Source organism: Halomonas sp. LES1 (genome assembly GCF_031846005.1).
Lineage (GTDB): Bacteria > Pseudomonadota > Gammaproteobacteria > Pseudomonadales > Halomonadaceae > Halomonas.
On the sequence record NZ_JAVRGC010000009.1, the window covers coordinates 1 to 54,966 of the forward strand.

A 54,966-nucleotide genomic window follows, 5' to 3' on the forward strand; every position below is an offset into this window, starting at 1 on the left:
GTGAAACCGCTCCGCGCCGATGGTAGTGTGGGGCCTCCCCATGCGAGAGTAGGTCATCGTCAGGCACTTATTCAGAAACCCCGGCCCATGGTCGGGGTTTCGTCGTTTTAGGGGCCTCCCCATGGAGCGTCCCGGAGTGCCGGCCAAGTCATCGTCAGGCACTTATACCGAGAAAACCCCGGGCATTCAGTTGCTCGGGTTTTTTTCATGGCAGGACGCTGCCCATGCAGCGTCCCGAATGCCGGCCATCGAGGCGCCGCTCATCGGAGCTCGGCGCCCGGAACAACGGCCGGAATATCTCCAGGCACTTACCGGAAAAAGCCCCGAGCTCATCATGAGCTCGGGCTTTTTTCGTTTGCAGGCAGGCTTTCCGATGCGTCGCGTTTCCGGGGGTGCGCTGCATCCGATAGAATGGGATCTTTTCGGTCCGGGATCCCTGGCATGACCATCGGTGACCTCATACGCCTTCTTGGCGACGGCGAGTTCCATTCGGGCGAGCAGCTCGGTGAGCAGTTCGGTGTATCGCGCGCTGCGGTATGGAAGCAGTTGCGCAAGCTCGAGTCTCTGGGCATCAGCATGGAGGCGGTGAAAGGGCAGGGGTATCGGCTTGCCGAACCCCTGGAGCTTCTGGATGGGCCGCGCATCATCGCTGGTCTCTCTCGTCAGGCACGAGGCCATCTGACTCGCCTGATCGTCGAGGAAACCCTTCCCTCCTCCAATGCCTTTCTGCGTGAACGCTTCGATCATGGGGCGGGGCACGGTGAAGTCTGCCTGGTGGAGCAGCAGAGCGCCGGGCGCGGTCGCCGTGGGCGGGCCTGGAACACCCCCTGGGGTAAGAGCCTGATGCTCTCCCTGGGGTGGCGAGTCGAGTCCGGCATCGCTGCCCTGGAGGGGCTGAGCCTTGCCGCAGGGGTGGCCCTGGCCCGGGTGCTGGAGAGTCACGGGGTTTCGCCGCTACTGAAGTGGCCCAATGATGTGCTGCTGAAGAGGCCGGATGGTGACTACGGCAAGCTGGCGGGCATCCTGGTGGAGGTCAGTGGGGACGCCTCCGGCCCCTGTGAGGTGGTGATCGGCATGGGGCTCAACCTTTCCCTGAGCGATGCGTTCCGCGGCTCCCTGGGACAGCCGGCCGCGGCTGTCGAGGATCAGGTCACCGGGGTATCCCGCAACGCACTGGCAGTCGACCTGCTGGAGGCGCTGCTTCCCCTGGTGGCGGAGTTCGAGCGTGAGGGGTTTGCCCCATGGCGCGATGCCTGGAACGCCCGACACGCCTTCGCCGGCCGTGAGGTGGACGTGTTGAGCGGCAATGCGCGGGAGGTGGCGCTGGTCGAGGAGGTGGATGCCTCCGGCAACCTGGTGGTGGTTCAGGGTGGAGAGCGACGCTACCTGGCGGGTGGCGAGATCAGTCTGCGTGTGCGCTCATGATTCTCGACCTCGATATCGGCAACACGCTCTCCAAGTGGCGCCTCAAGGATGTCGATACCAGCGAGATCCGGTCTCGAGGGGCGGTATGGACGCGAGAAGAGTGGCGGCCTGGGGCCGATATTCCCAATCTCGAGGTGGTCGAGTCGGTGCGCATATCCAGCGTCGCGAGGCGAGCGGTGCTCGAGGAGACCGTCCAGCTGCTGCGTCAGCGCGTGGGGGCCGTTTATGTGGCCAGCTCCACCCCCGAGGCCCTGGGTGTCACCAATGGCTATGAGGAGCCCGAGCGGCTCGGGGTCGATCGCTGGCTGGGAGTGCTGGCGGGTTACCAGCAGGTTGGCGCCTGTTGTGCCGTGGACTGTGGCAGTGCCATCACCATCGATTTCGTGCTGCCGGGGGGGCGCCACCTGGGTGGGTATATCCTGCCGGGGCTGAGGCTGATGAAGGAGAGCCTCAAGCTTGGTACCCGTAACGTGGCCATCGATCCCGACAGTGAGCCGGAAGAGCTGTTGGTGCCCGGAAAGCGTACGGTGGAGGCGGTCAATCATGGCATCTACATGGCGGCGGTCAGCGCGATCAATCGTGTCTATGCCGAGGTGTGCGATAGCGAAGGAGTTGCGTTGCCGCTGATGCTGACCGGCGGCGATGCGCGGGTGGTGGCTCGTGGACTCCAGGTGCCCCACGCCGTCTGGCCCGATATGGTCTATGGCGGACTCGAGGCATGCTTCCCGCTGACGGCTGCCGAGCGGGCAGGGCGAATGGCGGGTGCCCCGTGCGTTCCATCGCCGGTGGCACTGGAAAAGATTCGTGCCGGGCTTGCATTCTCCATGCTGCTTTGACACAATGCGCCGCGTTCCGAAGAGAAGGGCGGCGGCGTCACGAGTCGCTCTAGATACTAAAAGCTACTGGTAAAACAATGGCTTGACATTCGGAATGGCGCTGGTAGAATAGGCCGCCAGTTGGAGGGGTTCCCGAGTGGCCAAAGGGAGCAGACTGTAAATCTGCCGCGAAAGCTTCGAAGGTTCGAATCCTTCCCCCTCCACCAGAATCAGGCAGCGATGATGCGATTGGTCATCGAGGTCGCAAGAGTGGGTAGGCGGGCATAGTTCAATGGTAGAACCTCAGCCTTCCAAGCTGATGATGCGGGTTCGATCCCCGCTGCCCGCTCCAGCATCTTCGGGTGCAAAGGTTAGGCTCATGTAGCTCAGGGGTAGAGCACACCCTTGGTAAGGGTGAGGTCGACGGTTCAAATCCGTCCATGAGCTCCACATTGAAAGGCGAGCCACGGCTCGCCTTTTCTCTTTCTCGCCATTGATGGATCCAAAGTGGCGAGAGGGGTTGCCAGGCGAAGCGGCTTTCGCTATGATGGCGCCCGCTGTCGCAAGCCACCTGCAAAGGGTGGAGAAAGGCAGATACAGGCCAGTAGCTCAATTGGCAGAGCAGCGGTCTCCAAAACCGCAGGTTGGGGGTTCGATTCCCTCCTGGCCTGCCAGTCTTCCCCAGGCTGGCTTACTCCCGTAAGAATTCACGTTTCGATTGCCGCGCCTTGAGGAGTCTCGTTTTCATGAAACATAACGCCGAGGTGCAGGAGTCGCGCCACGACGGGCTCAAGTGGGCGGTTGTCGTCACTCTGCTGGTTCTGGCCGTGGTAGGCAATACCTACTTCGCCGACCAGGCTCTGCTCTATCGCGTGTTGGGTGTCGTGGCGTTGAGCGTCATGGCGGCCCTGGTGGCCATGACCACCGCCAAGGGGCGCAGCCTCGCCGAGCTGGCTCGTGCCGCCAAGAAAGAGATCCAGCGCGTAGTGTGGCCGACGCGGCCCGAGACCATCCAGACTACCGTCATCGTGCTGGTCGCCGTGCTGGTGGTCGGCCTGATGCTGTGGTTGATCGACACCCTTCTTGGCTGGGCGATGTCCGGCGTTATCGGTTAGGAGCCCCCATGTCCAAGCGTTGGTATGTCATTCACGCCTACTCCGGCTTCGAGAAGCATGTCATGCGTTCACTGGGTGAGCGCGTGAAGATGTTTGGCATGGAGGATCGCTTCGGCGAGATTCTGGTGCCAACCGAAGAAGTCGTCGAGATGCGTGATGGCAAGCGCCGCAAGAGCGAGCGCAAGTTCTATCCCGACTATGTGCTGGTCGAGATGGAAATGGATGACGAAACCTGGCACCTGGTCAACGAAACCCCGCGCGTCATGGGGTTCATCGGTGGCACCAAGGAGAAGCCGGCACCCATCACTCAGAAAGAGGCCGATGCCATCCTGCGTCGGGTCGAGGATGGGACTGACAAGCCAAAGCCCAAGATCCTGTTCGAGCCGGGGCAGTCGGTTCGGGTCATCGATGGCCCCTTCGCCGACTTCAACGGTGTCGTCGAGGAAGTGAACTACGACAAGAGTCGCGTTCAGGTCAGCGTGCTGATCTTCGGACGCTCGACCCCTGTCGAGCTGGAATTCGCGCAGGTCGAGAAAGAGTAACGCTCGACCTGATGCAGGCAGGGCCGCAGCAGCGGCCGCAACACCGGGGAGCCGAAAGGCGCTATTACCCAACTGGAGTCCAATATGGCCAAGAAAGTACAGGCTTACATCAAGCTGCAGGTAGCAGCTGGTAAGGCCAACCCGAGTCCCCCCGTGGGCCCCGCGCTGGGTCAGCACGGCGTCAACATCATGGAGTTCTGCAAGGCGTTCAACGCCGCGACCCAGGAAATTGAGCCGGGTCTGCCCACTCCGGTGGTGATCACCGTCTACTCCGACCGCAGCTTCACCTTCATCACCAAGACCCCGCCCGCGGCGGTCCTGCTGAAGAAGGCGGCTGGCATCAAGTCCGGCTCCGGTGAGCCGAACAAGAACAAGGTCGGTACCGTGACCCGTGAACAGCTCGAAGAGATCGCCAAGACCAAGGAGCCGGATCTGACGGCTGCCGATCTCGACGCCGCGGTGCGTACCATTGCCGGTAGTGCCCGCAGCATGGGCCTGAACGTGGAGGGTCTCTGATCATGGCCAAGCTGTCCAAGCGCGCGAAGATGATTAGCGAGAAGGTCGACTCCACCAAGGTCTACTCTCTCGAGGAAGCCGTGGCTCTGCTCAGCGAGCTCTCCACGGTCAAGTTCAAGGAGTCCCTGGACGTCGCCATCAACCTGGGCGTCGATCCGCGCAAATCCGACCAGGTGGTCCGTGGTGCGACCGTGATGCCCAACGGAACCGGCAAGGACGTTCGCGTCGCCGTGTTCACCCAGGGTGCCAACGCCGATGCCGCCAAGGAAGCCGGTGCCGATATCGTCGGCATGGATGACCTGGCCGAACAGGTCAAGAAGGGCCAGCTGGACTTCGACGTGGTGATCGCTTCGCCCGACGCCATGCGCGTGGTCGGCCAGCTGGGCCAGATCCTCGGTCCGCGCGGCCTGATGCCGAACCCCAAGGTCGGCACCGTGACGCCTGACGTGGCGACTGCCGTCAAGAACGCCAAGGCCGGTCAGGTGCGTTTCCGTACCGACAAGAACGGCATCATCCACACCACCCTTGGCAAGGTCGACTTCGACGCCACCGCCATCCAGGGCAACCTGGACGCGCTGGTCGCCGACCTGAAGAAGCTCAAGCCGAGCACCTCCAAGGGCGTGTATTTCAAGAAGGTCACCCTGTCCACCACCATGGGCCCGGGCGTGACCATCGACCACTCCGCTCTGGTCTGATCGGGCGGTAGGTCGAACATTCAGCAAGAACTTTGCGGTCCCCGTGTCGAGTCCTGACTCGCCGGCGGGGCACCGTCAAAGACCGCAGGCGCCGCCTTGCCCAAGCCAGGGCGGCTTAATCATCCCTTCGGGGCTGGCCTGCGCAGATGGTGTGGCCGCCAGGCTTCTGGTGAGCACCATCACCCAGGACTTCCGGCCCGCCTTCGGGCAGCCGGGAGAGATGGTAACCACCGGAACCCTCATCGCGAGGTTCCGGCACGAAGGAGTGATCACCGTGCCACTAGCACTCGAAGGCAAGAAGGCGATTGTTGCCGAGGTCAGTGAAGCGGCCAAGGATGCGCTCTCCGTCGTAGTTGCCGATTCTCGTGGCGTCGCGGTCAGCAAGATGACCGAACTGCGCAAGCAGGCCCGCGAGAATGGCGTCCAGGTGCGTGTTGTCCGCAACACCCTGGCACGCCGCGCCCTGTCCGGAACTCCCTGGGAGATTCTGGACGAAAGCTTCTCGGGTCCGACCCTGCTGGCTTTCTCCTACGAGCACCCGGGCGCCGCCGCCCGTCTGTTCAAGGAGTTCGCCAAGGAGGAGAAGAGCTTCGAAGTCAAGGCGCTGGCCTACGAAGGTGAGCTGATTCCGGCCACCGAACTCGATCGTCTGGCGACGCTGCCGACCTACGACGAGGCCATTGCCAAGCTGATGTCCGTCATGAAAGAGGCATCTGCCGGCAAGCTGGTCCGTACCCTGGCCGCCCTGCGCGACCAGAAGCAGGAAGAAGCCGCCTGATCGGCGAACTCCTGCAGGCAGCCTGAATCGAATATTGAATCCCGAGCCGACGCTTGAGCGTGGCTCCCGCAAAGTTAGGAATCGTGACAATGGCACTGACCAAAGAAGATATCATCAACGCCGTCTCCGACATGACCGTCATGGAAGTGGTCGAGCTGATCGAGGCCATGGAAGAGAAGTTCGGCGTCTCCGCTGCTGCCGCTGTCGTGGCTGGCCCGGGTGGCGGTGAAGCCGCTGCCGAGGAAGAGCAGACCGAGTTCGACCTGGTGCTGACCAGCGCTGGCGACAAGAAGGTCAACGTGATCAAGGTCGTCCGTGAGATCACCGGTCTGGGCCTGAAGGAAGCCAAGGGTGCCGTCGACGGCGCACCGGCTACCGTCAAGGAAGCTATGTCCAAGGAAGACGCAGAAGCGGCCAAGGCCAAGCTGGAAGAAGCCGGCGCGAGCGTGGAGCTCAAGTAAGTCCTTGAGCAACATGGCTTCACGCGCGGCGTAAGCTTCCACGGCTGGTGGCGGGACACCCGCTGCCGGCCTTTTTCTGTTGTCACTGGCCGCTGCTTCGGCAGTCCGGCCAGACGAATTCCAGAAGGCGAGCGTCCCTCTAGGCGCTTGCCTTCATCGCCTGACGGAGCCGCACCCCGTCGGGTGGCGCCGACCACGCATCGGTCACCCATGGTGAACAAGCTGGGGAATACAGATGGCTTACTCATACACTGAGAAAAAACGCATCCGCAAGGATTTCGGCAAACTGCCCCAAGTGATGGATGTGCCCTACCTGCTGGCGATCCAGCTTGATTCCTATTACGACTTCCTCCAGCAGGACCGAGCGCCCGATGAGCGTCTCGAGACCGGCTTGCATGCTGCCTTCAGGTCGGTGTTCCCGATCGAGAGCATGTCCGGCAATGCTGCGCTGGAGTATGTCAGCTACCGCTTCGGTACGCCGGCCTTCGACGTCAAGGAGTGTCAGCTGCGTGGTGTCACCTATTCGGCTCCACTGCGCGTCAAGGTTCGCCTGATCATCTATGACAAGGAGTCATCGAACAAGGCGATCAAGGACATCAAGGAGCAGGAAGTCTACATGGGGGAGATCCCCCTGATGACGGAGAACGGTACCTTCGTGGTGAACGGTACCGAGCGGGTTATCGTTTCCCAGCTGCACCGCTCTCCCGGCGTGTTCTTCGATCACGACAAGGGCAAGAGCCACTCCTCCGGCAAGCTGCTCTACTCCGCGCGGGTCATCCCCTACCGCGGCTCCTGGCTCGACTTCGAGTTCGATCCCAAGGACAGTGTCTTCGTGCGTATCGACCGTCGCCGCAAGCTGCCGGCCTCGGTACTGCTGCGCGCGCTGGGCATGAGCGCCGAGGAGATCCTCGAGGAGTTCTTCGAGACCAGCACCTTCCACGTCGAGAAGAAGGGATTCTCCGTGGAGCTGGTGCCGTCGCGCCTGCGCGGCGAGACCGCCACCTTCGACATCAAGGATGCCGATGGCGGCCTGATCGTCGAGGAAGGGCGTCGCATTACCCAGAAGCATATCCGTCAGCTGGAGAAGGCCGGCCTCGAGCGTCTCGAGGTGCCGATGGAGTATCTGTTCGGCAAGACCCTGGCCAAGGATCAGGTCGACCCGAACACCGGTGAGCTGCTCTGCCCCTGCAACACCGAGATCACCCCGGAGCTGCTCGAGAAGCTCGGCCAGGCCGGCATCACTACCCTCGAGACGCTGTACACCAACGATCTCGACTGTGGTCCCTTCATCTCCGACACCCTCAAGCTGGACACCACCGGGTCCCAGCTCGAGGCGCTGGTCGAGATCTATCGCATGATGCGTCCCGGCGAGCCGCCCACCAAGGAGGCCGCCGAGACCCTGTTCAACAACCTGTTCTTCAGCGAAGACCGTTACGACATCTCCAGTGTCGGTCGCATGAAGTTCAACCGCCGCCTGCGCCGCGAGTCCGATACCGGCTCCGGCGTACTGGATCGTCGCGACATCCTTGATGTGCTCAAGGAGCTGATCCATATCCGTAACGGCTTCGGCGAGGTGGACGACATCGACCACCTGGGCAACCGCCGTATCCGCTGCGTGGGCGAGATGGCCGAGAACCAGTTCCGCGTCGGCCTGGTGCGCGTCGAGCGCGCGGTCAAGGAGCGTCTCTCCATGGCCGAGAGCGAGGGCCTGATGCCCCAGGACCTGATCAACGCCAAGCCCGTCGCCGCGGCGGTCAAGGAGTTCTTCGGTTCCAGCCAGCTCTCCCAGTTCATGGACCAGAACAACCCGCTCTCCGAGGTCACCCACAAGCGTCGTGTTTCCGCGCTTGGCCCGGGCGGCCTGACCCGCGAGCGGGCCGGCTTCGAGGTGCGTGACGTTCACGCGACCCACTATGGCCGTCTGTGCCCGATCGAGACCCCGGAAGGCCCCAACATCGGTCTGATCAACTCCCTGGCGACCTACAGCCACACCAACAGCTATGGCTTCCTCGAGACGCCGTACCGCAAGGTGGTGGACAGTCAGTTGACCGACGAGGTGGTTCACCTCTCGGCCATCGAGGAGGGCAACTTCGTTATCGCCCAGGCCTCGGCGACCGTGGATGAGAGCGGCAAGCTGGCCGACGACCTGGTGCAGGTGCGCCACAAAGGCGAGACCACCTTCATGCGTCCCGAGCAGGTGACGCTGATGGACGTGTCGCCGCGCCAGGTGGTATCGGTTGCCGCCGCGCTGATTCCCTTCCTCGAGCACGATGACGCCAACCGCGCCCTGATGGGGGCCAACATGCAGCGTCAGGCGGTGCCGACCCTGCGTGCCGACAAGCCGCTGGTGGGTACCGGCATGGAGCGCTTCGTCGCCCGTGACTCCGGGGTCTGTGAGGTGGCGCGTCGCGGCGGGGTGATCGACTCCGTGGATGCCAAGCGCATCGTGGTACGTGTCAACGAGGATGAGATCATCGGCGGTGAGGCCGGCGTCGATATCTACAATCTCACCAAGTATGTGCGCTCCAACCAGAACACCTGTCAGAACCAGCGGCCGATCGTGCGTCCTGGTGACGCGGTGGCGCGTGGCGACATCCTCGCCGATGGTCCCTCCGTGGACATGGGTGACCTGGCGCTTGGCCAGAACATGCGCATCGCCTTCATGCCCTGGAACGGCTACAACTTCGAGGACTCGATCCTGCTCTCGGAGCGGGCGGTGGAAGAGGACCGCTTCACCACCATCCATATCCAGGAGCTGACCTGTGTCTCCCGCGACACCAAGCTGGGGCCGGAGGAGATCACCTCCGATATCCCCAACGTCGGCGAATCGGCGCTCTCCAAGCTGGATGAGGCCGGTGTGGTCTATATCGGCGCTGAAGTCGGTCCCGGCGATATCCTGGTCGGCAAGGTCACGCCCAAGGGTGAGACCCAGCTGACGCCGGAGGAGAAGCTGCTGCGTGCGATCTTCGGTGAGAAGGCCAGCGACGTGAAGGACACCTCCCTGCGTGCCCCGACCGGCATGAAGGGGACCGTCATCGACGTCCAGGTCTTCACCCGCGACGGTGTGGAGAAGGACTCGCGTGCGCTCTCCATCGAGCAGATGCAGCTCGACGAGGTGCGCAAGGACCTCCAGGAGACCTACCGCATCGCCGAGGATGCCACCTTCGAGCGTCTCAAACGCACCCTGAGCGGCCAGGCGGTGAACGGTGGTCCCCAGCTCAAGAAGGGTGACGTGCTCTCCGAGAGCTACCTCGACGAGCTGCCGCGTCAGCAGTGGTTCAAGCTGCGCCTCCAGGACGAGACGCTCAACGAGCTGCTGGCCCAGGCCGACGAGCAGCTGGAGACGCGTCGCAAGGAGATGGACGAGCGTTTCGAGGACAAGAAGCGCAAGCTGACCCAGGGGGACGACCTGGCGCCCGGCGTGCTCAAGATCGTCAAGGTCTACATGGCGGTCAAGCGTCGCCTGCAGCCGGGCGACAAGATGGCGGGTCGTCACGGTAACAAGGGTGTCATCTCGGCGATCATGCCCATCGAGGACATGCCGTTCGACGATCAGGGCGAGCCGGTCGACATCGTGCTCAACCCGTTGGGCGTGCCCTCGCGCATGAACGTCGGTCAGATCCTGGAAACCCATCTGGGCCTCGCCGCCTGGGGGCTGGGTCGCAAGATCGACGCCCTGCTGCGCGATGCACGTGAGCAGCAGGTGGCCGAGATCCGCGAGTTCCTGGGGCAGGTCTACAACACCACGCCGGGCACCCGGATCGAGGCACTCGACACGCTTTCCGACGAGGAGGTGATCGCCCTGGCGAAGAACCTCAAGGGAGGGGTGCCGATGTCCACGCCGGTGTTCGATGGCGCCGAAGAGGATGAGATCAAGCATCTGCTGCGCCTGGCCGAGCTGCCGGATTCCGGTCAGATGACGCTCTATGACGGCCGTACCGGCGATGCCTTCGACCGTCCGGTGACCGTTGGCTACATGTACATGCTCAAGCTCAACCACCTGGTGGACGACAAGATGCACGCCCGTTCCACCGGCTCCTACTCGCTGGTGACCCAGCAGCCGCTGGGCGGCAAGGCGCAGTTCGGTGGTCAGCGTTTCGGTGAGATGGAGGTCTGGGCCCTGGAGGCCTATGGCGCCGCCTATACCCTCCAGGAGATGCTCACCGTCAAGTCCGATGACGTGGAGGGTCGTACCAAGATGTACAAGAACATCGTGGATGGCGATCACGCCATGCAGGCGGGCATGCCGGAATCCTTCAACGTGCTGGTGAAGGAGATCCGCTCGCTGGGCATCGACATCGAGCTCGAGAGCTGAGGCGGCCGACGCTTCACATTATGACGGTCCGCGGGGGTGGCAGCATCGCCCCCGCCCATGACAACTCCGCAGCGGAGCCGACCCCATGAAAGATTTGGTGAAAGTCCTCAAATCGCAGTCTCAGTCCGACGAGTTCGACGCGATCAAGATTACCCTGGCGTCCCCGGACCTGATCCGTTCCTGGTCATTCGGGGAGGTCAAGAAGCCCGAGACCATCAACTACCGTACCTTCAAACCGGAGCGGGACGGCCTGTTCTGTGCCAAGATCTTTGGCCCGGTCAAGGACTACGAGTGCCTGTGCGGCAAGTACAAGCGCATGAAGCACCGCGGCATCATCTGCGAGAAGTGCGGCGTGGAGGTCACCAAGGCCGCCGTGCGTCGTGAGCGCATGGCGCATATCGAGCTGGCCAGCCCCGTCGCCCATATCTGGTTCCTGAAATCGCTCCCGTCACGTATCGGCATGTTCCTGGACATGACCCTGCGTGATATCGAGCGCGTGCTCTACTTCGAGAGCTTCGTGGTCATCGACCCGGGCATGACCACGCTGGAGCGCGGTCAGCTGCTCAACGACGAGCAGTACTTCGAGGCCCTCGAGGAGTTTGGTGACGACTTCGACGCCCGCATGGGTGCCGAGGCGGTCCAGGCGCTGCTCAAGGATATCGACATGCTGGAGGAGATCGATCGCCTGCGCGAGGAGATCCCCCAGACCAACTCCGAGACCAAGATCAAGAAGCTCTCCAAGCGGCTCAAACTGCTGGAGGCCTTCCAGGGCTCCGGCAACGATCCGGCCTGGATGGTCATGGAGGTGCTGCCGGTGCTGCCGCCGGACCTGCGTCCGCTGGTGCCGCTGGACGGTGGGCGCTTCGCGACCTCGGATCTCAACGACCTCTATCGCCGGGTGATCAACCGCAACAACCGCCTGAAGCGGCTGCTCGACCTCAATGCGCCCGACATCATCGTGCGCAACGAGAAACGCATGCTGCAGGAGGCGGTCGATGCGCTGCTCGACAACGGTCGTCGTGGCCGTGCCATCACCGGTTCCAACAAGCGCCCGCTGAAGTCCCTGGCCGACATGATCAAGGGCAAGCAGGGGCGCTTCCGTCAGAACCTGCTGGGCAAGCGCGTCGACTACTCCGGCCGTTCGGTGATCACCGTCGGCCCGACCCTGCGCCTGCATCAGTGTGGCCTGCCCAAGAAGATGGCGCTGGAGCTGTTCAAGCCGTTCATCTACTCCAAGCTGCAGTCGCTGGGCCATGCCTCCACCATCAAGGCGGCCAAGAAGATGGTCGAGCGCGAGACGGCCGAGGTGTGGGATATCCTCGCCGACGTCATCCGCGAGCACCCGGTACTGCTCAACCGCGCACCGACCCTGCACCGCCTCGGCATCCAGGCCTTCGAGCCGCTGCTGATCGAGGGCAAGGCGATCCAGCTGCACCCGCTGGTGTGTGCCGCCTACAACGCCGACTTCGACGGTGACCAGATGGCGGTCCACGTGCCGCTGACCCTGGAGGCTCAGCTCGAGGCGCGCACGCTGATGATGGCGACCAACAACGTGCTGTCGCCGGCCAACGGTGAGCCGATCATCGTGCCCTCCCAGGACGTGGTGCTGGGTCTGTACTACATGACCCGGGAGAAGATCAACGCCAGGGGCGAGGGCATGGTCTTCACCGACCTCAACGAGGTGGAGCGCGCCTTCAACACCCAGAATGTGGCGCTGCATGCCCGCATCAAGGTGCGTCTCGACGAGGTCCTCATCGATGAGGAGAGCGGCGAGAAGACCCATCAGCGCATGCTGCGCGACACCACCGTCGGGCGTGCACTGCTGTTCCGCATCCTGCCGGAGGGCGTGCCCTTCGAGCTGGTCGACCAGCCGATGAAGAAGAAGGCGATCTCCGGCCTGCTCAACGAGGTCTATCGTCGTTCGGGCCTCAAGCCGACGGTCATCTTCGCCGACCAGCTGATGTACACCGGCTTCCGCCTGGCCACCTGGTCCGGCGCCTCCATCGGTGTCAACGACTTCGTCATCCCGGACGCCAAGGCCGAGATCGTCGAGGCCGCCGAGGAGGAGGTCAAGGAGATCGAGGACCAGTTCTCCTCGGGCCTGGTGACCGCGGGCGAGAAGTACAACAAGGTGATCGACATCTGGTCCAAGGCCAACGACAAGGTGGCCAAGGCGATGATGGTGGGGATCTCCAAGGAGACCGTGATCGACCGCGAAGGCAAGGAGGTCGAACAGGACTCCTTCAACAGCGTGTTCATCATGGCCGACTCCGGTGCTCGGGGTAGCGCCGCCCAGATCCGCCAGCTGGCGGGCATGCGTGGCCTGATGGCCAAGCCGGACGGCTCGATCATCGAGACGCCGATCGTGGCGAACTTCCGTGAGGGTCTGAACGTACTCCAGTACTTCATCTCCACCCACGGTGCCCGTAAGGGTCTGGCGGATACCGCCCTGAAGACCGCCAACTCCGGTTACCTGACCCGTCGTCTGGTCGACGTGGCCCAGGACATGGTGATCACCGAGACGGACTGCGGCACCGAGCGTGGCCTGACCCTGCATCCGGTGATCGAGGGCGGCGATATCATCGTGCCCCTGGCGCAGCGAGTGCTGGGCCGTGTGGTCGCCCAGGATGTCATCGACCCGGCCAGCGACGAGGTGCTGATCCCGCGCAACACCCTGCTCGACGAGAAGTGGTGTGCCGATCTCGACACCATGGGTGTCGACGAGATCGTGGTGCGCAGTGCGATCAGCTGTGAGACCGCCCATGGCGTCTGCTCGGCCTGTTACGGCCGTGACCTGGCGCGTGGCCATCAGGTCAACATCGGCGAGTCCGTCGGCGTCATCGCCGCGCAGTCGATCGGTGAGCCGGGCACCCAGCTGACCATGCGTACCTTCCACATCGGTGGTGCCGCATCGCGGGCCTCTGCGGTGGACAGCGTCCAGGTCAAGCATGGCGGCAAGGTGCGCCTGCACAACATCAAGCATGTCGAGCGTGCCGACGGCAAGCTGGTGGTGGTCTCGCGCTCCAGTGCCCTGGCCGTCGCCGACGAGCATGGTCGCGAGCGCGAATACTACAAGCTGCCCTACGGTGCCGAGCTGTCGGTGCGCGACGGCGACAGCGTCGACGCCGGCCAGGCGGTGGCCAAGTGGGATCCGCACACTCACCCGATCGTCGCCGAGGCCGAGGGTGCCGTGCAGTACGCCGACATGGATGAGGGCGTCACCATCCACCGCAGCGTGGACGAGATGACCGGTCTCTCCTCCATCGAGGTGATCGAGGCGGCGGCACGGCCCATGGCCGGTCGCGACAAGCGCCCGATGATCCTGCTCAATGACGAGTCCGGCAAGCCGGTCACCGTTCCCGGCTCCGACACCCCCGTGCAGTATCCGCTGCCCGGCAAGTCGATCGTCACCGCCGACAACGGCGCCCGGATCGGTATCGGTGAAGTGGTCGCGCGTATCCCGGTGGAGGCCTCTTCCAACAAGGACATCACCGGTGGTCTGCCGCGCGTCGCCGACCTGTTCGAGGCGCGCAAGCCCAAGGAGCCTTCGATCCTCGCCGAAGTCAGCGGCGTGATCAGCTTCGGCAAGGAGACCAAGGGCAAGCGTCGCCTGACGATTACCCCGGAAGGCGGTGGCGACCCCTTCGAGACACTGATCCCGAAGTGGCGCCAGATCGCGGTCTTCGAGGGCGAGTCGGTCGAGAAGGGCGAGGTCATCTCCGATGGCCCCAGCAACCCCCACGACATCCTGCGTCTGCTGGGTGTCGAGGAGCTCGCCAAGTACATCACCGCCGAGATCCAAGAGGTCTATCGCCTTCAGGGCGTGGGCATCAACGACAAGCACATCGAGGTGATCGTGCGTCAGATGCTGCGCAAGGTCGAGATCACCGATGCCGGTGACTCCGACTTCATCCCCGGCGATCAGGCCGAGCTGGTGCGGGTGCTCGAGCAGAATGCGCGCCTCGAGAAGGCCGGCAAGTTCCCGGCCAAGTATCAGCGTGTGCTGCTCGGTATCACCAAGGCCAGCCTGGCGACCGAGTCGTTCATCTCCGCGGCCTCCTTCCAGGAGACCACGCGAGTGCTGACCGAAGCCGCGGTGACCGGCAAGCGCGACTACCTGCGCGGCCTCAAGGAGAACGTCGTGGTGGGTCGCCTGATCCCGGCCGGTACCGGACTGACCCACCATGCCGAGCGTCGCCGCCGGCGCGATGGTGTCGAAGAGCCCGCCGCGCCGTCGGCCCATGACGTCGAGCAGGAGCTGGGCGCTCAGCTGACCGCGCTGGATTCCGACGACGACGAGATCTGACATCCCCGGCAGGCCCGGCCGCTGCGGCGGCCGGGCTTGACGAAGGGTGGTGTCAGCCAGTAGAATGCGCAGCCTTTAACAGTGGGGCGGGTGCGCCCGAACCTGCTGGTAAGGTAGCGTAGTACAGGAAAGCGAGCGGCTACCTCGCTTCCGCAAGGCAACCCATTGGAGCAATAGATGGCAACAATCAATCAGCTGGTGCGCAAGCCGCGCAAGCGCCCCGTCAGCAAGAGTGACGTGCCGGCGCTGCAGGCCTGCCCGCAGAAGCGCGGCGTTTGCACCCGCGTCTACACGACTACCCCGAAGAAGCCGAACTCCGCACTGCGTAAGGTGTGCCGTGTTCGCCTGACCAACGGGTTCGAGGTTTCCTCATACATTGGTGGTGAGGGGCACAACCTGCAGGAGCACTCCGTGGTGCTGATCCGCGGCGGTCGAGTCAAGGACCTTCCCGGTGTGCGTTATCACACCGTCCGCGGCGCGCTGGACACCTCCGGTGTACAGAACCGTAAGCAGGGTCGTTCCAAGTACGGTACCAAGCGTCCCAAGGCCTGATCGGCCCGGATCGCGATTCACCACCCATTGATATCGGTCTGATAAGAGTAAGGTCGGGCGTCGCGGGCTCAAGGCGAGCGCGTGGGAGTTCCGGGTTTACCTGAAGGACCCTTCAACAGAGGGCTTATCATGCCTAGAAGAAGAGTTGCGGCCAAGCGTGAGATCCTGCCGGATCCCAAGTTCGGAAGCGAACGCCTGGCGAAGTTCATGAACCACCTGATGATCGGCGGCAAGAAGTCCGTAGCTGAGCGCATCGTCTATGGTGCGCTGGACAGGGTTGCCGAGCGCAGTAACGAAGAGCCGCTGGAGATCTTCGACAAGGCGCTGGAAAGCATCCAGCCGATGGTCGAGGTGAAGTCACGCCGCGTCGGCGGCGCGACCTATCAGGTGCCGGTCGAGGTGCGTCCCTCACGTCGCCAGGCGCTGGCCATGCGTTGGCTGGCAGACGCCGCGCGCCGCCGTGGTGAAAAGACCATGGTGCTGCGCCTCGCCGGCGAGATGCTCGATGCCGCCGAAGGCAAGGGCTCTGCGGTCAAGAAGCGTGAAGACGTGCACCGTATGGCAGAAGCCAACAAGGCCTTCTCGCACTTCCGGTTCTAAGTGCCGGCCGCAAAACGCATCGCCAACCAACGGGGAGTTCCACCGTGGCTCGCAAAACTCCGCTAAAACGCTATCGCAACATCGGGATCGTCGCCCACGTCGATGCCGGCAAGACCACCACGACCGAGCGCGTGCTGTTCTATACCGGTATCAACCACAAGCTGGGCGAGACCCACGAAGGTGCCTCCACGACCGACTGGATGCAGCAGGAGCAGGAGCGTGGTATCACCATCACCTCCGCTGCCGTGACCACCTTCTGGAAGGGCATGAACCACCAGTTCGATGAGCACCGCATCAACATCATCGACACCCCCGGGCACGTCGACTTCACCATCGAGGTGGAACGCTCCCTGCGCGTGCTCGACGGTGCCGTCGTGGTGCTGTGTGGCTCTTCCGGCGTTCAGCCGCAGACCGAGACCGTCTGGCGTCAGGCCAACAAGTACGAAGTTCCGCGCATGGTGTTCGTCAACAAGATGGACCGTACCGGCGCCGACTTCTTCATGGTCGTCGACCAGCTCAAGGATCGTCTGGGTGCCAACGCCGTGCCGATCCAGATCAACTGGGGCACCGAGGAAGACTTCAAGGGCGTCATCGACCTGATCGAGATGAAGGCCATCCAGTGGAACGAAAGCGATTTCGGTGCCACCTATGACCTGATCGACATCCCCGCCGAGCTCCAGGAGACCGCGGAGAAGTATCGCGAGGAGATGGTCGAGGCTGCAGCCGAAGCTTCCGAAGAGCTGATGGACAAGTACCTGGAAGGCGGCGAGCTTTCCAAGGAAGAGATCAAGGCCGGTCTGCGTCGTCGTACCCTCGACAACGAGATCGTGCTGGTCACCTGCGGCTCTGCGTTCAAGAACAAGGGCGTGCAGGCGGTGCTGGACTCCGTCGTCGAATATCTGCCGTCGCCCACCGAGGTCAAGGCGATCGAGGGCGAGCTGGATGACAAGGCCGGCACCATCGAGACCCGCGAGGCAGACGACAAGGCGCCCTTCGCCGCCCTGGCGTTCAAGATTGCCACCGACCCCTTCGTCGGCACCCTGACCTTCATCCGCGTCTACTCCGGCGTGCTGAACTCGGGTGACAGCGTCTACAACTCCGTGCGCAACAAGAAGGAGCGCATCGGGCGTCTGGTACAGATGCACGCCAACTCCCGCGAGGAGATCAAGGAAGTGCTGGCCGGCGACATCGCCGCCTGTATCGGCCTGAAGGATGTCACCACCGGCGATACCCTGTGCGACCTGAATGACAAGATCATTCTGGAGCGCATGGAGTTCCCGGACCCGGTTATCTCCGTGGCCGTCGAGCCGAAGTCCAAGGCGGACCAGGAGAAGATGGGTGTGGCACTGGGCAAGCTGGCCCAGGAAGACCCCTCCTTCCAGGTGCGTACCGACGAGGAGACCGGCCAGACCATCATCTCCGGCATGGGCGAGCTGCACCTCGACATCATCGTCGATCGCATGCGCCGTGAGTTCAAGGTCGAGGCCAACATCGGCAAGCCGCAGGTCGCCTACCGCGAGACCATTCGTGGCTCGGTCGAGCAGGAAGGCAAGTTCGTGCGCCAGTCCGGTGGTCGTGGTCAGTACGGTCACGTGCATCTGCGCATCGAGCCGCTGACCGCGGAAGACAAGGGCGAAGATGAAGACATGAGCTTCAAGTTCGCTTCAGAGATCGTCGGCGGCGTGGTTCCCAAGGAGTACGTGCCGGCCGTCGAGAAAGGGGCCTACGAGCAGCTGCAGAACGGTGTCATCGCGGGCTACCCGATGATCGACGTCAAGGTTACGCTGTACGATGGTTCCTACCACGACGTGGACTCCAACGAGACCGCGTTCAAGGTTGCTTCTTCCATGGCAGTCAAGGAAGGTGCCAAGAAGGCCAAGGCGGTGCTGCTCGAGCCGGTAATGAAGGTCGAGGTCGTCACCCCCGAGGACTTCATGGGCGACGTCATGGGTGACCTCAACCGCCGCCGTGGTCTGGTATCCGGCATGGATGACTCGCCCATGGGCAAGGTCATTCGCGCCAGAGTTCCGTTGGCTGAGATGTTCGGTTACGCGACCGATCTGCGTTCTCAGACCCAGGGACGCGCAAGCTACGTCATGGAGTTTGCGGATTACGAAGAGGCGCCGTCCAGCGTCGTTGAAGCCGTCATCAACCAAAACGGTTAACCGTTAGCTAACGTAAAGAGGTTATAGCAGTGGCTAAGGAAAAATTTGAGCGTTCCAAACCGCACGTCAACGTCGGTACCATCGGTCACGTCGACCACGGCAAGACCACTCTGACTGCGGCCCTGACCCGTGTTTCCGCCGAGGTGTTCGGTGGTGACTGGAGCGAGTTCGACGCCATCGACAACGCTCCCGAAGAGCGTGAGCGTGGCATCACCATCGCCACCTCTCACGTCGAGTACCAGTCCGAAGCGCGCCACTACGCGCACGTCGACTGCCCGGGGCACGCCGACTACGTCAAGAACATGATCACCGGTGCCGCCCAGATGGACGGCGCTATCCTGGTCTGTTCCGCTGCCGACGGCCCCATGCCGCAGACTCGCGAGCACATCCTGCTGTCTCGTCAGGTTGGCGTTCCGTTCATCGTCGTGTTCCTGAACAAGGCCGACATGGTCGACGACGAAGAGCTGCTCGAGCTGGTCGAGATGGAAGTTCGTGAGCTCCTCGACGAGTACGACTTCCCGGGTGACGACACTCCGATCATCACCGGCTCTGCCCTGATGGCGCTGGAAGGCAAGGATGACAACGGCATGGGTACCACCGCCGTTGCCAACCTGATCAAGGCCCTGGACGACTACATCCCGGAGCCGGAGCGTGCCATCGATCAGCCGTTCCTGATGCCGATCGAGGACGTGTTCTCCATCTCCGGTCGCGGCACCGTGGTCACCGGTCGTGTCGAGCGCGGTATCGTCAAGGCTGGCGAGGAAGTCGAGATCGTCGGTATCAAGGACACCGTCAAGACCGTCGTTACCGGCGTCGAGATGTTCCGCAAGCTGCTCGACGAGGGTCGTGCCGGTGAGAACGTCGGCGCCCTGCTGCGTGGCACCAAGCGTGACGACGTCGAGCGTGGTCAGGTTCTGGCCAAGCCGGGCACCATCACCCCGCACACCAAGTTCGAGGCCGAGGTGTACGTGCTGTCCAAGGACGAGGGTGGTCGTCACACTCCGTTCTTCAAGGGCTACCGTCCGCAGTTCTACTTCCGTACCACCGACATCACCGGTACCTGTGAGCTGCCGGAAGGCGTCGAGATGGTCATGCCGGGCGACAACGTCAAGATGGTGGTCAGCCTGATCGCGCCGATCGCCATGGACGACGGCCTGCGCTTCGCCATCCGTGAAGGCGGTCGTACCGTCGGCGCTGGCGTCGTGGCCAAGATCGTCGAGTAAGCATCGCGCTGCTTGAATGATCAGAAGGGGCTCCAGGAGGAGCCCCTTTGCTGTTCATCGTCAACGAGTGTTTGACTCTCGTTTTCGGTGTGCCTATAATGCGCATCCTTTGAATGCGTGGGTTGACGGCTCGCGCCGTCAGAATCCATTGGAGTTAGGGCAAATGCAGAACCAGAAGATTCGCATTCGGTTGAAGGCCTTCGACCATCGCCTGATCGACCAGTCCGCTGCGGAGATTGTCGAAACCGCCAAGCGTACCGGCGCCCAGGTTCGTGGACCGATTCCTCTGCCGACCAACCGCGAGCGCTACACCGTGCTGATCTCGCCGCATGTCAACAAGGACGCGCGTGACCAGTACGAGATCCGCACTCACAAGCGCGTGCTCGATATCGTCGAGCCGACGGAGAAGACCGTCGATGCCCTGATGAAGCTCGATCTCGCCGCCGGCGTGGACGTGCAGATCAAGCTCGACTGATTATTACACTAGACACCGCGGCCCAGCGTTCGACAATTCGCTCGAGCAGCAGCCGCCGCGCCGTGAGGCGCCACACAACGTGCTAGTGGAATGCTCTGGAAAGGGCAGCCATAGCGGGTGATAGCCCCGTACACTATAGGAGACTGAGAATGACTATCGGTTTAGTCGGCAAGAAGGCCGGGATGACCCGTGTCTTCACCGAAGACGGCGCTTCCGTGCCCGTAACCGTGATCGAGGTTGAGCCTAATCGCGTCACTCGCGTCAAGACCGTCGAAAGCGACGGCTACGCGGCGATTCAGGTGACAACTGGCTCCCGCAAGGCCAAACACCTGTCGAAGGCCCAGGCTGGGCAGTTCGCCAAGGCAGGTATCGAGGCCGGTCGTTCGCTGATGGAGTTTCGCCTGGCAGAAGGCGATGAGGCTCCGGAAGTGGGCGGCGAACTCACCGTATCCCTCTTCGAAGCTGGTCAATCGATCGATGTGACCGGCAGCTCCAAGGGCAAGGGTTTCCAGGGCGCAGTCAAGCGCTGGAACTTCCGCACCCAGGACAACAGCCACGGTAACTCCCTGGCCCACCGCGCGCCGGGCTCCATCGGCATGTGCCAGACCCCTGGACGAGTGTTCAAGGGCAAGAAAATGGCTGGCCAGATGGGCAACGTGCGTTGCACCGTCCAGAGTCTTGAAGTCGTCCGCGTCGATGCTGAGCGTAATCTGCTGCTGGTCAAGGGCGCCGTGCCCGGTGCCACCGGTAGTGACGTTATCGTGCGCAGCGCCGTGAAAGCTGGCTGAAGGGGAATCTACCGATGAATCTGAATCTTGCTGCCGGCGCCGGCACCGTCGACGTGTCTGACGCCACCTTTGGCAAAGAATTCAATGAAGCGCTCGTGCACCAGGTCGTCACCGCCTATCTGGCCGGTGGTCGTCAGGGTACCCGCGCTCAGAAGAACCGTTCCGACGTGCGTGGCGGCGGCAAGAAGCCGTGGCGTCAGAAGGGCACCGGTCGTGCCCGTGCCGGTACCATCCGCTCGCCGATCTGGCGCAGTGGCGGTGTGACCTTTGCGGCTCGTCCCCAGGACTACACCCAGAAGGTCAACCGCAAGATGTACCGTGCGGCGATGCGCTCGATCCTCTCCGAGCTGGTGCGCCAGGAACGCCTGGTGGCCGTCGAGGAGTTCGCCGTCGACGCTCCGAAGACCAAGCAGCTGGTCGCCAAGCTCAACGAGCTGGGTCTGGAGAAGGTGCTGATCGTCACCGAAGAAGTCGATGAGAACCTCTACCTGGCCGCCCGCAACATCCCCAACGTGGATGTGGTCGATGTGGCCGCCGCCGATCCGGTGAGCCTGGTCGCCTTCGACAAGGTGCTGGCCACCGTCTCCGCCCTCCGTAAATTCGAGGAGAAGCTGGCATGAACCAGGAACGTGTATTCAAGGTGCTGCTCGGCCCGCACGTGACCGAGAAGGCCGCCATGGCTGCTGAACGCAACCAGTACGTGTTCAAGGTGGCCAGCGACGCGACCAAGCCCGAGATCAAGAAAGCCGTCGAGGCTCTGTTCGGCAAGAAGGTCGACCGCGTTCAAGCGCTGAACGTCAAGGGCAAGACCAAGCGCACCGCGCAGGGTCTGGGTCACCGCAAGGGGTATCGCAAGGCCTACGTCACGTTGGCCGCCGGCGAGACCCTTGAAGACTTCTCTGGCGCCGAATAAGGGCAGGAGTACGGACAATGGCAATCGTCAAGACTAAACCCACATCCGCCGGTCGTCGCCACCTTGTAAAGGTCGTGAACAGCGAGCTCCACAAGGGTGCACCCTACGCGCCTCTGCTCGAGAAGCAGTCGCGCAATGGCGGACGTAACAACAACGGTCGTATCACTACCCGTCACGTGGGCGGTGGTCACCGTCAGCACTACCGGATCATCGACTTCAAGCGCACCAAGGATGGCGTTCCGGCCATCGTTGAGCGTCTCGAGTACGATCCGAACCGTAGCGCCAACATCGCGCTGCTGAAGTATCTCGATGGCGAGCGTCGCTACATCCTGGCGCCCAAGGGCGTGAGCGCCGGCGACCGTCTCGAGTCCGGCGTCAACGCGGCCATCAAGAAGGGCAACGCTCTTCCGCTGCGTAACATTCCGCTGGGTTCCACCGTGCACTGCATCGAGCTCAAGCCCGGCAAGGGCGGCCAGATCGCTCGTAGCGCCGGTACCAGCGCCCAGCTGGTCGCTCGTGAGGGCAACTATGCCACCCTGCGTCTGCGCTCCGGCGAGATGCGCAAGGTGCTGAGCGAGTGCCGCGCGACCCTGGGAGAAGTGGGCAATTCAGAGCACAGCCTGCGTCAGCTTGGCAAGGCCGGTGCGAAGCGCTGGAAAGGTGTGCGTCCGACCGTTCGCGGCGTGGCCATGAACCCGGTGGATCACCCGCACGGTGGCGGTGAAGGCCGCACCAGCGGTGGTCGTCATCCGGTGACTCCGTGGGGCGTTCCCACCAAGGGCCACAAGACCCGCAAGAACAAGCGCACCGATGCGCTGATCGTTCGTCGCCGCAAGGCCAAGTAACACACTTTAAGAGGTAACGGCTGTGCCACGTTCACTGAAGAAAGGTCCCTTTATTGACCTTCATCTGCTGAAGAAGGTCGAGGCTGCTGTGGAGAAGAGTGACCGCAAACCGATCAAGACCTGGTCGCGTCGCTCCATGATCCTGCCCAACATGGTAGGACTCACCATCGCAGTCCATAACGGTCGCCAACACGTCCCGGTGCATGTCTCCGAGGAAATGGTTGGCCACAAACTGGGCGAATTCGCTGCTACCCGCCTCTATCGCGGTCATGCGGCGGACAAGAAAGCCAAACGGTAAGCCAGAGAGGATTGAGAGATGGAAGTCACAGCTAAGCTGCGTGGCGCTCGTTTATCCGCCCAGAAGGCCCGTTTGGTGGCTGACCAGGTGCGCGATAAGCCGGTCGCCGAGGCGCTGGACCTGCTGACCTTCTCACCGAAGAAGGCTGCCAAGCTGGTCAAGAAAGTGCTGCAGTCCGCCATCGCGAACGCGGAAGAAAACAACGGCATGGATATCGACGAGCTGCGTGTCTCGACCATCTGCGTCGATGAGGGCATGACGCTCAAGCGTATCAAGCCGCGTGCCAAGGGCCGCGCGGATCGTATCTTGAAGCGCACCTGCCACATCACCGTCAAGGTAGCCGAGAAGTAGGAGTCGACCAGATGGGTCAGAAAGTCAATCCAACAGGCATCCGCCTGGGTATCGTCAAAGACCATACCTCGGTGTGGTACGCCGAGCGCGGCGCCTATGCCGACAAGCTGAACAGCGACCTCGCGGTGCGCAGCTTCCTGGAAGAGCGTCTCAAGAACGCCTCCGTGAGCCGCATCACCATCGAGCGTCCGGCCAACAACGCGCGCATCACCATTCACACTGCCCGTCCGGGCATCGTGATTGGCAAGAAGGGCGAGGACGTCGACCGTCTGCGCCGCGAGCTGACCGCGATGATGGGCGTGCCCGTGCACGTCAATATCGAGGAAGTTCGCAAGCCCGAGCTGGATGCCATGCTCGTGGCCCAGAACATCGCCGGCCAGCTCGAGCGCCGCGTGATGTTCCGTCGTGCCATGAAGCGCTCCGTGCAGAACGCCATGCGCCTGGGCGCCGGCGGCATCAAGGTGTCGCTCTCCGGTCGTCTCGGCGGCGCGGAAATCGCCCGTACCGAGTGGTACCGGGAAGGTCGTGTTCCGCTGCACACGCTGCGCGCCGACATCGACTACGCCGCCTACGAGGCCAAGACCACCTACGGCATCATCGGTGTCAAGGTTTGGGTCTTCAAGGGTGAAATCCTCGGGGGCATCGAGGAGGTCCGCGCCAAGGCTAAGCAGCCGCAGGCCGCGCCCTCCAAGAAGAAAGGTTCCAGGTAAGGGGAGAGCGAGTCGATGTTACAACCCAAGCGTATGAAGTTCCGCAAGATGCAGAAGGGCCGCAACCGTGGCCTGGCGCATCGCGGAAGCAAGGTAAGCTTCGGCGAATACGGCCTCAAGGCGACTGGCCGTGGTCGTATCACCGCCCGTCAGATCGAAGCCGGTCGTCGTGCGATCACCCGTCACGTCAAGCGTGGTGGCAAGATCTGGATTCGGGTGTTCCCGGACAAGCCGATCTCCAAGAAGCCCCTCGAAGTCCGTATGGGTAAGGGGAAGGGTTCCGTCGAGTACTGGGTCGCGCAGATTCAGCCCGGTCGGATCCTCTACGAGATCGAAGGCGTGTCCGAGGAGCTGGCACGCGAGGCCTTTGGCCTGGCGGCGCAGAAGTTCCCGGTTTCCACCACCTTTGTGAAACGGACGGTGATGTGATGAAAGCCCAGGAAATCCGTGAAAAGTCAGTCGACGAGCTGAACGATCAGCTCCTCGAACTCCTCCGCGAGCAGTTCAACCTGCGCATGCAGAAGGCCACTGGCCAACTCAGCCAGACGCACCTGCTCAAGCAGGTTCGTCGGGACATCGCCCGGGTGAAGACTGTGCTCAACGAGAAGGCAGGTGACTGAGATGGCCGAAGAGAAGAAAACCCGTACGCTCACCGGCAAGGTGGTGAGCGACAAGATGGACAAGTCCATCGTCGTGATGATCGAGCGCCGTGAGCGGCACCCGATCTACGGCAAGTACGTTAAGCGCTCCACCAAGCTCCACGCCCATGACGAGGCGAACCAGGCGAAGGCCGGTGATACGGTCTCCATCCAGGAGTGCCGTCCGCTGTCCAAGACCAAGTCCTGGACGCTGGTCGAGGTGGTCGAGCAGGCCAAGGGCTAACCCTACACCTGCTGTCAGATTAGGTTTGGAGAAAACCGATGATTCAGACTCAGACAATGCTGGACGTCGCCGATAATAGTGGAGCGCGCCGGGTGCAGTGCATCAAGGTGCTGGGCGGTTCACATCGCCGCTATGCCCACGTTGGCGACATCATCAAGGTCACGGTGAAAGAAGCCATTCCGCGTGGCAAGGTCAAGAAAGGCCAGGTCCTCAAGGCGGTGGTGGTTCGCACCCGCAGCGGTGTCCGTCGTTCCGACGGCTCGCTGATTCGCTTCGACGGAAATGCGGCGGTTCTGTTGAACAACACCAATGATCAGCCGATCGGCACCCGTATCTTCGGGCCGGTGACCCGTGAGCTTCGTAACGAGAAGTTCATGAAGATCATTTCCTTGGCGCCTGAAGTGCTGTAAGGAGCGAGGCGAATATGCAAAAGATCAAACGTGACGATGAAGTCATCGTCATCGCCGGCAAGGACAAGGGCAAGCGCGGCACCGTCAAGCGGGTTCTCGAAAACCGCTTCGTGGTGTCCGGTGTGAACATGATCAAGCGTCACACCAAGCCCAATCCCATGGCGGGTAATCAAGGCGGTATCGTCGAGCGCGAGGCTCCGATTCACGCGTCCAACGTGGCCATCTTCAACCAGGAGACCGGAAAGGCAGATCGCGTCGGCTTCCAGGTTCAGGAAGACGGTACCAAGGTACGTATCTACAAGTCGACGCAGTCGCAGATCGACGCCTAACGCGAGTCGGGTAGCATAATGGCGAACTTGAAAGAACGTTATCAGAACGAGGTGGTGGCTCAACTCAAAGAGCAGTTCAGCTACGCCAACGTGATGCAGGTGCCGCGAGTCACCAAGGTGACTCTGAATATGGGCATCGGCGAAGCGACCAGCGATAAAAAGCTGATCGACAACGCTATCGGCGACCTGGAGAAGCTCTCCGGTCAGAAGCCGGTGGTAACCAAGGCACGCAAGTCCATCGCGGGCTTCAAGGTGCGTGAAGGCTGGCCGATCGGGATCAAGGTGACCCTGCGCTCCGAGCGCATGTGGGACTTCCTCGATCGCCTGGTGAATATCGCGATCCCCCGCGTTCGTGACTTCCGTGGTCTCAACCCGAAGTCCTTCGACGGTCGTGGCAACTACTCCATGGGGGTGCGTGAGCAGATCATCTTCCCGGAACTCGAGTATGATAAGATCGACCGGATTCGTGGTCTGGATGTCACCATCACCACCACCGCCAACACCGATGATGAAGGTCGTGCGCTGCTGAGCGCGCTGAACTTCCCGTTCAAGAAATAAGGGTGGGATCATGGCAAAGAAAAGCATGGTAGAGCGTGAGCTCAAGCGCGCCAAGCTGGTGGAGAAGTACTCCGCCAAGCGTGCCGAGCTCAAGGCGATCATCCAGGACGCGAACGCTTCCGACGAAGAGCGCTTCGAGGCTACGCTGAAGCTTCAGCAGCTGCCGCGCGACTCCAGCCCGGTGCGTCAGCGTAACCGCTGCCGTATCACTGGTCGTCCGCACGGCTTCTACAACAAGTTCGGTCTCGGCCGCAACAAGCTTCGTGAAGCCGCCATGCGTGGCGATGTTCCCGGACTCAAGAAGTCCAGCTGGTAAGCCACGCAAGAATCAGGAGCGCAACGTAAATGAGCATGCAAGACACTCTGGCGGATATGTTTACCCGTATCCGCAATGCGCAAATGGCCACCAAGGAGACGGTCACCATGCCGTCTTCCCGCCTCAAGGTTGAGGTGGCCCGCGTATTGAAGGAAGAGGGTTACATCAACGACTTCGCGGTGTCCGAAAGCGCCAAGCCGGAGCTGGCCGTGACCCTCAAGTATTTCGAGGGCAAGCCGGTCATCGAGCACATCCAGCGAGTTTCCAAGCCCTCCCTGCGCCAGTACAAGGGCAAGGACGCGCTGCCGAAAGTCGCCGAGGGCCTGGGTATCGCTATCGTCACCACCTCCAACGGGGTGATGACCGATCGCGCGGCTCGCAAGGCCGGTGTCGGTGGCGAAGTCATCTGCACCGTATTCTAGGAGTTTGGAATGTCCCGCGTAGCCAAATATCCAGTAAAAGTGCCCGCTGGCGTCGAGATCAAGATCGACGGTGACCAGCTGACCGCCAAGGGCGGCCAGGGCACGCTGTCAATGACCATCCACCACGACGTGGTGGTAGGTCAGGAAGAGGGTCAGCTGACCTTCGCCCCCAGCGAGTCTGCCAAGACCTGGGCCATGGCCGGTACCACCCGCGCCCTGGTGCAGAACCTGGTGACCGGGGTAAGCGAAGGCTTCACCAAGTCCCTCGAAATCATCGGCGTCGGTTATCGTGCCCAGGCCAAGGGCCAGACGCTCAATCTGTCACTAGGCTTCTCGCACCCGGTCGAGTATACGCTGCCTGAGGGTGTCTCCGCGGAAACGCCGAAGAACACCCAGATCGTGCTGAAGAGCGCGGACAAGCAGAAGCTCGGCCATGTGGCCGCGGAAATCCGCGCCTTCCGTCCGCCCGAGCCCTACAAGGGCAAGGGTGTCAGGTACGCCGACGAGCAGGTGCGTCGCAAAGAAGCCAAGAAGAAGTAAGGCAGGGTTATGAACGCGAAGAAAGAATCTCGTCTCCGTCGTGCCCGCCGCGCTCGCGCCAAGATCCGCGAGCTGGGCGTGTATCGCCTGTGCGTCAACCGTACCCCGCGTCACATCTACGCGCAGATTATCTCGCCGGATGGTGGCAAGGTGCTGGCCAGCGCCTCTACGCTGGACAAGGTCCTGCGTGAGGGTGCTACCGGCAACGCTGACGCCGCCGCCAAGGTTGGCGAACTGATTGCCGAGCGCGCCAAGCAAGCGGGCATCACCCAGGTAGCCTTCGACCGCGCCGGTTTCAAGTACCACGGCCGCGTCAAGGCCCTGGCCGACGCCGCTCGTGAAGGCGGCCTGGAATTCTAAAGGGTTTTACGATGGCGAAGAACGAACAGCAAAGCGGCGACCTCCAGGAGAAGCTGGTACAGGTCAACCGTGTTGCCAAGGTGGTCAAGGGTGGCCGTGTCTTCGGTTTCACCGCTCTGACCGTCGTGGGCGACGGCAAGGGTCGTGTCGGCTTCGGTCGCGGCAAGGCACGTGAAGTGCCGGTCGCTATCCAGAAGGCGATGGACCAGGCGCGTCGCAACATGGTCAAGGTGCACCTCTCCGGCGGCACCCTGCAGTACCCGATCAAGGCCCGTCACGGTGCCTCCAAGGTGTACATGCAGCCCGCCTCCGAGGGTACCGGCGTTATCGCCGGCGGTGCCATGCGCTCCGTGCTGGAGCTGGCCGGCGTCCATGACGTCCTGGCCAAGTGCTACGGCTCCACCAACCCGGTGAACGTGGTACGGGCGACCGTCAAGGGCCTGAGCGCCATTCAGTCGCCGGAAGACATCGCCGCCAAGCGCGGTATGCCTGTCGAAGCGATCACGGGGTGAGCACCATGGCAGCAACGATCAAGGTTACCCAGACCCGCAGCACCATCGGCGTGCTGGCCAAGCACAAGGCCACCATTCAGGGCCTCGGCCTGCGCCGCATCGGTCACACGGTCGAACTGGAAGATACCCCCGCCGTACGCGGCATGATTCACAAGGTTAACTACCTTGTGCGCGTTGAGGGAGAGTAATCCATGAAACTCAATAGCCTGAGCCCGGCACCGGGTTCCAAGCACGCCGAAAAGCGTGTCGGTCGTGGCATCGGCTCCGGTCTGGGCAAGACCGGCGGCCGTGGCCACAAGGGCCTCAAGTCGCGCAGCGGCGGTAGCGTCAAGCCCGGCTTCGAGGGCGGTCAGATGCCGCTCCAGCGGCGTCTGCCGAAGTTCGGCTTCACCTCCGCGAAGTCGCTGGTTTCCGAGGAAGTGCGCCTGGCCGAGCTGGCCAAGGTCGCCGGTGACGAAGTCACCCTCGAGACCCTCAAGCAGGCCAACGTGCTGAAGGACGCCACGCTGCACGCGAAGGTGATCCTCTCCGGCGATCTGAACAAGGCGGTTACGGTTCGCGGTCTCAAGGTCACCAAGGGTGCCCGTGCCGCGATCGAAGCCGCCGGTGGCAAGGTAGAGGACTAAATGGCGAAGTCAGGAAAAATGCCGGCGATGGGCAGCGGTCTAGGTGAACTGTGGGCGCGTCTGCGCTTCGTGCTCCTCGCCATCGTGGTGTACCGCATCGGTGCCCACATCCCCGTGCCCGGTATGAATCCTGACCAGCTTGCTGCCTTGTTCAGGGAGCAGCAGGGTACCATCCTTGGCATGTTCAACATGTTCTCGGGTGGCGCCCTGGAGCGCATGAGCATCTTCGCCCTGGGCATCATGCCCTATATCTCGGCGTCGATTATCATGCAGCTGCTGACCGCGGTCTCGCCCCATCTTGAGCAGCTCAAGAAGGAAGGCGAGGCCGGGCGGCGCAAGATCAGCCAGTACACCCGCTACGGTACCGTTGCCCTGGCACTGGTACAGGCCACCGGCATGTCGGTGGGGCTGGCCAGCCAGGGCATCGCCTATACTGCCGACTTCAGCTTCTACTTCACCGCCATCGTCACGTTCGTGGGTGGTGCGGTATTCCTGATGTGGCTGGGTGAACAGATCACCGAGAAGGGGATCGGCAACGGCATCTCGCTGCTAATCTTCGCCGGTATCGTGGCGGGCCTGCCCGGCGCCGTCGGTCAGGCCTTCGAGCTGGCTCGCAACGAAGGGGCGTGGAACGTCCTGCCGCTGCTGGCACTCACTGCCCTGGGCGTTGCTACCGTGGCCTTCGTGGTGTTCATCGAGCGCGGTCAGCGCCGCATCACCGTGAACTACCCGCGTCGTCAGGTCGGCAACAAGATGTATGCTGGTCAGAGCAGCTATCTGCCGTTGAAGGTGAACATGGCGGGCGTCATTCCGCCGATCTTTGCCTCCAGCATCCTGCTGTTCCCGGCCTCGCTGGGGCAGTGGGTCGGTGCCGGTGACGGTCTCGACTGGCTGCAGCGTGCGTCCCAGGCCCTCGGCCCGGGTCAGCCGCTGTACATCTTGCTTTTTGCCGCTGCGGTGGTATTCTTCTGCTTCTTTTACACAGCGCTGGTCTTCAATCCCAAGGACGTCGCCGACAACCTCAAGAAGTCGGGTGCCTTCCTGCCGGGGATTCGCCCTGGCGAGCAGACGGCTCGCTACGTCGACAAGGTCATGACTCGTCTGACCCTGTTTGGCGCCTTGTACATCACTGCGGTTTCCCTGATGCCCCAGTTCCTGATCGTGGCGTGGAACGTGCCGTTCTTCTTTGGCGGTACCTCGCTGCTGATCGTGGTGGTGGTCATCATGGACTTCATGGGTCAGGTGCAGTCGCACCTCATGTCGCACCAGTACGAGTCGGTGATGAAGAAGTCCAACCTGAAAGGCTACGGCGGCGGCGGCATCATGCGCTGAGGCGCCGTTCGTCGAACTGGCGCGTTGCGGCCCGCAAGGGCCGCCTCGCTAGCCGACTTTGGAGATGGAACGATGAAAGTTCGAGCTTCCGTGAAGAAAATGTGCCGCAACTGCAAGATCATCCGTCGCAATGGCGCCGTCCGCGTCATCTGCACGGAGCCGCGGCACAAGCAGCGTCAGGGTTGATCCTGGCGACTGCGCTGAACCGGGTGCCGGCATGCCCCCTTGCCCTGAGCAGGGTAAAGGGGTATGCTGTTGCGCCTTTTGTAGTAGACCCAACGAGCAAGCCGCTCACATATTCGGAGTAAGCTGATGGCCCGTATTGCAGGCGTCAATATCCCGGACAACAAGCATGCGGCGATCTCGCTGACCTATATCTTCGGGATTGGCCGCACTCGTGCACAGGATATCTGTGCCGCGTCCGGCATCGCGCCGACCACCAAGATCCAGGAACTGTCATCTGAAGAGATCGACACCCTGCGTTCCGAAGTCGGCAAGTATACCGTTGAAGGTGACCTTCGTCGTGATGTGACGCTGAATATCAAGCGTCTCATGGACCTGGGTTGCTACCGTGGTCTGCGTCATCGTCGTGGTCTTCCGCTGCGTGGTCAGCGTACCAAGACCAATGCGCGTACCCGCAAGGGCCCGCGTAAGCCGATCCGCAAATAACACGCACGTTCTGGCGTAAAGACAGGAAGAATCATCAACATGGCTAACCCGCGTAGCAATCGCAAGAAGGTTAAAAAGCAGGTGGTGGATGCCGTCGCGCATATCCACGCCTCTTTTAACAACACGATCATTACGATCACAGACCGCCAGGGCAATGCCCTTTCCTGGGCAACTGCCGGTGGTTCGGGTTTTCGTGGTTCTCGCAAGAGCACCCCGTTCGCTGCTCAAGTGGCAAGCGAGCGTGCAGCGACCGCTGCAGCCGAGTATGGTGTGAAAAACGTCGACGTGCTGGTCAAGGGCCCCGGTCCTGGCCGTGAATCCGCCGTGCGCGCACTCAACGCCGCCGGCTTCCGCGTGCAGAGCATCATTGACGCGACGCCCATTCCCCACAATGGCTGCCGTCCGCCGAAGAAACGCCGCGTTTAAGGAGACAGATTCATGGCTCGTTACATTGGACCGAAGTGCAAACTGTCTCGTCGTGAGGGGACCGACCTCTTTCTGAAGAGCGGTGTCACTCCCTTCGAGAAGAAGTGCAAATCCGAGCAGATTCCGGGTGTGCACGGCCAGCGCCGTCAGCGTATTTCCGAATACGGCTTGCAGCTTCGCGAGAAGCAGAAAGTACGTCGCATGTATGGCGTACTCGAGAAGCAGTTCCGCAACTACTACAAGGAAGCGGCCCGTCTCAAGGGCGCGACCGGCGAAGTGTTGCTGCAGCTTCTCGAATCCCGACTGGACAACGTCGTCTACCGCATGGGCTACGGCTCGACCCGCTCCGAGGCTCGGCAGCTGGTCAGCCACAAGGCCATCGCCGTGAATGGCAAGACCGTCAACGTGGCTTCCTATCAGGTCAAGCCCGGCGATGTGGTCTCCGTTCGCGAGAAGGCGAAGAATCAGGCGCGCATCCAGAACGCCCTGGCCCTGGCCGCCAACCGCGGCGACGTGGCCTGGATCGAGGTCGATGCCAAGAAGATGGAAGGCACTTTCAAGGCGCTGCCCGAGCGTGGCGACCTGACTGCCGACATCAACGAGGCCCTGATCGTCGAGCTGTACTCCAAGTAAGCGGTGCCAAGCGCCGTGCCTGCTCTCGGTAACGAGGGCAGGCCAAGAGTACCCAGTATCCGTTTGGCAGCCTGAAAGGTGTTCATATGCAGCGTTCAGTGACAGAGTTTCTTCGCCCGCGCGACATCAAGGTCGAAGAGATCAGTGCACACCACGCGAAGATCGTGCTCGAGCCCTTCGAGCGTGGCTTCGGCCACACGCTGGGCAACGCCTTGCGTCGCATCCTGCTCTCGTCCATGCCCGGCTGTGCCGTGGTAGAGGCCGAGATCGGCGGCGTCGAGCATGAGTACAGCGCGATCGAGGGCGTCCAGGAAGATGTCATCGAGATCCTCCTGAACCTCAAGGACGTGGCGATCAAGATGCATAGCCGCGACGAGGCGGTGCTCTCGCTGAACAAGCAGGGCCCGGCCGTCGTGACTGCGGGCGATATCGCCCTCGACCATGACGTCGAGATCATCAATCCCGACCACGTCATCGCCCACGTCAACGAGGGCGCCGAGCTGAAGATGCAGCTCAAGGTGGCGCGCGGCCGCGGCTATGAGCCGGCGGATGCACGTGTCGGTGCAGATGACGAGTCTCGCGCCATCGGCCGCCTGCAGCTGGATGCGACCTACAGCCCCGTCCGTCGTGTTTCCTACAGCGTCGAGGCCGCGCGTGTCGAACAGCGCACCGACCTCGACAAGCTGATCATCGACCTGGAAACCGACGGCACCCTGGATCCCGAAGAGGCGATCCGTCGCAGCGCGACCATCCTGCAGGATCAGCTGGCCGCGTTCGTCGATCTGGAAGCCGACAAGGAACAGGAAGTGGAGGAGGAAGAGGATCATATCGATCCGATCCTGCTGCGCCCCGTAGACGATCTCGAGTTGACCGTTCGCAGCGCCAACTGCCTGAAGGCCGAGAATATCTACTACATCGGCGATCTGATCCAGCGCACCGAGGTGGAGCTGCTCAAGACGCCGAACCTCGGCAAGAAGTCCCTGAACGAGATCAAGGACGTGCTGGCAGCACGCGGTCTTTCCCTGGGCATGCGGCTGGAAAACTGGCCGCCGGCAAGCCTGAAGGACGACAAGGCCTCCGCGTGAGCGCCGACTCGAGTCCCAGTTTGGTAAGGAATCACAACCATGCGTCATCGTAAAAGCGGTCGCCAGTTGAACCGTAACAGCTCGCATCGCCAGGCCATGTTCAAGAACATGAGCGTGTCGCTGATCGAGCACGAGGTCATCAAGACAACCCTGCCCAAGGCCAAGGAGCTGCGTCGCGTCATCGAGCCGCTGATCACTCTGGCCAAGCAGGACAGCGTCGCCAATCGTCGTCTGGCCTTCAGCCGCACCCGCTCCAAGGAAGCGGTCGGCAAGCTCTTCAATGAGCTGGGTCCGCGTTACGCCGAGCGTCCGGGCGGTTACGTCCGTATCCTCAAGTGCGGCTTCCGCACCGGCGACAACGCCCCCATGGCCTTCGTCGAGCTCGTCGACCGCCCGGTCGTCGAGGATGCCGACGAGGAGTGATCCTCGGGCCCCTGGGCCAGGCATACGCTGTAAAGAAAAACCGGCTCCCGCAAGGGGCCGGTTTTTTTCTTTGAGTGCCGAGCGTCGAGCTACAAGCGCCAAGCTGCTTGGGTCGGGCAGCGGGTGTGGTGGATGGCGTAAGGCAAGAAGAAACCCCGCAGACTCTCTGGTCGGCGGGGTTTCTCTTTTCACCGTGCTCTGTACTTGACCGTTTGGGCGCGCCCGGCTCGCTATCAGGCAGGGGTCTCGGATGCCGTCTTGTTGCTCCTGGCCCGCTCCAGCAGCGGCTTGAGGAAGCGTCCGGTGTGGGAGACCTCGCTGCGGGCCACCTGCTCCGGGGTGCCCTCGGCGATGATGCGTCCGCCGCCGGAGCCGCCCTCGGGACCCAGGTCGATCAGCCAGTCGGCGGTCTTGATCACGTCCAGATTGTGCTCGATGACCACGATGGTGTTGCCGTGGTCGCGCAGGCGATGGAGCACGCCGAGAAGCTGGCGGATATCCTCGAAGTGCAGGCCGGTGGTGGGCTCATCGAGGATATACAGCGTCTTGCCGGTGTCGCGTTTGGCCAGCTCCCGGGCGAGCTTGACCCGCTGGGCCTCGCCGCCGGAGAGGGTGGTGGCGCTCTGGCCCAGGCGGATATAGGAGAGGCCCACATCGAGCAGGGTCTGCAGGCGGCGGGCGATGGCCGGCACGGGGCTGAAGAACTCCAGGGCCTCCTCCACCGTCATCCCCAGCACCTCGTCGATGCTCTTGCCCTTGTACTCGATCTCCAGGGTCTCGCGGTTGTAGCGCTTGCCCTTGCAGACATCGCAGGGCACATAGATATCGGGCAGGAAGTGCATCTCGACCTTGATCATGCCCTCGCCCTGGCACGCCTCGCAGCGCCCCCCCTTGACGTTGAAGGAGAAGCGGCCGGGCTTGTAGCCCCGCGAGCGCGCCTCCTGGGTGCCGGCGAAGAGTTCGCGGATCGGCGTGAAGATCCCGGTGTAGGTGGCCGGGTTGGAGCGCGGGGTACGCCCGATGGGGCTCTGATCGATATCGATCACCTTGTCGAGATGATCGAGCCCCTCGATCTCATCGTGGGCCGAGGGCGTCAGGCTGGTGGCGTGGTTGAGCTCGCGGGCGGCGATGGGCATCAGGGTCGAGTTGATCAGCGTCGACTTGCCGGAGCCGGAGACGCCGGTGACGCACACGAACAGGCCCAGCGGCAGCTCCAGGGTGACATCCTGAAGGTTGTTGCCGCGGGCGCCTGAGAGGCGCAGTACCTTCTCCGGGTTGCCGGGGATGCGCCAGGGCGGGACCTCGATGCGCCGGGTGCCGGCCAGATACTGGCCGGTGAGCGAATCGGCGGTCGCGGTCACCTCCTCGGGGGTGCCCTGGGCGATGATCCGGCCGCCGTGAACGCCGGCTCCGGGGCCGATGTCGAGCACATGGTCGGCGGCACGGATGGCATCCTCGTCGTGCTCCACCACGATCACGGTGTTGCCCAGGTCGCGCAGCCGCTCGAGGGTCTGCAGCAGCCGGTCGTTGTCACGCTGGTGCAGGCCGATGGAGGGCTCATCGAGGATATACATCACTCCCACCAGGCCGGCGCCGATCTGGCTGGCCAGGCGGATACGCTGGGCCTCGCCGCCGGAGAGGGTCTCGGCGCTGCGCTCCAGATTGAGGTAGTCGAGACCGACGTTGACCAGGAACTCCAGGCGGGCATGGATCTCGTTGATGATCTTGGTGGCGATCTCACCGCGCCGGCCCGGCAGCTCGAGCTCCTGGAAGTAGTGCCAGGCCTCGCCGATGGGCAGGCGCACCATGTCGGGCAGGGAGCGCTCGTCGATAAAGACATGGCGCGACTCCTTGCGCAGTCGCGACCCGTCGCAGCCCGGGCAGGGCTGGAGCGCGATATAGCGTGCCAGCTCCTCGCGCACCATGTTCGACTCGGTCTCACGGTAGCGGCGCTGCAGGTTGGGCAGCACCCCCTCGAAGGGGTGTTCGCGACTCACCTTGCGGCCACGATCATTGACATAGTGGAAGGCGATATCGTCGTGACCGCTGCCGTAGAGAATCACCTCGCGCTCGTGGCGTGCCAGCTCCTGCCAGGGGGTCTCCAGGGTGAAGCGGTAGTGATCGGCCACCGCCTGGAGCTGATTGAAGTAGAAGACGCTGCGCCGGTCCCAGCCCTTGATCACGCCCTCGGCCAATGACAGTTCCGGGTGGCTGATCAGCTTGTCGGGATCGAAGACCTGCTGCACCCCCAGGCCATCGCAGGTCGAGCAGGCGCCGGCGGGGTTGTTGAAGGAGAACATGCGCGGCTCGAGCTCGGCGATCGAGTAGCCGCACACCGGACAGGCGAAGCGTGCCGAGAAGGCGATATCCTCCCGCTCGCCATCCATGAAGTGGACCATGGCGACGCCGTCCGCCAGGCCGAGGGCGGTCTCGAAGGACTCCGCCAGGCGCTGCTGCAGGCCGTCGCGAACCTTGATGCGGTCCACCACCACGCTGATATCGTGCTTGCGGGTCTTCTCCAGCGGGGCGATATCGTCGAGCTCCAGGACCTGGCCGTCGACCATCGCGCGCACGAAGCCCTGAGCGCGCAGCTCGGCGAGCAGCTGCAGGTGCTCGCCCTTGCGCCCCTTGACCACCGGGGCCAGCAGCATCAGCTTGCTGCCCTCGGGCAGTGCCAGCACCTGATCGACCATCTGCGAGACGGTCTGGGCCTCCAGGTCCTCGCCGTGTTCCGGGCAGCGTGGGGTGCCGGCCCGCGCGAACAGCAGGCGCAGGTAGTCGTAGATCTCGGTGATGGTGCCCACGGTTGAGCGCGGGTTATGGGAGGTGGACTTCTGTTCGATGGAGATCGCCGGCGACAGCCCCTCGATATGATCGACGTCGGGCTTCTCCATCATCGACAGGAACTGGCGGGCATAGGTGGAGAGCGACTCCACGTAGCGCCGCTGCCCCTCGGCATAGAGCGTATCGAAGGCCAGCGAGGACTTGCCCGAGCCGGATAGGCCGGTGACCACGATCAGCTTGTCGCGGGGCAGCTCGACGTCGATATTCTTCAGGTTGTGGGTGCGGGCACCCCTGACCAGAATCCTGTCCATTCCCACCTCATGAGCGCGGCAAAAGAGCGCGGCAAAAGGCCGATTATACGGGCCGGCTCCCGGCGGCGGCAAAGCGGGTTGGATGTCGACTTTCCCCGGCAGGTGGCAAACCGCTAGAATAGACGGTCAACTCCTGGGCGCATGACGCCCCCTCCAGGGAAGATACGCTACGCCTATGCGCAAGGTCTCAGGGCTGCTGCTCCCCGCCGAACGGCGCGCCATCACCGGCCTGGCCGGTCTCTACGCCACTCGTATGCTGGGTCTGTTCATGGTGCTGCCGGTTCTCGCGCTGTATGCCGATGACCTGGCCGGCGCCACGCCGCTGCTGGTGGGGCTGGCGCTGGGCATCTACGGCCTGACCCAGGCGGCACTGCAGATCCCCTTCGGGCTGCTCTCCGATCGTCTTGGGCGCAAGCCGGTGATCGCCGCCGGCCTGGTGCTGTTTGTGCTGGGTAGCGTGGTGGCCGCCGCCGCCGACACCATCGGCGGCGTCATCCTGGGGCGCTGCCTGCAGGGCAGCGGTGCGGTGGCCGCGGCGATCATGGCGCTGCTGGCCGACCAGACACGCGAGCAGGTGCGCACCGCGGCGATGGCCACCATCGGCCTCTCCATCGGAGTGGCCTTCGCCGTGGCCATGGTGCTGGGGCCGCTGGTGGCCGCCAGCTTCGGCCTTTCGGGAGTGTTCTGGTTCAACGCCCTCCTGGCTGCCATGGGGCTACCGGTGCTGTGGCGACTGGTGCCGCCCGCGCCGCGCCGGTTGCGTCATCGCGATGTGGGCATCGACCGCGCCCAGCTGGGGCGCACCCTGAGGCGGCTCGACCTGCTGCGCCTGGATGTCTCCATCTTCGCCCTGCACCTGGTGCTGATGGCGATCTTCGTTGCGGTACCCTTCCGGCTGATCGAGGCGGGGCTTCCCTCGGAGCGCCACGGGCTGGCCTATCTGGGCGTGATGCTGCTGGCCTTCGTCGGCATGGTGCCACTGGTCGTGGTGGCCGAGAAGCGTCGACGCATGAAGGCGATGTGCCTGCTGGCCATCTCGGCGATGCTGGTCAGCCTGCTGGGCATGGCCTGGGGCGGCGCCGGTCTCTGGGGGTTGCTGGCCTGGCTGCTGGCCTATTTCATCGGCTTCAACCTGCTCGAGGCCACGCTGCCATCGATGATCAGCAAGCTGGCACCGGCCGGGGCCAAGGGCACCGCGATGGGGGTCTACTCGACCAGCCAGTTTCTGGGGGCCTTCCTGGGTGGCGTGCTGGGGGGCGCCCTGGCCCAGCAGTGGGGACTGTCGGCGGTCTTCCTGGGGGCAGCCGCGTTGGCCGCGGTCTGGCTCGCGGTCATGGTGGGCATGCGCCAGCCACCGCATCTGGTCAGCGAAGTGGTGGCACTCGATGGTGATCACGGCGATGATGCCCTGGAGACTCTGATGGCGAAGTTTGCCGAGGTGGCCGGCGTCGAGGATGTGCTGGTCGTCCCCGAGGAGCGCCTGGCCTATCTCAAGTTGGATCGTCAGCGCCTCGACGAGGAGGCGCTGGCCAGACTGATCGACCCGGGAAGGGAGCGTGCCTGACGGCGCCCTTATCCACGCCGGCCGGCATGACACGCCAGGTGGCGACCCCGGCCCGCGAAACCGTGCATTGATGGCATCTCTTTCCTGACAACACTTTCCTGTACCTCTTTCTGACAACGTTTCTGAAAACTTTTTTGAAAACAAGGAGTCCCTCATGGCCCGTGGCATCAACAAGGTCATCCTCATCGGCAATCTGGGGCAGGACCCCGAGGTTCGCTTCACCCCCTCCGGTACCGCCGTTGCCAATGTCAACCTGGCGACCACCGATACCTGGATGGATCGCCAGAGTGGCCAGCGCCAGGAGCGTACCGAGTGGCACCGTCTGGTGATGTTCAACAAGACCGCCGAGATCGCCCAGCAGTACCTCAAGAAAGGCAGCAAGATCTATGTCGAGGGACGCCTGCAGACCCGCAAGTGGCAGGGCCAGGATGGCCAGGATCGCTATACCACCGAGATCGTGGTCAATGACATGCAGATGCTCGACGGCCGCGCCGGCGGTGGAGACTTCCAGGGGGGCGGCTTCGGCGGTGCCCAGCAGCAGGGTAGCTATGGTGGTGGCCAGCCCCAGCAGGGCGGTTATGGCGGTCAACCCCAGCAGGGCGGCTATGGTAACCAGCCTCAGCAGGGTGGTGCTCCCCAGCAGGGCGGAGGCTTCGGCGGTGGAGCGCCCCAGCGTCCCCCGCAGCAGCCTCCCCAGCGTCCCGCCCAGGGTGGCCAGCCGGGTGGCGGTCAGCAGCAGGGTGGCAACTTCGGGGCGCCCGACCCGGGCAGCTTCGACGACTTCGATGACGAGATCCCCTTCTGATACGTCGATCCGCTGACGCCATGGCGAGAGAGGTGCGCGAGTGAAGCTGCTGGTACTGGATGCCGGACACTGTCTGAGTCTGGCCCTGGCTCGGGAGGCCAATCGCCGCTCGGATACCGAGCTGATCATCGAGGAGAGCCTGACGCCGGACCCCGACTGGCTGGCGGAGGTGGCGCCGGACGCCCTGGTGATTCCGCCGCTGTCGAGGCCGATCATCGCCGCCCCGGCGGAGGTGACGGCGCACGCCGAGACGGTGGAGCGTTGCATGGAGCTGTGTCGAGAGGCGGATATTCCGCTGGTGTGGTGTGTCTCCGACCAGCTCTACGAGGATGGCTTCGCCGAGCCCATCGACGAACATGTCATTCCACGCCCGCGAGACGAGAGCCTGCGACGCCTGGTCGTTACCGGTGATCGCATCCGAGCCGAGCACCCTCACCATCTGATCGTGCGGCTGGGGCCGCTGTTCGCGCTGGAGGGCAGCCACGCCTGGCTCAACGAGTTGATCGATACACTGATCGTTGGCGGTGAGGTGCGCGGTGAGGTCGATGTGACCTGCTGCCCCACCTCGGCCGATGCGGTGGCCATGGCGCTGATCGGCATGCTGCAGCAGCAGCAGTGCGGGGCCGGCGCCTGGGGTAGCTATCATCTGGCGGGTACCGAGCCGGTCAGTATCTATACCTTTGTCTCGGTGGTGCGCACCCAGCTGGCCACCCGACTCGAGGGGCGCGGTGAGAAGCGAGAGCTGGGCCCTCTGCGCGCCCTGCATCATCATCACGACCATCCACTGCGCCGTGTGCTCAACTGCCGACGCGTGCTGGAGGTCTTCGGTGTGCATCAGAAGCCCTGGCGCCTGGAGTTGAGCAATATGCTCGATGCCTGGTGTCTGGCCAATGCGCCGGCGTGCAGCAAGGAGGAGAGCACATCGTGAACGTGCTGCGCAGCCTGATCTTCTACCTGGGCTACTTCATCGCCATGCTGGTGTGTGGCGTGCTGTTTCTGCCGCCGGCGCCCTTCCTGCCGCTGGGCTCTCGCTATCGTCTGCTCAACCTCTACAACCACTTCATCATCAGCTGGTTCCGGCTGGTCGTGGGGGTACGCTACGACTTTCGTGGTCGTGAGAACCTGCCCGATGGCCCCTGTGTGATCCTTGCCAATCATCAGTCCGAGTGGGAGACCGTCTATCTACAGCTGCTGCATCCGCCGGTGTGCACGGTGCTCAAGAAGGAGCTGCTGAATCTGCCGATCTTCGGCTGGGGGCTGCGCCTGCTGCACCCCATCGCCCTGGACCGCTCGCGGCCCTCGCGGGCCATCAAGCAGGTGCTCACCCAGGGCAAGCAGCGCCTGGGAGAGGGACTGTCGGTGCTGATCTTTCCCGAGGGCACCCGGGTCGCCCCGGGCAGCCGCAGGCGCTACAACAAGAGTGGGGCGGTGATTGCCTGCCGTGCCGGGGTACCGGTGGTGCCGGTGGCCCACAATGCCGGCGAGCGCTGGCCAGGGCGCCACTGGGTAAAGAACCCGGGCCGGCTGTCGCTGGTGGTGGGGGCTCCCATCGCCACCGAGGGGCGTAGCCCGGAGGAGGTCCTGCTCGAGGTGGAGGCGTGGATCGAGGCGACTCTCGAAGAGATCTCCGAGGTGCCGAGGCCAGTGGCCGATAGGGCAGTCTCTGCCGTGTGACGCCCGAGGCGACGGATAGCCTGGCTGTCGGGGCTGATCTGGCGACAAGCCCTACGAGCGTGATGCCACTATCGCGAGTGACGAACGCAAGACGGCGCCCCTGAGGGCGCCGTCTTGCGTTGCGATACGCGGCCGAGAGCCATCAGTCGCGGAAGGTCTCCAGCACCAGGCAGGCGTTGGTGCCGCCGAAGCCGAAGCTGTTGGAGAGCACGCGCTCGACCTTCACCCCGTCACGACGCTGGGTCACGATATCGACGCCTTCGGCCTGCTCGTCGAGGGTCTCGATATTGGCCGAGGCGGCGATGAAGTCGTTCTCCATCATCAGCAGCGAGTAGATCGCCTCCTGCACGCCGGTGGCCCCCAGCGAGTGACCGGTCAGCGACTTGGTGGAGCTGATCGCCGGGGTCGCGTCGCCGAACACCTCACGAATCGCCCGTAGCTCGGAAATATCGCCTACCGGCGTCGAGGTGCCGTGGGTGTTGATGTAGTCGATCTTGCCGTCGACGGTGGCCATGGCCTGGCGCATGCAGCGCACGGCTCCCTCGCCGGAGGGGGCAACCATATCGTGACCGTCGGAGTTGGCGCCGTAACCGGTCACCTCGGCATAGATCTTGGCGCCCCGGGCGCGCGCATGCTCCAGCTCCTCGAGCACCAGCATGCCGCCACCGCCGGCGATGACGAAGCCATCGCGGGCCTGGTCATAGGGGCGTGATGCCTTTTCCGGCGTATCGTTGTACTGGGTGGAGAGGGCACCCATGGCGTCGAACAGGCAGGAGAGGGTCCAGTGCTCCTCCTCGCCGCCGCCGGCAAAGACCACATCCTGCTTGCCCAACTGGATCTGCTCCACGGCGTTGCCGATGCAGTGCACGGAGGTGGCGCAGGCAGAGGAGATGGAGTAGTTGATGCCCTTGATCTTGAACGGCGTCGCCAGGCAGGCCGAGACGGTGCTGCCCATGGTGCGGGTGACCCGGTACGGGCCCACGCGGCGCAGGCCCTTCTCGCGCATGACGTCGGCGGCCTCCACCTGGTTGGCGCTGGAGGCGCCACCGGAGCCGGCGATCAGGCCGGTACGTTCATTGGATACCTGCTCCGGCGTCAGCCCCGCGTCCTCGATGGCCTGGGCCATGCTGACATAGGCGTAGGCGGCGGCATCACCCATGAAACGACGCTGCTTGCGATCGATCAGGGCGTCGAGGTCGATATCGACCACACCGGCCACATGACTACGGAATCCGCGCTCGGCGTACTCCTCCTTGAAACGAATACCGGAGCGTCCTTCACGGAGCGCCTCCAGAACCTGCTGCTTGTCGTTGCCCAGGCAGGAGACGATGCCCAGGCCGGTGACTACCACTCGTCGCATGGAAACCTCCTGGTCAGAAGTTCGCGGTGGAGGTGAAAAGGCCGACGCGCAGGTCGTTGGCCTGGTAGATGTCGCGGCCGTCGACGGAAACAGTGCCGTCGGCCATGCCGAGAATCAAGCGCCGGGTGATGATGCGCTTGATATTGATGCGGTAGGTGACCCTCTGGGCATCGGGCAGGATCTGGCCGGTGAACTTCACCTCACCACAGCCCAGGGCGCGACCGCGACCGGGGTGGCCAAGCCAGCCCAGATAGAAGCCCACCAGCTGCCACATGGCATCCAGGCCCAGGCAGCCGGGCATGACCGGATCACCGGGAAAGTGGCAGTCGAAGAACCACAGGTCGGGATGAATATCGAGCTCGGCGATCAGTTCGCCCTTGCCATGCTCCCCGCCATCCTCGGTGATCGAGATGATGCGATCGAGCATCAGCATGTTGGGGGCCGGCAGCTGGGCATTGCCCGGGCCGAACAGTTCGCCTTGCGAACAGGCCAGCAGTTCATCGCGGTTGAAGGAGTGTTGCTTGGTCACAGAGTCATTCCGAGAGTCGAATGTTATTAAGGGCGTAGTCTACTGCCCGTGAAAGGTGAATGCACGTGGTCCGCGCGTTCAGGAGCTCACTGCCCAGGGGTGGGGGGATCGCCCAGTCGCCGGCATGGCCACAGGCAGAGGTCGGCCCGGATAACCACCTGGGCAGGCGGCAGCCAGGGAGCGGGGGACACCTCGGCAAGCTCGGCGCCGGCATGGTAGGAGAGCGGGCCGCCGACGGCACTGCCCAGCAGGCTGCCGTCCAGCACGCTGGCCAGCCAGCCCGCCTCGAAGGCCGGCAGGCTGGCCAGCAGGCGCGGGGTCGAGAGTCGCCGACCCGAGGGTGGCCCAGGCAACGGTTCGGGCATCGGATCAGGCATCGGCCCGGGTGTCGATGAGCGGGGTCGGGCGGGCGCCGGGCTTGGCCAGCAGCAGGTGGCAGGTGCCGATGGAGCGCTCGAGGAAGCCGCCCTCGCAGTAGCTCAGGTAGTAACGCCACATGCGGATGAAGCGTTCGTCATAGCCCAGGTTGCGTACGGTCTCCAGGCTGGCCTCGAAGCGCTGGCGCCATTCACGCAGGGTGCGCGCGTAGTGCGGGCCTATCTCGCTCAGGGACAGCACATTGAGTGAGGTGCTTCGCGTCACCCCCTGCAGGATGGCGTGGTGGGAGGGCAGGAAGCCCCCGGGGAAGATATGGCGCTTGATGAAGTCCATCTCGCGCTTGGCGGCCTCGAAGCGCTGGTCGCGGATGGTGATCGCCTGCAGCATCGCCAGGCCGTCGTCGGTGAGCAGCCGATCCAGGGTGGCCAGGTAGGTCTCCAGATACTGGTGGCCCACCGCTTCGATCATCTCCACCGAGATCAGCCGGTCGTAGCGGCCCTCGAGCTCGCGGTAGTCCTGCATGAGCAGGGTGATACGCTCTCCGAGCCCCTCCTCCTCGATGCGGCGCGCGGTATGGGCATACTGCTCCTCGGAGATGGTGGTGGTGGTGACCCGACACCCGCGGGTCCTGGCCGCGTGGATGGCGAGCCCGCCCCAGCCGGTGCCGATCTCCAGCAGATGGTGGTCGGGGCGCACATCCAGCCGCTCCAGCATGAGGTCCAGCTTGTGGGTGGAGGCCTCCTCCAGGCTCGCCTCGGCGTGGGGGAAGACGGCGCTGGAGTACATGCGGTGTTCGCGGTCGAGGAAGGTGGCAAACAGCTCGTTGCCGATGTCGTAGTGGGCCGAGATGTTGCGTCGTGAACCCGACAGGCTGTTGCGCTGCAGGCGGTAGAGGGCGGTCAACAGCCAGCGTCCCAGGCGCGCTGGGCCGTTCTCGATCTCGCCGTTGACCCGCTCCAGGTTGGCGGCGCAGAGCCGTACCAGCGCGACCAGGTCATCGGTATCCCAGTCGCCATCCATGTAGGCCTCCGCCGCCCCCACGGTGCCGCCCAGCGCCAGGCGCCTCCAGGCCCGACTGTCGCGCACCACCAGGTTGGCCACCAGTGGCCCGCCCCGGCCCAGGCAGTGGCGACGATGTCCCTCGATCAATGCGATCTGGCCGCCCTCCAGGCGGTCCAGCTGGGCCAGCAGGCGCGAGCGTAGCCAGCGTGTCAGGCGGTCGGCGTCGTCCGTCAGGGGACGAGTGGTGTTGGCGGAGCGCAGCGTGTTCACGTCGGTCTCTCCTTACGAACGGTCGGGGCCGGGGTGGTCATGGATCGGTACTCGCTTGGCCCACAGGCGCAGTGCCTCGAAGTGGATGCCGGCCAGGGTCTTGGCCCCCATCCACGGCTGGCGTGCCAGGGTGGTGAGCAGCACGCCACGGGTCGCCGGGCGACCCTCGAGGGTCAGGGTGGCGTCGAAGTGGCGTTCCCCTTCGCGCCAGTTCTCCATATGCATCAGCAGCCGCTCGCCGGGGGTGTTGAAGCGCCAGCGATAGATCATGTCCATGGGGTTGAAGGGCGAGACGTGCATCGCCTTGGTGAACTCGGCCGCATGGGCGTGCCGGCTCGGGTCCACGGCGCAGGCATAGCGGGTGCGCTCGCCCCAGGGGGTGTTGCTCACCTCGCCCAGCACGGCGCGAAGCTCGCCACGGGCATCGAAGGCGTAGTAGAGCGAGATGGGGTTGAAGCCCAGGCCCAGGGTGCGCAGCTGGGTGAGCAGGCAGATGCGCCCGCCGGGAGCATCGCCCAGCTGGCGCGAGAGCTCCTCGCGCACCGCCTGCTCGAGCGGGAGATCCTCGGATACCGGCCCGCCCTTGAGATGATCTTCGCGGCGAAAGCGAGCCAGGGCGGGGCGCCGGGCGCTGAAGCCGGGTACACCGTCGAAAAGCTCGGGCAGCTCACCGAGATCGAGCCAGGCCATCCATGTCCCGTAGGTGAAGGCGTGCTCGCGCGGCAGGAAGCGCCGATGACGCAGCTCGCCGCGATAGACGCGTGAACGGGGCGTGGCGATCATGCGCTCATGCCCCCCTCGACCACTGGGGCGAGCAGGTTGGTGACCTCCTCGGGTCCCGCCTCGTCACCGCCCAGGGCGTGAGCCACGCGCAGGGCGCTCCAGACGCCATCCTCGTGGAAGCCGTTGCGCCAGTAGGCGCCACAGTAGTGGGTGTGAAAGGCGGTGCCGGAGATCTCGGCATGGCGGGCCTTGGCCGCTTCGCCGGCCAGGGTGAACTGTGGGTGGGCATAGGTGAATCGGCCCAGCACCTTCTCCGGCGCGATCGCCTCGCTGTCGTTGAGAGTGACGCAGAAGGTATGCGGGGCTGCCAGGCGCTGCAGGATATTCATGTCATAGGTCACCGAGACGCGCGCCGTCTCGTCGCGACCATCCAGTCGATAGTTCCAGCTCGCCCAGGCGCGGCGGCGGCGGGGCAGCAGGCGGGTGTCGGTATGCAGCACCACCTCGTTGTCCCGGTAGGTCAGTGCGCCCAGGAGCTCGCGCTCGGCGGGGCTGGGGTCCTCCAGCAGCGCCAGGGCCTGGTCGGCGTGGCAGGCCATCACCACCTCGTCGAAGCGCTCCACGCCGAGGGCGCTGCGTACCGCCACGCCGTCACCCAGCCGGCGGATGCCGCGCACCGGTGTCGACAGGCGGATGCGGCCGGCGTAGGGCGCGGTGAGCAGCGGGATATAGCTGCGCGAGCCGCCGACCAGGGTGTACCACCGGGGCCTGTCGTTGACCGAGAGCAGACCGTGGTGGCGGAAGAAGCGCACGAAGAACTGCAGCGGGAAGTCGCGCAGGTCGCTCAGGCTTGCCGACCAGATCGCCGCTCCCATGGGCAGCAGGTAGCGCCTCTGGAAGGCGCCGTCGAAGCCGCGCGCCTCGAGCCATGTACCCAGGGTCATGGCGGGATCGAGTGCGCCGTCATCCATGGCGCGTATCGCCTCGCGGTTGAAGCGCAGGATCTCGCGCAGCAGGCCGTAGAAGCTGGGGCGCAGCAGATTACGACGCTGAGCGAACAGGCTGGTCAGGGTGTGGCCGTTGTATTCGAAGTCGCGGGCGGTCTCATGCACCGAGAAGCTCATCTCGGTGGGTTGGGAGAGCACACCGAGGCGCTGCATCAGGCGCTGAAAGTGGGGATAGGTCCAGTCGTTGAAGACGATGAAACCGGTGTCGATGGCGTAGTGGCGGCCCGCGAGCTCCACATCCACGGTGGCGGTGTGGCCGCCCAGGCATGCATCGGCCTCGAAGAGAGTCACCTCGTGGCGGCCCGACAGGTACCAGGCGGCGGCCATGCCGGCGATGCCGCTGCCGATCACGGCGATGCGCCTGCTGTCCACGGTGTTGGTCTGCCCGGTCGTGGTGAGAGGGGGGCGAGCATTCATCGGGTGTTCTCCGTGGCGGTCTCGGACCGCGTCATGCGTCGCCCCAGCCGGTAGCGCAGCGTGGCGGGCAGGATGCCCATCAGCTTGAGCGGCAGGGTGAAGCGTCGAGGGAAGTGGATGTCCAGGCGGCGGCGGGCGAGGCCGTCGAGGATCGCCTCGGCGGCCTGGTCGACCTCCACCCGCATGGGCATCGGGAAGTCATTGCGGTCGGTGAGTGGCGTGCGCACGAAACCAGGGTGGATCAGGCTGACGTCGATCCTTTCGTCGGCCAGGTCCAGGCGCAGCGACTCCAGGAAGTGACTCAGCGCCGCCTTGGAGGCGCCGTAGGCCTCGGCCCGGGGCAGGGGCAGGTAGGCCGCGGCACTCGAGGTGGCGGCGAGCATCGGGTTCCCGCCCTCGATGCGGGCGCGGCGCAGCAGTGGCAGGGCGGCATCGATGCAGTGGAGGGCGCCGTGGAAGTTGGCGGCGAAGACTCGCTCCACCAGGTCGACGTCGAAGTGGCGAGCATCGAGATATTCACAGGTGCCGGCATTGAGAATCACCAGGTCGAGGCCACCCAGGGAGGCCGCCAGTTGCCGACTGGCGTCGCGTACCGCTCCGCGGTCGGTCACATCCAGCGGCAGTACCAGGGCGTTGGCGCGGCCGGCGGCCAGCTCATCGAGGGCCGCCGTGTTGCGGCCGCTGAGTGCCACGCGGTCGCCGCGGGCCAGCAGGCGTTCGGTCAGGGCGCGGCCGATACCCGAGCTGGCGCCGGTGAGCCAGATGCGCTGGGAGTCGGACATGGGGCCTCCGGGGGTGGTTGCCATGCCCGGGGTCGTTGTCCTCAGGCGTCGAGCTGGCGCTTGATCAGTCGGATGGCACCGCCCAGCAGGGGGAGCCGTTCATAGAGCAGCTCACCGGCATCGAAGTAGTCGCGATGGTGGGCGATCCGTCCGCTGTCATCTTCCGCGAAGGCGAGGTGGGAGCATCCTTCCACCGTGATCTCGCGGCCGCTCTCCAGGCGGGGGTGCACCAGGTGCATGGTCCAGGTGACGAAGGCCTCCCGGCCCAGGCGCTGCCGACTGTGAAAGCGAAATCGGCATTTGGTGACATTTCTGTACAAGGCCGAGAAGTAGCGCTCGAGTGCCTCTATACCCTCGATATGGTGGAGCGGGTCGTGAAAGATGATGTCCTGAGTATAGAACTCGTCCACCTTTTTTGTACAGCTCTTGTCTAGATTTTTAAAGAAGGCGCAGAAGGCCTCCAGCTGAGGGTCGGCTGACATCGGGCGCTCCTTGGTTCAGTCGGCCTTGAGTGCCTTGAAGGCCTCCAGTGCACGCAGCCGCGCCGCCTTGTGGTCGACGATGGGGGGAGGATAGTCGCTGCCGCCGAGCAGATCCCGGGGAGGCGCATGGCGGGCCTTGACGGGCAGTTCGGCCAGCTCCGGCAGCCACTCGGCCAGGAAGGTGCCATCGGGGTCGAAGCGCGTGGACTGGGTGGTGGGGTTGAAGATGCGGAAGTAGGGAGCCGCATCGGTGCCGGTGGAGGCGGCCCACTGCCAGCCGCCGTTGTTGGCGCAGAACTCGCCATCCACCAGGTGGCGCAGGAAGAAGTCCTCGCCTCGGCGCCAGTCGATCAGCAGGTGCTTGCTCAGGAACATGGCGGTGACCATGCGCAGGCGGTTGTGCATCCAGCCGGTGGCGACCAGCTGGCGCATGGCGGCATCGACGATGGGGTAGCCGGTGCGGCCCTCGCACCAGGCGCGGAAGCCTGCGTCGTCATCGCGCCAGGCGAGCCCCTCGGTATGGCGCTGGAAGGCGCGATGCCGACATACGCGGGGAAAGCCCACCGCCACATGACGATAGAACTCGCGCCACACCAGCTCATTGACCCAGGCGGTCAGGCCCGCATCGCCTTCGGCCAGGCTGCCGTCATTCTCGGCGAGCACCGCCTGCAGACATTGACGCCAGGAGATTATGCCCAGTGCCAGGTAGGGCGAGAGCTCGCTGGTGCCGCGGATCGCCGGGAAGTCGCGCTGGTTGGCGTAGTGGCGAGCACGGAAGCGCAGGAAACGCTCCAGACGGTCCGCGGCGGCCTCCTCACCGGCGGGCCACTGGCGGCCATCGATGGGGGTGTCCGCCAATGCCGGAAGGGCGGGCAGCGGGTCGCTCTCGATACCGATGGATGCCTGGGGGGGGGGGGTGTCTGCCAGCGCCAGGCGCTCCGCGCTCAGCTGACGGTGCCAGGCCCGTGCGAAGGGGGTGAAGACCCCGTAGTAGTCGCCCTTGCCGGTGAGCAGCTCTCCCGGGGCGAAGGCCACGGCATCGTGGTGGCCTCGTGCCTCGAGGCCTGCCGCCTGGAAGGCCTCGATCACCGCGGCGTCCCTGGCGAGCTCGTCCACCGGGTACTCGCGATTGAAGTGCACTCTGCCGGCGCCGGTTTCGCGGGCGATGGTCAGCAGCGTTTCCGGGGCCTCGCCGAAGTCGTCGATATCGCGATGCAGCATCGGGATGCCCAGGCCGCGCAGCGCCGTCTCGAGGGCCGCCACGCCGCGGGCGCGGAAGTCGAGCTGGTTGGCGCCATGGCCGTGGCGTTGCCAGTGGGGCAGGGCGCGCAGGTAGACGGCGATCACCGGGCCGCGGTGTGCGGCGGCGGCCAGGGCTCGGTTGTCATGGATACGCAGGTCGCTGCGAAACCACATCAGGGTCGGGGACATATCGGCTCCATCAGGTGGTGGGCAGCAGGGACTGCAGGCGTGTGATCGCCGCGATGAGGTCGTCACCCAGTGCCGCCACGCCGCTGTCGTCGAGTTCGGACTGGCGGATGCGTGCCACCGGCCCGCACAGCCCCAGCGGGACCTCGAGCTGTTCTGCCAGGCGCGGCAGCTGGCGGCGAATGAGGTCGGTGCGTCCGGCATGGCTGCCGGCCAGCAGCACACCGCTGGCGCTCAGGCGCTCCACCGCCAGGGGCAGCTCGCCCAGGGGGGGAGCGGCATCAAGCAGCATGACACTCAGGCCTCGGTCGCCGGCCAGCAGGGCGGCGAGCAGCAGCCACAGGGTGCCGGGATCGTCGGGCAGTGGCATGGCCAGCAGGGTTGGCCCCGTGGCCTGGGCGTTGGTGTGGTAGAGCCGCATGCCGATGCGCGAGCGCAGGAAGGACTCCAGGGTGCGGCGCTGGAGTGCATGGCCCAGGCGCTCGTCACCCCAGCGCTCCTCCAGTTCGTGCAGCGTCGGCGCCCACAGCCCGGCGACACAGGTGGCCACCGGGTAGAGTGCCAGTGACTGGTTGTAGAGGCTCTCCAGGCGCGAGAGATCCATCGCCTCCACGGCCTCGATCAGCCGGCGGCGCTGGGCGGGCCAGTCGCCCGGGGCGGGGGGCGGGGCATCGGGCTCGTCGCTGGTGGGACGGTCGAGCAGCTCGCGCACCTGGCTCACCGGTACGCCACGGTTGAGCCAGCGCAGGATCTGCTCGACCCGCTCGATATCCTCACGGGCATAGAGACGATGCCCCTTGGGAGTGCGGCGCGGCTTGATCAGCGCATAGCGACGCTCCCAGGCGCGCAGGGTCACGGAGTTGACGCCGGTGAGGCGCGACACCTCGCGAATCGGATAGAGCGGGGTGTCGTCGCCGTGCTGGGTCGGCTCGTTCATGTTACGGGGGATCCTCTGTCGGGGCGTTGCCATACGGCGCTGGCGATAAGGGACCGGAGCTGAGTCATGACACCCTCGCAGGATGGTTTTCCGCTAGACTAGCAGAAGTGTACAACAGCTGTATAACTCACCACGGTTTACCAGGAGGTCCGGATGCGAGTGCTGATTACCGGAGGAAGCGGTTTCGTGGGCCAGCGCCTGTGCCAGCGGCTGGTCGAGGCGGGGTATCGGGTGCAGGTGGTCTCGCGAGATCCCGCCGCGGCGCACTCGCGGTTGCCCGAGGCGGTGGATGTGCGACGCTCGGCGCTGGACTTCGTCGATGCCCCGCCCGACGCCCTGGTCAACCTGGCGGGCGAGCCGATCGCCGCCAGGCGCTGGAGTCACGACCAGAAGGAGAAGCTGATCGACTCGCGCCTCAACGCCACCCGTGAGCTGGTGGGGCTCTGCGAGCAGCTGCAGCAGACCGGCACCCGGGTGCCTCGCGTCATGGTGTCCGGTTCGGCGATGGGCTATTACGGCGATCAGGGCGACCGTGAGGTGACCGAGGAGACCCCACCCCACGATGAGTTCGCCCACCGTCTCTGTCGCCGCTGGGAGGAGGCCGCCCTCGAGGCCGAGGCGTTTGGTGTGCGGGTCGCCCTGCTGCGTACCGGCCTGGTGCTGGACCAGGGAGGTGGCAGCCTGGCGAAGATGCTGCCCCCCTTCAAGCTGGGGCTGGGAGGGCGCTTCGGCAGCGGCAGACAGTACATGCCCTGGATCCACCGCGAGGATCTGGTGCGCGCCATTCTCTTCCTGCTCGAGCGCGACGAGCTGGCGGGAGCCTTCAACGGCAGCGCCCCGCATCCGGTCACCAACGCCGAGTTTACCCGCGCCCTGGCCGGCGAGCTGAAGCGCCCGGCGATCTTCCCGGTGCCCGCCGTCGTGCTTCAGACCGCCTTCGGCGAGATGGCGAGACTGCTGCTGACCGGCGCCGATATGCGCCCGGCGCGGCTCCTCGAGGCCGGCTTCGAGTTCCGATTCGAGACGCTGGAGGAGGCACTGGCCGATATCCTGGCCTAGCGGGTTTCTTCCCCCACCGTCACGATGACTCGCACCGCGTCCAGGCGCAGCCGCGCCCCCTCGATGGCCTCGTCCAGGGCGGCGCGCTCGTCGCGTAGTGCGGCCAGCTCCTCCTCGCGCACCGCCGGGTTGCGCCGCGCCAGGGCGGTCAGCCGCGCCAGCTCCCCGTCAAGCTCCTCGCGCATGCGACCCTGGGCGGCCTCGACGATGGAGGGCAGCTCGCGAGCCGCTTCCCCCTCGCCACGGTCGAGCAGACCGCGCAGCACCTCGAGGCGGCTGCGGATCAGGTCCCGAGCCATCGCCTTCTTGACCTTCTGCAGGTTCTTCGAGAGCCCGGTGAAGGAGATCTTGTCGGTCAGGTTGGCCCCGGACTCATCCAGCAGCACGCGCACCGCGGTGGGCGGCAGGAAGCGGTTGAGATGCAGCTTCCTGGGGGCCGGGCAGTGGGTGCGATAGATCAGCTCCACCATCACCCGCCCGGGGGGCAGCGAGGGATGCCGGAGCAGCGCCAGCGCGGTATTGCCCATGCTGCCGTCGAGGATGCGCCCCATCATCTCGCGTACCACCGGATGCTCCCAGGAGAGTCGCTGGACATCGTCACGGGCCAGCGCCCGCGAGCGCGAGAGGGTCGCGGAGAAGCCCTCCTCGCCCTTGGCCAGCCCCGGCAGGCCATCGAGCATCTGCGGGCCGGCCACCAGATGCTGGATATCACCGCCCAGGTCCTGGCTGTCGACGCCGAAGATATCCAGGGCAAGGTCCAGGTAGCGGCGCAGGGCGCGGTCCTCATCCAGCTCGCCGATCGCCGCGGCCACCGCCTCGGCACGCTCGTGCCGGCAGGCGTTGAGCTCCAGCAGGCGGTTGCGGCCGGCATCGCGCTCGGCCAGGCGGCTCTCGAACAGCGCCCGGGTCTCCTCGATGACCTCCTCAAGGGACTCGTCGTCGAGCAGGGCATCGGCCAGGGGATCGCCGAAGGCATCGAAGATCTCGCTGCCGATGCCGTGGGGCGCGCTGAAGGCGTCCATGCCGTCGCGGTACCAGCGCAGCAGCTTCTCGCCGGGACTGGCCTCGAAGACCGGCACGTGAATCTCGATGGCGTGGCGCTGGCCGATACGGTCCAGGCGGCCGATGCGCTGCTCCAGCTGGTCGGGATGCAGCGGCAGGTCGAACATCACCAGGTGGCGGCAGAACTGGAAGTTGCGCCCCTCGGAGCCGATCTCGGAGCACACCAGCACCTGGCAGCCCTCCTCCTCGTCGGCGAAGGCGGCGGCGGCGCGGTCGCGCTCCACCAGCGAGAGTCCCTCGTGGAACACCGGGGCATGGTAGCCACCCAGCACGCGCAGGGCCTCTGCCAGGCCCTCGGCGGTCTCCCGCTCGTGGGCAATCACCAGCACCTTGTCACCGGCCAGTCCGCCTTCGCCGTCATCGGCCAGGCGCTCCAGCAGCCAGTTGACCCGCGGGTCGATCTGCCACCAGGGCTCGCCGTTGAGCGGATCGTCGGAGAGGGCGCGGTACATGGCGTCCAGGTAGATCAGCACCTCGGGGTGATCGAGACCGGTCTCGATCAGCAGGTCGTCGAGGTACTCCTCGTCGCGGCCCAGCTTGCGCAGCACGCGTCGATAGGCGGCCGGGGGGGCAAGCTCCGTCACATGCAGACGGCGCTCGGGGAAGCCCCCCACGTGGCGCCGGCTGTTGCGAAACATCACCCGGCCGGTGCCGTGACGGTCGAGCAGCTGGTCGCGGAGCTGGTCGCGAGCGGCATCGCGCTGGGTGGCGTCGGCCTCGGGGTTGGCCAGGGTGGCAAGCAGCGCCAGGCTGTCGGGTTCGTCGATCACCGCGGCGACCCGCTCGCGCTCCTCGTCGCCGCCGGGCAGGCGCTCCAGGGCGTCGATCGCCTCGGCCACCGCCACATAGTGGGTCTCCTCCTCGCGGAAGGCCGCCAGGCTGTGATAGCGGCCTGGGTCGAGCAGGCGCAGGCGGGCGAAGTGGCTCTCGATGCCCATCTGCTCCGGGGTGGCGGTCAGCAGCAGCAGGCACTCGCTCTCGGCGGCCAGCTGTTCCACGCAGGCGTAGCCGGTGCCGACCTGCTCCGCGCTCCAGTCGAGGTGATGGGCCTCGTCGACGATCAGCAGGTCCCAGGTGCAGGCCTGGGCCTGAGCCTGGCGGTGAGGATTGGCGAACAGCCAGTCCTGGCTGGCCAGGATCAGCTGGCCGGCCTCGAAGGGGTTGGTGTCGCCATGGGCCTGGCTCTGCTGCTCGTCGAGCAGGGTCACCTCGAGGGCGAAGCGACGCAGCAGCTCTACCAGCCACTGATGGGTCAGGCTGTCCGGGACCAGGATCAGGGCGCGCTCGGCGCGGCCGGTGAGCAGCAGGCGGTGCAGGATCAGTCCCGCCTCGATGGTCTTGCCCAGGCCCACCTCGTCGGCCAGCAGCACCCGCGGGGCGTGACGCCGGGAAACCTCGTCGGCGATATAGAGCTGGTGGGGGATCAGGTCGATGCGCGGACCGGAGAGGCCCAGCGCCGGGTTCTGCTCCACGCGGTGGTAGTGGTGCAGGGTGCGAAAGCGCAGGTCGAACCAGTCGTTGCGGTTGACCTGGCCGGTAAGCAGGCGGTCGCGGGCCTGATCGAACTGCATGCTGTCGGCCAGGCGCGCCTCGGAAAGCTCGGTGAGTTCACCCTGTTCGTCCTCGCCGATATAGACGATCAGGCCGCCGACCTCCTTGGTGTCATCGACGGTCAGCGTCCAGCCTTCGGCGGCGCGGATGCGGTCGCCGCTGCCGAAGGCCACGCGCGTCAGCGGGGCCTGGCGGCTGCTGTAGGTGCGGGTTTCCTGGCTGGCGCCGAACAGCACGGTCACGCTGCGCGGGTCACAGTTGAGGATGGTGCCTAGGCCGAGTTCGGCCTCGCCGTCGCTGATCCAACGCTGACCGGGGGTGAAGTCGCTCATGATGCCTCGAGGATGCTGTAACAGGGTGCGCTCACGGCCGCAGGGAAGGGGCGACCTGGACAAAGGCGCGGTATCTTACAGCAAAGCTCGACGCGGCTTAAGCCTCGCACGCTGCCCTTGAGGCCAGAGCCGCTGCCAGGCCCGACGCCGGCGCCTTGATGGGAGGGCCCGCTGGCCCTAGACGCGAACGCCCCGACCGCTGGGCCGGGGCGTCGCTGGTATCGGCGAGGGTATCGACAAGGGTATCGGCGTGGGCCTCAGCCCTGGGGGCCGATCAGGTGCTTGACCTCCAGGTAGCCGGCCAGCCCCCAGGGGCCTAGCTCTCGACCGATGCCGCTGATCCCGAAGCCGCCCCAGCTGGCTTCGGGCATCACCAGCTGCTCACTGTTGAACCAGATGCTGCCGGCGCGCAGGGCACGCCCCACCCGGCGGGCACGCTCGTTGTCTCCCGAGATGACCGTGGCGGCGAGCCCGAAGGGCGAGTCGTTGGCCTGCTCGATCGCCTCGGCCTCGCTGGCCACGCTGCGGGCACACAGCACCGGGCCGAAGATCTCTTCCCGCCACAGACGGCTGCTGGTCGGCACGTCGCGATAGAGCGTCGGGGCGACGAACTCACCTTGGTCGGGCAGGTCGCGATGGCGGCCGTCGCGGACCGCCACCAGCCCTTCGGCCCTGGCGACCTCGAGGTAGCGCTCCACCGCCTCGCGCTGGCGGGCACTGGTCATCGGCCCCATGTCGGTGCCCTCGACCAGAGGATCCCCCAGGGTCAGCGCATCGATGCGCTCGGCCAGCGCCTGGTAGAGCGGCTCCGCCAGCGACTCGTGGACGAGCAGCCGGGAGGTGGCCGAGCAGATCTGCCCGGAGTTGAAGTAGATGCCGGCCATCACCCAGTCGGCGGCGCTCTCTACCTCGGCGTCATCGAGCACCAGGATCGGTGACTTGCCACCGAGCTCCAGCGATACGCCGCGCACGCCGTTGGCGGCGGCCTGCATGACCTTCTCGCCCACCGCGTTGCTGCCGGTGAACGACAGCTTGTCCACACCCGGATGGGCGGACAGCGGCGCACCGATGCCGTCGCCGTCACCATTGAGCAGGTTC

Annotated in this window: 61 protein-coding genes and 4 tRNA genes (1 of these 65 only partly in view); 52 read left to right on the forward strand and 13 right to left on the reverse strand. The window is 64.5% G+C overall.

All coding sequences use genetic code 11. The features are described 5' to 3' along the window. Positions 1–121: 121 nt before the first annotated feature. The 47 genes from RM463_RS15635 to rplQ all read left to right on the forward strand — a co-directional run bounded on the left by RM463_RS15635 (position 122) and on the right by rplQ (position 33,411). Entirely contained in the window at positions 122–445 is a 324-nt protein-coding gene (locus tag RM463_RS15635; RefSeq protein ID WP_311430553.1) for a hypothetical protein, read from the forward strand. Further along, complete coding sequence (locus RM463_RS15640) at positions 442–1,425, forward strand: biotin--[acetyl-CoA-carboxylase] ligase (RefSeq protein ID WP_195689204.1); 984 nt, start codon at positions 442–444, stop codon at positions 1,423–1,425. Before RM463_RS15635 ends, RM463_RS15640 begins: the two co-directional genes overlap by 4 nt. After that, complete coding sequence (locus RM463_RS15645) at positions 1,422–2,261, forward strand: type III pantothenate kinase (protein ID WP_195689205.1); 840 nt, start codon at positions 1,422–1,424, stop codon at positions 2,259–2,261. The genes RM463_RS15640 and RM463_RS15645 overlap by 4 nt, the downstream gene beginning before the upstream one ends. 122 nt (positions 2,262–2,383) lie before the next feature. Further along, positions 2,384–2,467, forward strand: a tRNA-Tyr gene (locus RM463_RS15650). A 51-nt stretch (positions 2,468–2,518) separates the two neighbouring features. After that, positions 2,519–2,592, forward strand: a tRNA-Gly gene (locus RM463_RS15655). 23 nt (positions 2,593–2,615) lie between these two features. Beyond that, positions 2,616–2,690: transfer RNA gene (locus tag RM463_RS15660), tRNA-Thr, on the forward strand. Positions 2,691–2,838: 148 nt separating this feature from the next. After that, positions 2,839–2,914: transfer RNA gene (locus tag RM463_RS15665), tRNA-Trp, on the forward strand. 72 nt (positions 2,915–2,986) lie between these two features. Next, positions 2,987–3,355 (forward strand): preprotein translocase subunit SecE, encoded by a 369-nt coding sequence (gene secE / locus RM463_RS15670; RefSeq protein ID WP_195689206.1) that lies wholly within the window; start codon positions 2,987–2,989, stop codon positions 3,353–3,355. An 8-nt stretch (positions 3,356–3,363) separates the two neighbouring features. Continuing rightward, positions 3,364–3,897 (forward strand): transcription termination/antitermination protein NusG, encoded by a 534-nt coding sequence (gene nusG / locus RM463_RS15675; protein ID WP_311430554.1) that lies wholly within the window; start codon positions 3,364–3,366, stop codon positions 3,895–3,897. Between the two features lie 84 nt (positions 3,898–3,981). Continuing rightward, a complete protein-coding gene (gene rplK, locus RM463_RS15680; protein WP_132044070.1) occupies positions 3,982–4,413 on the forward strand; it encodes a 50S ribosomal protein L11 in 432 nt (143 codons plus the stop codon). Between the two features lie 2 nt (positions 4,414–4,415). Beyond that, positions 4,416–5,108 carry a 50S ribosomal protein L1 gene (gene rplA / locus RM463_RS15685; protein ID WP_195689207.1) on the forward strand — a complete coding sequence of 231 codons (693 nt, stop codon included), beginning with the start codon at positions 4,416–4,418 and terminating at the stop codon, positions 5,106–5,108. Between the two features lie 274 nt (positions 5,109–5,382). Beyond that, positions 5,383–5,886: a 50S ribosomal protein L10 gene (gene rplJ / locus RM463_RS15690; protein ID WP_132044074.1), complete on the forward strand. Its 504-nt coding sequence runs from the start codon at positions 5,383–5,385 to the stop codon at positions 5,884–5,886. Between the two features lie 89 nt (positions 5,887–5,975). Continuing rightward, on the forward strand, positions 5,976–6,347 hold the full coding sequence (gene rplL / locus RM463_RS15695) for a 50S ribosomal protein L7/L12 (protein ID WP_195689208.1): 372 nt from the start codon (positions 5,976–5,978) through the stop codon (positions 6,345–6,347). 235 nt (positions 6,348–6,582) lie between these two features. Then, a complete protein-coding gene (gene rpoB / locus RM463_RS15700; RefSeq protein ID WP_195689209.1) occupies positions 6,583–10,662 on the forward strand; it encodes a DNA-directed RNA polymerase subunit beta in 4,080 nt (1,359 codons plus the stop codon). An 85-nt stretch (positions 10,663–10,747) separates the two neighbouring features. Next, positions 10,748–14,968: a DNA-directed RNA polymerase subunit beta' gene (gene rpoC, locus RM463_RS15705; protein WP_195689210.1), complete on the forward strand. Its 4,221-nt coding sequence runs from the start codon at positions 10,748–10,750 to the stop codon at positions 14,966–14,968. Positions 14,969–15,145: 177 nt separating this feature from the next. Continuing rightward, positions 15,146–15,520, forward strand: coding sequence for a 30S ribosomal protein S12 (gene rpsL, locus RM463_RS15710; protein WP_102626761.1), 375 nt, complete (start codon positions 15,146–15,148; stop codon positions 15,518–15,520). Between the two features lie 129 nt (positions 15,521–15,649). Further along, positions 15,650–16,120 carry a 30S ribosomal protein S7 gene (gene rpsG, locus RM463_RS15715; protein ID WP_132044083.1) on the forward strand — a complete coding sequence of 157 codons (471 nt, stop codon included), beginning with the start codon at positions 15,650–15,652 and terminating at the stop codon, positions 16,118–16,120. A gap of 44 nt (positions 16,121–16,164) precedes the next feature. Further along, entirely contained in the window at positions 16,165–18,285 is a 2,121-nt protein-coding gene (gene fusA, locus RM463_RS15720; protein ID WP_195689211.1) for an elongation factor G, read from the forward strand. 29 nt (positions 18,286–18,314) lie between these two features. Next, a complete protein-coding gene (gene tuf, locus RM463_RS15725; protein WP_195689212.1) occupies positions 18,315–19,508 on the forward strand; it encodes an elongation factor Tu in 1,194 nt (397 codons plus the stop codon). A gap of 163 nt (positions 19,509–19,671) precedes the next feature. Beyond that, complete coding sequence (gene rpsJ / locus RM463_RS15730) at positions 19,672–19,983, forward strand: 30S ribosomal protein S10 (RefSeq protein ID WP_021819602.1); 312 nt, start codon at positions 19,672–19,674, stop codon at positions 19,981–19,983. 149 nt (positions 19,984–20,132) lie between these two features. Beyond that, on the forward strand, positions 20,133–20,771 hold the full coding sequence (rplC, locus tag RM463_RS15735) for a 50S ribosomal protein L3 (RefSeq protein ID WP_132044089.1): 639 nt from the start codon (positions 20,133–20,135) through the stop codon (positions 20,769–20,771). Between the two features lie 14 nt (positions 20,772–20,785). After that, entirely contained in the window at positions 20,786–21,391 is a 606-nt protein-coding gene (gene rplD, locus RM463_RS15740; RefSeq protein ID WP_195689213.1) for a 50S ribosomal protein L4, read from the forward strand. After that, on the forward strand, positions 21,388–21,684 hold the full coding sequence (gene rplW, locus RM463_RS15745) for a 50S ribosomal protein L23 (protein ID WP_132044093.1): 297 nt from the start codon (positions 21,388–21,390) through the stop codon (positions 21,682–21,684). Before rplD ends, rplW begins: the two co-directional genes overlap by 4 nt. Before the next feature lie 17 nt (positions 21,685–21,701). Next, positions 21,702–22,529 carry a 50S ribosomal protein L2 gene (gene rplB / locus RM463_RS15750; RefSeq protein ID WP_132044095.1) on the forward strand — a complete coding sequence of 276 codons (828 nt, stop codon included), beginning with the start codon at positions 21,702–21,704 and terminating at the stop codon, positions 22,527–22,529. 22 nt (positions 22,530–22,551) lie between these two features. Continuing rightward, entirely contained in the window at positions 22,552–22,827 is a 276-nt protein-coding gene (rpsS, locus tag RM463_RS15755) for a 30S ribosomal protein S19 (protein ID WP_084286553.1), read from the forward strand. Positions 22,828–22,845: 18 nt separating this feature from the next. Further along, positions 22,846–23,178 (forward strand): 50S ribosomal protein L22, encoded by a 333-nt coding sequence (gene rplV, locus RM463_RS15760; RefSeq protein WP_027962354.1) that lies wholly within the window; start codon positions 22,846–22,848, stop codon positions 23,176–23,178. An 11-nt stretch (positions 23,179–23,189) separates the two neighbouring features. Then, positions 23,190–23,888 carry a 30S ribosomal protein S3 gene (gene rpsC, locus RM463_RS15765; RefSeq protein ID WP_132044097.1) on the forward strand — a complete coding sequence of 233 codons (699 nt, stop codon included), beginning with the start codon at positions 23,190–23,192 and terminating at the stop codon, positions 23,886–23,888. Between the two features lie 15 nt (positions 23,889–23,903). Continuing rightward, the gene (rplP, locus tag RM463_RS15770) at positions 23,904–24,317 is read left to right on the forward strand and encodes a 50S ribosomal protein L16 (protein WP_023007545.1); all 414 of its coding nucleotides are present in this window, start codon (positions 23,904–23,906) and stop codon (positions 24,315–24,317) included. Beyond that, a complete protein-coding gene (rpmC, locus tag RM463_RS15775) occupies positions 24,317–24,508 on the forward strand; it encodes a 50S ribosomal protein L29 (RefSeq protein WP_023007544.1) in 192 nt (63 codons plus the stop codon). The genes rplP and rpmC overlap by 1 nt, the downstream gene beginning before the upstream one ends. 1 nt (position 24,509) lies before the next feature. Next, entirely contained in the window at positions 24,510–24,770 is a 261-nt protein-coding gene (gene rpsQ, locus RM463_RS15780) for a 30S ribosomal protein S17 (protein WP_132044203.1), read from the forward strand. A gap of 38 nt (positions 24,771–24,808) precedes the next feature. Beyond that, entirely contained in the window at positions 24,809–25,180 is a 372-nt protein-coding gene (gene rplN / locus RM463_RS15785; protein WP_027962358.1) for a 50S ribosomal protein L14, read from the forward strand. A gap of 14 nt (positions 25,181–25,194) precedes the next feature. Further along, positions 25,195–25,509 (forward strand): 50S ribosomal protein L24, encoded by a 315-nt coding sequence (gene rplX, locus RM463_RS15790; protein WP_040183125.1) that lies wholly within the window; start codon positions 25,195–25,197, stop codon positions 25,507–25,509. A gap of 18 nt (positions 25,510–25,527) precedes the next feature. Beyond that, positions 25,528–26,067: a 50S ribosomal protein L5 gene (gene rplE / locus RM463_RS15795; protein ID WP_132044101.1), complete on the forward strand. Its 540-nt coding sequence runs from the start codon at positions 25,528–25,530 to the stop codon at positions 26,065–26,067. Between the two features lie 10 nt (positions 26,068–26,077). Beyond that, positions 26,078–26,383, forward strand: coding sequence for a 30S ribosomal protein S14 (rpsN, locus tag RM463_RS15800; protein WP_132044103.1), 306 nt, complete (start codon positions 26,078–26,080; stop codon positions 26,381–26,383). Between the two features lie 29 nt (positions 26,384–26,412). After that, positions 26,413–26,805, forward strand: a complete 393-nt coding sequence (gene rpsH / locus RM463_RS15805) for a 30S ribosomal protein S8 (protein ID WP_195689214.1) — start codon at positions 26,413–26,415, stop codon at positions 26,803–26,805. Positions 26,806–26,814: 9 nt separating this feature from the next. Continuing rightward, positions 26,815–27,345 carry a 50S ribosomal protein L6 gene (gene rplF / locus RM463_RS15810; protein WP_132044107.1) on the forward strand — a complete coding sequence of 177 codons (531 nt, stop codon included), beginning with the start codon at positions 26,815–26,817 and terminating at the stop codon, positions 27,343–27,345. A 9-nt stretch (positions 27,346–27,354) separates the two neighbouring features. Then, positions 27,355–27,705, forward strand: coding sequence for a 50S ribosomal protein L18 (gene rplR / locus RM463_RS15815; protein WP_027962364.1), 351 nt, complete (start codon positions 27,355–27,357; stop codon positions 27,703–27,705). An 11-nt stretch (positions 27,706–27,716) separates the two neighbouring features. Further along, positions 27,717–28,217: a 30S ribosomal protein S5 gene (gene rpsE, locus RM463_RS15820; RefSeq protein ID WP_027962365.1), complete on the forward strand. Its 501-nt coding sequence runs from the start codon at positions 27,717–27,719 to the stop codon at positions 28,215–28,217. Between the two features lie 5 nt (positions 28,218–28,222). Then, a complete protein-coding gene (gene rpmD / locus RM463_RS15825) occupies positions 28,223–28,405 on the forward strand; it encodes a 50S ribosomal protein L30 (protein WP_132044109.1) in 183 nt (60 codons plus the stop codon). Positions 28,406–28,408: 3 nt separating this feature from the next. Next, the gene (gene rplO / locus RM463_RS15830) at positions 28,409–28,843 is read left to right on the forward strand and encodes a 50S ribosomal protein L15 (RefSeq protein ID WP_132044111.1); all 435 of its coding nucleotides are present in this window, start codon (positions 28,409–28,411) and stop codon (positions 28,841–28,843) included. Continuing rightward, positions 28,844–30,175, forward strand: coding sequence for a preprotein translocase subunit SecY (secY, locus tag RM463_RS15835; protein ID WP_132044113.1), 1,332 nt, complete (start codon positions 28,844–28,846; stop codon positions 30,173–30,175). Positions 30,176–30,247: 72 nt separating this feature from the next. After that, positions 30,248–30,361, forward strand: a complete 114-nt coding sequence (rpmJ, locus tag RM463_RS15840; RefSeq protein WP_031384759.1) for a 50S ribosomal protein L36 — start codon at positions 30,248–30,250, stop codon at positions 30,359–30,361. A gap of 126 nt (positions 30,362–30,487) precedes the next feature. Then, positions 30,488–30,844, forward strand: a complete 357-nt coding sequence (rpsM, locus tag RM463_RS15845; protein ID WP_161430190.1) for a 30S ribosomal protein S13 — start codon at positions 30,488–30,490, stop codon at positions 30,842–30,844. Positions 30,845–30,883: 39 nt separating this feature from the next. Beyond that, positions 30,884–31,270: a 30S ribosomal protein S11 gene (rpsK, locus tag RM463_RS15850; protein WP_132044117.1), complete on the forward strand. Its 387-nt coding sequence runs from the start codon at positions 30,884–30,886 to the stop codon at positions 31,268–31,270. 12 nt (positions 31,271–31,282) lie between these two features. After that, on the forward strand, positions 31,283–31,903 hold the full coding sequence (rpsD, locus tag RM463_RS15855; protein ID WP_132044119.1) for a 30S ribosomal protein S4: 621 nt from the start codon (positions 31,283–31,285) through the stop codon (positions 31,901–31,903). 86 nt (positions 31,904–31,989) lie between these two features. Further along, on the forward strand, positions 31,990–32,988 hold the full coding sequence (locus RM463_RS15860; protein ID WP_195689215.1) for a DNA-directed RNA polymerase subunit alpha: 999 nt from the start codon (positions 31,990–31,992) through the stop codon (positions 32,986–32,988). 39 nt (positions 32,989–33,027) lie between these two features. Then, complete coding sequence (gene rplQ / locus RM463_RS15865) at positions 33,028–33,411, forward strand: 50S ribosomal protein L17 (protein ID WP_132044123.1); 384 nt, start codon at positions 33,028–33,030, stop codon at positions 33,409–33,411. A 233-nt stretch (positions 33,412–33,644) separates the two neighbouring features. On the opposite strand, the gene uvrA is transcribed toward rplQ, so the two are convergent. After that, entirely contained in the window at positions 33,645–36,506 is a 2,862-nt protein-coding gene (uvrA, locus tag RM463_RS15870; protein WP_195689216.1) for an excinuclease ABC subunit UvrA, read from the reverse strand. A 175-nt stretch (positions 36,507–36,681) separates the two neighbouring features. Between uvrA and RM463_RS15875 the strand changes: the two genes are divergently transcribed. The 4 genes from RM463_RS15875 to RM463_RS15890 all read left to right on the forward strand — a co-directional run bounded on the left by RM463_RS15875 (position 36,682) and on the right by RM463_RS15890 (position 40,549). Further along, the gene (locus RM463_RS15875; protein WP_311430555.1) at positions 36,682–38,070 is read left to right on the forward strand and encodes an MFS transporter; all 1,389 of its coding nucleotides are present in this window, start codon (positions 36,682–36,684) and stop codon (positions 38,068–38,070) included. A 154-nt stretch (positions 38,071–38,224) separates the two neighbouring features. Beyond that, a complete protein-coding gene (gene ssb / locus RM463_RS15880; protein ID WP_311430556.1) occupies positions 38,225–38,875 on the forward strand; it encodes a single-stranded DNA-binding protein in 651 nt (216 codons plus the stop codon). 40 nt (positions 38,876–38,915) lie between these two features. Then, positions 38,916–39,803 (forward strand): sugar nucleotide-binding protein, encoded by an 888-nt coding sequence (locus RM463_RS15885; RefSeq protein ID WP_311430557.1) that lies wholly within the window; start codon positions 38,916–38,918, stop codon positions 39,801–39,803. Beyond that, on the forward strand, positions 39,797–40,549 hold the full coding sequence (locus RM463_RS15890) for a lysophospholipid acyltransferase family protein (RefSeq protein WP_311430644.1): 753 nt from the start codon (positions 39,797–39,799) through the stop codon (positions 40,547–40,549). Before RM463_RS15885 ends, RM463_RS15890 begins: the two co-directional genes overlap by 7 nt. A 142-nt stretch (positions 40,550–40,691) precedes the next feature. On the opposite strand, the gene fabB is transcribed toward RM463_RS15890, so the two are convergent. The 10 genes from fabB to RM463_RS15940 all read right to left on the reverse strand — a co-directional run bounded on the left by fabB (position 40,692) and on the right by RM463_RS15940 (position 49,864). Beyond that, positions 40,692–41,909 (reverse strand): beta-ketoacyl-ACP synthase I, encoded by a 1,218-nt coding sequence (gene fabB / locus RM463_RS15895; RefSeq protein WP_195689221.1) that lies wholly within the window; start codon positions 41,907–41,909, stop codon positions 40,692–40,694. 13 nt (positions 41,910–41,922) lie between these two features. Then, entirely contained in the window at positions 41,923–42,438 is a 516-nt protein-coding gene (gene fabA, locus RM463_RS15900; protein ID WP_195689222.1) for a 3-hydroxyacyl-[acyl-carrier-protein] dehydratase FabA, read from the reverse strand. An 86-nt stretch (positions 42,439–42,524) separates the two neighbouring features. Beyond that, positions 42,525–42,815 (reverse strand): hypothetical protein, encoded by a 291-nt coding sequence (locus RM463_RS15905; RefSeq protein ID WP_311430558.1) that lies wholly within the window; start codon positions 42,813–42,815, stop codon positions 42,525–42,527. After that, a complete protein-coding gene (locus tag RM463_RS15910) occupies positions 42,808–44,088 on the reverse strand; it encodes a cyclopropane-fatty-acyl-phospholipid synthase family protein (RefSeq protein WP_311430559.1) in 1,281 nt (426 codons plus the stop codon). Before RM463_RS15910 ends, RM463_RS15905 begins: the two co-directional genes overlap by 8 nt. A 12-nt stretch (positions 44,089–44,100) precedes the next feature. Then, positions 44,101–44,871, reverse strand: coding sequence for a DUF1365 domain-containing protein (locus RM463_RS15915; protein ID WP_311430560.1), 771 nt, complete (start codon positions 44,869–44,871; stop codon positions 44,101–44,103). Beyond that, positions 44,868–46,235: an FAD-dependent oxidoreductase gene (locus RM463_RS15920; RefSeq protein ID WP_311430561.1), complete on the reverse strand. Its 1,368-nt coding sequence runs from the start codon at positions 46,233–46,235 to the stop codon at positions 44,868–44,870. Before RM463_RS15920 ends, RM463_RS15915 begins: the two co-directional genes overlap by 4 nt. After that, positions 46,232–47,017, reverse strand: a complete 786-nt coding sequence (locus RM463_RS15925; RefSeq protein WP_311430562.1) for an SDR family NAD(P)-dependent oxidoreductase — start codon at positions 47,015–47,017, stop codon at positions 46,232–46,234. Before RM463_RS15925 ends, RM463_RS15920 begins: the two co-directional genes overlap by 4 nt. A gap of 41 nt (positions 47,018–47,058) precedes the next feature. Further along, a complete protein-coding gene (locus RM463_RS15930) occupies positions 47,059–47,499 on the reverse strand; it encodes a nuclear transport factor 2 family protein (protein ID WP_195689227.1) in 441 nt (146 codons plus the stop codon). Between the two features lie 15 nt (positions 47,500–47,514). After that, positions 47,515–48,930 (reverse strand): deoxyribodipyrimidine photo-lyase, encoded by a 1,416-nt coding sequence (gene phrB, locus RM463_RS15935; RefSeq protein WP_311430563.1) that lies wholly within the window; start codon positions 48,928–48,930, stop codon positions 47,515–47,517. Between the two features lie 10 nt (positions 48,931–48,940). Beyond that, positions 48,941–49,864, reverse strand: coding sequence for a MerR family transcriptional regulator (locus tag RM463_RS15940; RefSeq protein ID WP_311430564.1), 924 nt, complete (start codon positions 49,862–49,864; stop codon positions 48,941–48,943). 153 nt (positions 49,865–50,017) lie between these two features. Between RM463_RS15940 and RM463_RS15945 the strand changes: the two genes are divergently transcribed. Then, a complete protein-coding gene (locus RM463_RS15945) occupies positions 50,018–50,923 on the forward strand; it encodes a TIGR01777 family oxidoreductase (protein ID WP_311430565.1) in 906 nt (301 codons plus the stop codon). Here RM463_RS15945 and rapA read toward each other — a convergent pair. Both rapA and RM463_RS15955 read right to left on the reverse strand, forming a co-directional pair. Next, positions 50,920–53,868 (reverse strand): RNA polymerase-associated protein RapA, encoded by a 2,949-nt coding sequence (gene rapA / locus RM463_RS15950; protein ID WP_311430566.1) that lies wholly within the window; start codon positions 53,866–53,868, stop codon positions 50,920–50,922. The two genes, RM463_RS15945 and rapA, sit on opposite strands and share 4 nt — an antisense overlap. A gap of 257 nt (positions 53,869–54,125) precedes the next feature. Continuing rightward, positions 54,126–54,966, reverse strand: the 3' portion of a protein-coding gene (locus RM463_RS15955) for an aldehyde dehydrogenase family protein (RefSeq protein WP_311430567.1). Its footprint extends 608 nt past the window's final position; only the last 841 of its 1,449 coding nucleotides appear in the window; the start codon falls outside the window, past its right edge; its stop codon occupies positions 54,126–54,128.

Excerpts from the sequence above, each read along its gene's own strand:
- rpsH (WP_195689214.1), top strand. The coding sequence starts at position 26,413 with ATGAGCATGCAAGACACTCTGGCGGATATGTTTACCCGTATCCGCAAT.
- rpmD (WP_132044109.1), top strand. The coding sequence starts at position 28,223 with ATGGCAGCAACGATCAAGGTTACCCAGACCCGCAGCACCATCGGCGTG.
- rplR (WP_027962364.1), top strand. The coding sequence starts at position 27,355 with ATGAACGCGAAGAAAGAATCTCGTCTCCGTCGTGCCCGCCGCGCTCGC.
- rpsD (WP_132044119.1), top strand. The coding sequence starts at position 31,283 with ATGGCTCGTTACATTGGACCGAAGTGCAAACTGTCTCGTCGTGAGGGG.
- rplL (WP_195689208.1), top strand. The coding sequence starts at position 5,976 with ATGGCACTGACCAAAGAAGATATCATCAACGCCGTCTCCGACATGACC.
- RM463_RS15635 (WP_311430553.1), top strand. The coding sequence starts at position 122 with ATGGAGCGTCCCGGAGTGCCGGCCAAGTCATCGTCAGGCACTTATACC.
- rpoC (WP_195689210.1), top strand. The coding sequence starts at position 10,748 with ATGAAAGATTTGGTGAAAGTCCTCAAATCGCAGTCTCAGTCCGACGAG.
- rpsC (WP_132044097.1), top strand. The coding sequence starts at position 23,190 with ATGGGTCAGAAAGTCAATCCAACAGGCATCCGCCTGGGTATCGTCAAA.
- RM463_RS15640 (WP_195689204.1), top strand. The coding sequence starts at position 442 with ATGACCATCGGTGACCTCATACGCCTTCTTGGCGACGGCGAGTTCCAT.
- RM463_RS15875 (WP_311430555.1), top strand. The coding sequence starts at position 36,682 with ATGCGCAAGGTCTCAGGGCTGCTGCTCCCCGCCGAACGGCGCGCCATC.
- rpoB (WP_195689209.1), top strand. The coding sequence starts at position 6,583 with ATGGCTTACTCATACACTGAGAAAAAACGCATCCGCAAGGATTTCGGC.
- rpsE (WP_027962365.1), top strand. The coding sequence starts at position 27,717 with ATGGCGAAGAACGAACAGCAAAGCGGCGACCTCCAGGAGAAGCTGGTA.
- rpsG (WP_132044083.1), top strand. The coding sequence starts at position 15,650 with ATGCCTAGAAGAAGAGTTGCGGCCAAGCGTGAGATCCTGCCGGATCCC.
- RM463_RS15915 (WP_311430560.1), bottom strand. The coding sequence starts at position 44,871 with ATGATCGCCACGCCCCGTTCACGCGTCTATCGCGGCGAGCTGCGTCAT.
- RM463_RS15645 (WP_195689205.1), top strand. The coding sequence starts at position 1,422 with ATGATTCTCGACCTCGATATCGGCAACACGCTCTCCAAGTGGCGCCTC.
- rapA (WP_311430566.1), bottom strand. The coding sequence starts at position 53,868 with ATGAGCGACTTCACCCCCGGTCAGCGTTGGATCAGCGACGGCGAGGCC.
- uvrA (WP_195689216.1), bottom strand. The coding sequence starts at position 36,506 with ATGGACAGGATTCTGGTCAGGGGTGCCCGCACCCACAACCTGAAGAAT.
- RM463_RS15905 (WP_311430558.1), bottom strand. The coding sequence starts at position 42,815 with ATGCCTGATCCGATGCCCGAACCGTTGCCTGGGCCACCCTCGGGTCGG.
- rpsN (WP_132044103.1), top strand. The coding sequence starts at position 26,078 with ATGGCAAAGAAAAGCATGGTAGAGCGTGAGCTCAAGCGCGCCAAGCTG.
- secE (WP_195689206.1), top strand. The coding sequence starts at position 2,987 with ATGAAACATAACGCCGAGGTGCAGGAGTCGCGCCACGACGGGCTCAAG.
- secY (WP_132044113.1), top strand. The coding sequence starts at position 28,844 with ATGGCGAAGTCAGGAAAAATGCCGGCGATGGGCAGCGGTCTAGGTGAA.
- phrB (WP_311430563.1), bottom strand. The coding sequence starts at position 48,930 with ATGTCCCCGACCCTGATGTGGTTTCGCAGCGACCTGCGTATCCATGAC.
- rpsK (WP_132044117.1), top strand. The coding sequence starts at position 30,884 with ATGGCTAACCCGCGTAGCAATCGCAAGAAGGTTAAAAAGCAGGTGGTG.
- ssb (WP_311430556.1), top strand. The coding sequence starts at position 38,225 with ATGGCCCGTGGCATCAACAAGGTCATCCTCATCGGCAATCTGGGGCAG.
- rpmJ (WP_031384759.1), top strand. The coding sequence starts at position 30,248 with ATGAAAGTTCGAGCTTCCGTGAAGAAAATGTGCCGCAACTGCAAGATC.
- nusG (WP_311430554.1), top strand. The coding sequence starts at position 3,364 with ATGTCCAAGCGTTGGTATGTCATTCACGCCTACTCCGGCTTCGAGAAG.
- RM463_RS15940 (WP_311430564.1), bottom strand. The coding sequence starts at position 49,864 with ATGAACGAGCCGACCCAGCACGGCGACGACACCCCGCTCTATCCGATT.
- rplV (WP_027962354.1), top strand. The coding sequence starts at position 22,846 with ATGGAAGTCACAGCTAAGCTGCGTGGCGCTCGTTTATCCGCCCAGAAG.
- rplP (WP_023007545.1), top strand. The coding sequence starts at position 23,904 with ATGTTACAACCCAAGCGTATGAAGTTCCGCAAGATGCAGAAGGGCCGC.
- rpmC (WP_023007544.1), top strand. The coding sequence starts at position 24,317 with ATGAAAGCCCAGGAAATCCGTGAAAAGTCAGTCGACGAGCTGAACGAT.
- rpsM (WP_161430190.1), top strand. The coding sequence starts at position 30,488 with ATGGCCCGTATTGCAGGCGTCAATATCCCGGACAACAAGCATGCGGCG.
- rplN (WP_027962358.1), top strand. The coding sequence starts at position 24,809 with ATGATTCAGACTCAGACAATGCTGGACGTCGCCGATAATAGTGGAGCG.
- RM463_RS15945 (WP_311430565.1), top strand. The coding sequence starts at position 50,018 with ATGCGAGTGCTGATTACCGGAGGAAGCGGTTTCGTGGGCCAGCGCCTG.
- rplO (WP_132044111.1), top strand. The coding sequence starts at position 28,409 with ATGAAACTCAATAGCCTGAGCCCGGCACCGGGTTCCAAGCACGCCGAA.
- rplD (WP_195689213.1), top strand. The coding sequence starts at position 20,786 with ATGAATCTGAATCTTGCTGCCGGCGCCGGCACCGTCGACGTGTCTGAC.
- rplB (WP_132044095.1), top strand. The coding sequence starts at position 21,702 with ATGGCAATCGTCAAGACTAAACCCACATCCGCCGGTCGTCGCCACCTT.
- rplW (WP_132044093.1), top strand. The coding sequence starts at position 21,388 with ATGAACCAGGAACGTGTATTCAAGGTGCTGCTCGGCCCGCACGTGACC.
- rpsQ (WP_132044203.1), top strand. The coding sequence starts at position 24,510 with ATGGCCGAAGAGAAGAAAACCCGTACGCTCACCGGCAAGGTGGTGAGC.
- rplX (WP_040183125.1), top strand. The coding sequence starts at position 25,195 with ATGCAAAAGATCAAACGTGACGATGAAGTCATCGTCATCGCCGGCAAG.
- rplK (WP_132044070.1), top strand. The coding sequence starts at position 3,982 with ATGGCCAAGAAAGTACAGGCTTACATCAAGCTGCAGGTAGCAGCTGGT.
- rplE (WP_132044101.1), top strand. The coding sequence starts at position 25,528 with ATGGCGAACTTGAAAGAACGTTATCAGAACGAGGTGGTGGCTCAACTC.
- rplQ (WP_132044123.1), top strand. The coding sequence starts at position 33,028 with ATGCGTCATCGTAAAAGCGGTCGCCAGTTGAACCGTAACAGCTCGCAT.
- rplA (WP_195689207.1), top strand. The coding sequence starts at position 4,416 with ATGGCCAAGCTGTCCAAGCGCGCGAAGATGATTAGCGAGAAGGTCGAC.
- RM463_RS15920 (WP_311430561.1), bottom strand. The coding sequence starts at position 46,235 with ATGAATGCTCGCCCCCCTCTCACCACGACCGGGCAGACCAACACCGTG.
- RM463_RS15925 (WP_311430562.1), bottom strand. The coding sequence starts at position 47,017 with ATGTCCGACTCCCAGCGCATCTGGCTCACCGGCGCCAGCTCGGGTATC.
- RM463_RS15930 (WP_195689227.1), bottom strand. The coding sequence starts at position 47,499 with ATGTCAGCCGACCCTCAGCTGGAGGCCTTCTGCGCCTTCTTTAAAAAT.
- fabB (WP_195689221.1), bottom strand. The coding sequence starts at position 41,909 with ATGCGACGAGTGGTAGTCACCGGCCTGGGCATCGTCTCCTGCCTGGGC.
- rpsJ (WP_021819602.1), top strand. The coding sequence starts at position 19,672 with ATGCAGAACCAGAAGATTCGCATTCGGTTGAAGGCCTTCGACCATCGC.
- rplC (WP_132044089.1), top strand. The coding sequence starts at position 20,133 with ATGACTATCGGTTTAGTCGGCAAGAAGGCCGGGATGACCCGTGTCTTC.
- rpsL (WP_102626761.1), top strand. The coding sequence starts at position 15,146 with ATGGCAACAATCAATCAGCTGGTGCGCAAGCCGCGCAAGCGCCCCGTC.
- rplF (WP_132044107.1), top strand. The coding sequence starts at position 26,815 with ATGTCCCGCGTAGCCAAATATCCAGTAAAAGTGCCCGCTGGCGTCGAG.
- RM463_RS15860 (WP_195689215.1), top strand. The coding sequence starts at position 31,990 with ATGCAGCGTTCAGTGACAGAGTTTCTTCGCCCGCGCGACATCAAGGTC.